The sequence below is a fragment of the Pseudomonas sp. SG20052 genome (assembly GCF_031766055.1).
Taxonomy (GTDB): domain Bacteria; phylum Pseudomonadota; class Gammaproteobacteria; order Pseudomonadales; family Pseudomonadaceae; genus Aquipseudomonas; species Aquipseudomonas mandelii.
In genome coordinates, this window is sequence record NZ_CP134498.1 from 2,171,768 (window position 1) to 2,227,219 (window position 55,452).

Annotated in this window: 52 protein-coding genes and 3 pseudogenes (1 of these 55 running past the window's edge); 29 read left to right on the forward strand and 26 right to left on the reverse strand. The window is 60.1% G+C overall.

Features of this window, described 5'->3' with window-relative positions:
* Window positions 1–94 precede the first annotated feature (94 nt).
* From RHP74_RS09790 to RHP74_RS31380, 3 genes and pseudogenes are all read left to right on the forward strand, one after another.
* Window positions 95–1,411, forward strand: a complete 1,317-nt coding sequence (locus RHP74_RS09790) for a Na+/H+ antiporter NhaC family protein (RefSeq protein ID WP_311100449.1) — start codon at window positions 95–97, stop codon at window positions 1,409–1,411.
* Window positions 1,412–1,537: 126 nt separating this feature from the next.
* A pseudogene (locus tag RHP74_RS31375) lies at window positions 1,538–2,308 on the forward strand (cache domain-containing protein); the annotation flags it as partial.
* Window positions 2,309–2,623: 315 nt separating this feature from the next.
* A pseudogene (locus RHP74_RS31380) lies at window positions 2,624–3,214 on the forward strand (methyl-accepting chemotaxis protein); the annotation flags it as partial.
* 105 nt (window positions 3,215–3,319) lie between these two features.
* On the opposite strand, the gene RHP74_RS09800 reads toward RHP74_RS31380, so the two are convergent.
* Window positions 3,320–4,255 carry a LysR family transcriptional regulator gene (locus RHP74_RS09800; RefSeq protein WP_311099142.1) on the reverse strand — a complete coding sequence of 312 codons (936 nt, stop codon included), beginning with the start codon at window positions 4,253–4,255 and terminating at the stop codon, window positions 3,320–3,322.
* Between the two features lie 225 nt (window positions 4,256–4,480).
* Between RHP74_RS09800 and RHP74_RS09805 the strand changes: the two genes are divergently transcribed.
* The 3 genes from RHP74_RS09805 (at window position 4,481) to RHP74_RS09815 (ending at window position 5,673) form a co-directional block, all read left to right on the forward strand.
* On the forward strand, window positions 4,481–4,966 hold the full coding sequence (locus RHP74_RS09805; protein ID WP_077748863.1) for a DMT family transporter: 486 nt from the start codon (window positions 4,481–4,483) through the stop codon (window positions 4,964–4,966).
* Complete coding sequence (locus RHP74_RS09810; RefSeq protein ID WP_010458574.1) at window positions 4,966–5,421, forward strand: DMT family transporter; 456 nt, start codon at window positions 4,966–4,968, stop codon at window positions 5,419–5,421. The genes RHP74_RS09805 and RHP74_RS09810 overlap by 1 nt, the downstream gene beginning before the upstream one ends.
* Before the next feature lie 84 nt (window positions 5,422–5,505).
* Window positions 5,506–5,673, forward strand: a complete 168-nt coding sequence (locus RHP74_RS09815; RefSeq protein WP_010458576.1) for a metallothionein — start codon at window positions 5,506–5,508, stop codon at window positions 5,671–5,673.
* 67 nt (window positions 5,674–5,740) lie between these two features.
* Here RHP74_RS09815 and RHP74_RS09820 read toward each other — a convergent pair whose 3' ends face one another.
* Window positions 5,741–5,968: a DUF6555 family protein gene (locus tag RHP74_RS09820; protein WP_010458578.1), complete on the reverse strand. Its 228-nt coding sequence runs from the start codon at window positions 5,966–5,968 to the stop codon at window positions 5,741–5,743.
* Between the two features lie 145 nt (window positions 5,969–6,113).
* Between RHP74_RS09820 and RHP74_RS09825 the strand changes: the two genes are divergently transcribed.
* From RHP74_RS09825 to RHP74_RS09835, 3 genes are all read left to right on the forward strand, one after another.
* The gene (locus RHP74_RS09825; protein ID WP_311099147.1) at window positions 6,114–6,899 is read left to right on the forward strand and encodes a helix-turn-helix transcriptional regulator; all 786 of its coding nucleotides are present in this window, start codon (window positions 6,114–6,116) and stop codon (window positions 6,897–6,899) included.
* Window positions 6,900–7,145: 246 nt separating this feature from the next.
* The gene (locus RHP74_RS09830; RefSeq protein WP_010458583.1) at window positions 7,146–7,319 is read left to right on the forward strand and encodes a DUF1427 family protein; all 174 of its coding nucleotides are present in this window, start codon (window positions 7,146–7,148) and stop codon (window positions 7,317–7,319) included.
* 30 nt (window positions 7,320–7,349) lie between these two features.
* Window positions 7,350–8,306 carry a zinc-binding alcohol dehydrogenase family protein gene (locus tag RHP74_RS09835; protein ID WP_311099148.1) on the forward strand — a complete coding sequence of 319 codons (957 nt, stop codon included), beginning with the start codon at window positions 7,350–7,352 and terminating at the stop codon, window positions 8,304–8,306.
* Window positions 8,307–8,426: 120 nt separating this feature from the next.
* Here the strand turns inward: RHP74_RS09835 and RHP74_RS09840 are convergent, their stop codons facing one another.
* Complete coding sequence (locus RHP74_RS09840; RefSeq protein WP_311099150.1) at window positions 8,427–9,449, reverse strand: purine nucleoside permease; 1,023 nt, start codon at window positions 9,447–9,449, stop codon at window positions 8,427–8,429.
* Between the two features lie 24 nt (window positions 9,450–9,473).
* Entirely contained in the window at window positions 9,474–10,430 is a 957-nt protein-coding gene (locus RHP74_RS09845) for a nucleoside-specific channel-forming protein Tsx (protein ID WP_042932198.1), read from the reverse strand.
* A gap of 273 nt (window positions 10,431–10,703) precedes the next feature.
* Between RHP74_RS09845 and selD the strand changes: the two genes are divergently transcribed.
* On the forward strand, window positions 10,704–11,738 hold the full coding sequence (selD, locus tag RHP74_RS09850; RefSeq protein WP_010458591.1) for a selenide, water dikinase SelD: 1,035 nt from the start codon (window positions 10,704–10,706) through the stop codon (window positions 11,736–11,738).
* The gene (gene mnmH / locus RHP74_RS09855) at window positions 11,738–12,841 is read left to right on the forward strand and encodes a tRNA 2-selenouridine(34) synthase MnmH (protein WP_311099155.1); all 1,104 of its coding nucleotides are present in this window, start codon (window positions 11,738–11,740) and stop codon (window positions 12,839–12,841) included. The genes selD and mnmH overlap by 1 nt, the downstream gene beginning before the upstream one ends.
* A gap of 719 nt (window positions 12,842–13,560) precedes the next feature.
* On the opposite strand, the gene RHP74_RS09860 is transcribed toward mnmH, so the two are convergent.
* Entirely contained in the window at window positions 13,561–14,232 is a 672-nt protein-coding gene (locus RHP74_RS09860; protein ID WP_311100451.1) for a histidine phosphatase family protein, read from the reverse strand.
* Window positions 14,233–14,591: 359 nt separating this feature from the next.
* On the opposite strand from RHP74_RS09860, the gene RHP74_RS09865 reads away from it, so the two are divergent.
* The 3 genes from RHP74_RS09865 (at window position 14,592) to hemB (ending at window position 17,375) form a co-directional block, all read left to right on the forward strand.
* The gene (locus RHP74_RS09865) at window positions 14,592–15,290 is read left to right on the forward strand and encodes a glutathione binding-like protein (protein ID WP_311099158.1); all 699 of its coding nucleotides are present in this window, start codon (window positions 14,592–14,594) and stop codon (window positions 15,288–15,290) included.
* Between the two features lie 33 nt (window positions 15,291–15,323).
* Window positions 15,324–16,166 carry a PhzF family phenazine biosynthesis protein gene (locus RHP74_RS09870; protein ID WP_169857397.1) on the forward strand — a complete coding sequence of 281 codons (843 nt, stop codon included), beginning with the start codon at window positions 15,324–15,326 and terminating at the stop codon, window positions 16,164–16,166.
* 234 nt (window positions 16,167–16,400) lie between these two features.
* Complete coding sequence (gene hemB, locus RHP74_RS09875) at window positions 16,401–17,375, forward strand: porphobilinogen synthase (protein WP_077750523.1); 975 nt, start codon at window positions 16,401–16,403, stop codon at window positions 17,373–17,375.
* Window positions 17,376–17,498: 123 nt separating this feature from the next.
* Here the strand turns inward: hemB and RHP74_RS09880 are convergent, their stop codons facing one another.
* The gene (locus tag RHP74_RS09880) at window positions 17,499–19,034 is read right to left on the reverse strand and encodes an FAD-dependent monooxygenase (protein ID WP_311099162.1); all 1,536 of its coding nucleotides are present in this window, start codon (window positions 19,032–19,034) and stop codon (window positions 17,499–17,501) included.
* A 196-nt stretch (window positions 19,035–19,230) separates the two neighbouring features.
* Here RHP74_RS09880 and RHP74_RS09885 point away from each other — a divergent pair, with 196 nt between their 5' ends.
* Window positions 19,231–20,325, forward strand: coding sequence for a DUF1615 domain-containing protein (locus tag RHP74_RS09885; RefSeq protein ID WP_077750525.1), 1,095 nt, complete (start codon window positions 19,231–19,233; stop codon window positions 20,323–20,325).
* Window positions 20,326–20,404: 79 nt separating this feature from the next.
* Here RHP74_RS09885 and RHP74_RS09890 read toward each other — a convergent pair whose 3' ends face one another.
* A complete protein-coding gene (locus tag RHP74_RS09890) occupies window positions 20,405–20,767 on the reverse strand; it encodes a hypothetical protein (protein ID WP_311099164.1) in 363 nt (120 codons plus the stop codon).
* A 225-nt stretch (window positions 20,768–20,992) separates the two neighbouring features.
* On the opposite strand from RHP74_RS09890, the gene RHP74_RS09895 reads away from it, so the two are divergent.
* Entirely contained in the window at window positions 20,993–21,613 is a 621-nt protein-coding gene (locus RHP74_RS09895; RefSeq protein ID WP_311099165.1) for an isochorismatase family cysteine hydrolase, read from the forward strand.
* A 6-nt stretch (window positions 21,614–21,619) separates the two neighbouring features.
* Here the strand turns inward: RHP74_RS09895 and RHP74_RS09900 are convergent, their stop codons facing one another.
* From RHP74_RS09900 to RHP74_RS09910, 3 genes are all read right to left on the reverse strand, one after another.
* Complete coding sequence (locus RHP74_RS09900) at window positions 21,620–22,339, reverse strand: anti-sigma factor domain-containing protein (protein ID WP_077750019.1); 720 nt, start codon at window positions 22,337–22,339, stop codon at window positions 21,620–21,622.
* Window positions 22,336–22,863: a sigma-70 family RNA polymerase sigma factor gene (locus RHP74_RS09905; protein WP_010458612.1), complete on the reverse strand. Its 528-nt coding sequence runs from the start codon at window positions 22,861–22,863 to the stop codon at window positions 22,336–22,338. The genes RHP74_RS09900 and RHP74_RS09905 overlap by 4 nt, the downstream gene beginning before the upstream one ends.
* Window positions 22,864–22,955: 92 nt before the next feature.
* Complete coding sequence (locus tag RHP74_RS09910; protein WP_200668088.1) at window positions 22,956–23,477, reverse strand: DUF3455 domain-containing protein; 522 nt, start codon at window positions 23,475–23,477, stop codon at window positions 22,956–22,958.
* Between the two features lie 159 nt (window positions 23,478–23,636).
* Between RHP74_RS09910 and RHP74_RS09915 the strand changes: the two genes are divergently transcribed.
* A complete protein-coding gene (locus tag RHP74_RS09915) occupies window positions 23,637–24,260 on the forward strand; it encodes a glutathione S-transferase (protein ID WP_010458616.1) in 624 nt (207 codons plus the stop codon).
* A 67-nt stretch (window positions 24,261–24,327) separates the two neighbouring features.
* Here RHP74_RS09915 and RHP74_RS09920 read toward each other — a convergent pair whose 3' ends face one another.
* The gene (locus RHP74_RS09920; protein WP_007944798.1) at window positions 24,328–24,768 is read right to left on the reverse strand and encodes a CBS domain-containing protein; all 441 of its coding nucleotides are present in this window, start codon (window positions 24,766–24,768) and stop codon (window positions 24,328–24,330) included.
* A 333-nt stretch (window positions 24,769–25,101) separates the two neighbouring features.
* Here RHP74_RS09920 and RHP74_RS09925 point away from each other — a divergent pair, with 333 nt between their 5' ends.
* The gene (locus RHP74_RS09925) at window positions 25,102–27,462 is read left to right on the forward strand and encodes a DNA polymerase II (protein ID WP_311099170.1); all 2,361 of its coding nucleotides are present in this window, start codon (window positions 25,102–25,104) and stop codon (window positions 27,460–27,462) included.
* On the opposite strand, the pseudogene RHP74_RS09930 reads toward RHP74_RS09925, so the two are convergent.
* The 3 genes and pseudogenes from RHP74_RS09930 to RHP74_RS09940 all read right to left on the reverse strand — a co-directional run bounded on the left by RHP74_RS09930 (window position 27,427) and on the right by RHP74_RS09940 (window position 30,009).
* Window positions 27,427–27,896, reverse strand: a pseudogene (locus RHP74_RS09930) (DUF1810 domain-containing protein). The gene RHP74_RS09925 and the pseudogene RHP74_RS09930 sit on opposite strands and share 36 nt — an antisense overlap.
* 30 nt (window positions 27,897–27,926) lie before the next feature.
* Window positions 27,927–28,748, reverse strand: coding sequence for an aldo/keto reductase (locus RHP74_RS09935; RefSeq protein ID WP_304756920.1), 822 nt, complete (start codon window positions 28,746–28,748; stop codon window positions 27,927–27,929).
* A 112-nt stretch (window positions 28,749–28,860) separates the two neighbouring features.
* On the reverse strand, window positions 28,861–30,009 hold the full coding sequence (locus RHP74_RS09940) for an aldose epimerase family protein (RefSeq protein WP_282410581.1): 1,149 nt from the start codon (window positions 30,007–30,009) through the stop codon (window positions 28,861–28,863).
* A gap of 250 nt (window positions 30,010–30,259) precedes the next feature.
* Between RHP74_RS09940 and RHP74_RS09945 the strand changes: the two genes are divergently transcribed.
* From RHP74_RS09945 to RHP74_RS09955, 3 genes are all read left to right on the forward strand, one after another.
* Complete coding sequence (locus RHP74_RS09945; RefSeq protein ID WP_282410582.1) at window positions 30,260–31,009, forward strand: hypothetical protein; 750 nt, start codon at window positions 30,260–30,262, stop codon at window positions 31,007–31,009.
* Window positions 31,010–31,206: 197 nt separating this feature from the next.
* Window positions 31,207–31,992 carry a sulfite exporter TauE/SafE family protein gene (locus RHP74_RS09950; protein WP_010458623.1) on the forward strand — a complete coding sequence of 262 codons (786 nt, stop codon included), beginning with the start codon at window positions 31,207–31,209 and terminating at the stop codon, window positions 31,990–31,992.
* A gap of 130 nt (window positions 31,993–32,122) precedes the next feature.
* The gene (locus RHP74_RS09955; RefSeq protein WP_311099174.1) at window positions 32,123–32,686 is read left to right on the forward strand and encodes a DUF4174 domain-containing protein; all 564 of its coding nucleotides are present in this window, start codon (window positions 32,123–32,125) and stop codon (window positions 32,684–32,686) included.
* Window positions 32,687–32,863: 177 nt separating this feature from the next.
* Here the strand turns inward: RHP74_RS09955 and RHP74_RS09960 are convergent, their stop codons facing one another.
* The 3 genes from RHP74_RS09960 to RHP74_RS09970 form a co-directional block, all read right to left on the reverse strand.
* On the reverse strand, window positions 32,864–35,083 hold the full coding sequence (locus RHP74_RS09960; RefSeq protein WP_311099176.1) for an autotransporter outer membrane beta-barrel domain-containing protein: 2,220 nt from the start codon (window positions 35,081–35,083) through the stop codon (window positions 32,864–32,866).
* Window positions 35,084–35,179: 96 nt separating this feature from the next.
* Window positions 35,180–38,755, reverse strand: coding sequence for an ATP-binding protein (locus tag RHP74_RS09965; RefSeq protein ID WP_311099178.1), 3,576 nt, complete (start codon window positions 38,753–38,755; stop codon window positions 35,180–35,182).
* A 3-nt stretch (window positions 38,756–38,758) separates the two neighbouring features.
* Window positions 38,759–39,382 carry a response regulator transcription factor gene (locus RHP74_RS09970; protein ID WP_311099180.1) on the reverse strand — a complete coding sequence of 208 codons (624 nt, stop codon included), beginning with the start codon at window positions 39,380–39,382 and terminating at the stop codon, window positions 38,759–38,761.
* A 415-nt stretch (window positions 39,383–39,797) separates the two neighbouring features.
* Between RHP74_RS09970 and RHP74_RS09975 the strand changes: the two genes are divergently transcribed.
* A complete protein-coding gene (locus RHP74_RS09975; RefSeq protein WP_042932867.1) occupies window positions 39,798–40,175 on the forward strand; it encodes a DUF6124 family protein in 378 nt (125 codons plus the stop codon).
* Window positions 40,176–40,389: 214 nt separating this feature from the next.
* On the opposite strand, the gene ampC is transcribed toward RHP74_RS09975, so the two are convergent.
* Window positions 40,390–41,556, reverse strand: a complete 1,167-nt coding sequence (gene ampC / locus RHP74_RS09980; RefSeq protein WP_154911533.1) for a class C beta-lactamase — start codon at window positions 41,554–41,556, stop codon at window positions 40,390–40,392.
* 160 nt (window positions 41,557–41,716) lie between these two features.
* On the opposite strand from ampC, the gene RHP74_RS09985 reads away from it, so the two are divergent.
* Window positions 41,717–42,595: a LysR family transcriptional regulator gene (locus RHP74_RS09985; RefSeq protein WP_102593399.1), complete on the forward strand. Its 879-nt coding sequence runs from the start codon at window positions 41,717–41,719 to the stop codon at window positions 42,593–42,595.
* A gap of 130 nt (window positions 42,596–42,725) precedes the next feature.
* Here RHP74_RS09985 and gudD read toward each other — a convergent pair whose 3' ends face one another.
* Window positions 42,726–44,069: a glucarate dehydratase gene (gene gudD / locus RHP74_RS09990; protein ID WP_010458646.1), complete on the reverse strand. Its 1,344-nt coding sequence runs from the start codon at window positions 44,067–44,069 to the stop codon at window positions 42,726–42,728.
* Between the two features lie 24 nt (window positions 44,070–44,093).
* Window positions 44,094–45,440, reverse strand: coding sequence for an MFS transporter (locus RHP74_RS09995; protein WP_042932191.1), 1,347 nt, complete (start codon window positions 45,438–45,440; stop codon window positions 44,094–44,096).
* Window positions 45,441–45,721: 281 nt separating this feature from the next.
* Here RHP74_RS09995 and RHP74_RS10000 point away from each other — a divergent pair, with 281 nt between their 5' ends.
* Complete coding sequence (locus RHP74_RS10000; protein ID WP_102593400.1) at window positions 45,722–46,435, forward strand: FadR/GntR family transcriptional regulator; 714 nt, start codon at window positions 45,722–45,724, stop codon at window positions 46,433–46,435.
* A 92-nt stretch (window positions 46,436–46,527) separates the two neighbouring features.
* Entirely contained in the window at window positions 46,528–46,758 is a 231-nt protein-coding gene (locus RHP74_RS10005) for a hypothetical protein (RefSeq protein ID WP_172790577.1), read from the forward strand.
* A 31-nt stretch (window positions 46,759–46,789) separates the two neighbouring features.
* Here the strand turns inward: RHP74_RS10005 and RHP74_RS10010 are convergent, their stop codons facing one another.
* The gene (locus RHP74_RS10010) at window positions 46,790–48,223 is read right to left on the reverse strand and encodes a hypothetical protein (protein WP_311099186.1); all 1,434 of its coding nucleotides are present in this window, start codon (window positions 48,221–48,223) and stop codon (window positions 46,790–46,792) included.
* 86 nt (window positions 48,224–48,309) lie between these two features.
* Window positions 48,310–49,215: a DMT family transporter gene (locus RHP74_RS10015; RefSeq protein ID WP_221108941.1), complete on the reverse strand. Its 906-nt coding sequence runs from the start codon at window positions 49,213–49,215 to the stop codon at window positions 48,310–48,312.
* Between the two features lie 96 nt (window positions 49,216–49,311).
* Here RHP74_RS10015 and RHP74_RS10020 point away from each other — a divergent pair, with 96 nt between their 5' ends.
* Window positions 49,312–50,175: a LysR substrate-binding domain-containing protein gene (locus RHP74_RS10020; protein ID WP_010458658.1), complete on the forward strand. Its 864-nt coding sequence runs from the start codon at window positions 49,312–49,314 to the stop codon at window positions 50,173–50,175.
* Window positions 50,176–50,208: 33 nt separating this feature from the next.
* Here RHP74_RS10020 and yegQ read toward each other — a convergent pair whose 3' ends face one another.
* Entirely contained in the window at window positions 50,209–51,531 is a 1,323-nt protein-coding gene (gene yegQ / locus RHP74_RS10025; protein WP_010458660.1) for a tRNA 5-hydroxyuridine modification protein YegQ, read from the reverse strand.
* Between the two features lie 164 nt (window positions 51,532–51,695).
* On the opposite strand from yegQ, the gene RHP74_RS10030 reads away from it, so the two are divergent.
* Window positions 51,696–52,757: an AI-2E family transporter gene (locus RHP74_RS10030; protein ID WP_145309039.1), complete on the forward strand. Its 1,062-nt coding sequence runs from the start codon at window positions 51,696–51,698 to the stop codon at window positions 52,755–52,757.
* On the opposite strand, the gene RHP74_RS10035 is transcribed toward RHP74_RS10030, so the two are convergent.
* The 3 genes from RHP74_RS10035 to RHP74_RS10045 form a co-directional block, all read right to left on the reverse strand.
* The gene (locus RHP74_RS10035) at window positions 52,754–52,936 is read right to left on the reverse strand and encodes a hypothetical protein (RefSeq protein ID WP_010458664.1); all 183 of its coding nucleotides are present in this window, start codon (window positions 52,934–52,936) and stop codon (window positions 52,754–52,756) included. The two genes, RHP74_RS10030 and RHP74_RS10035, sit on opposite strands and share 4 nt — an antisense overlap.
* Before the next feature lie 100 nt (window positions 52,937–53,036).
* Window positions 53,037–53,231 (reverse strand): hypothetical protein, encoded by a 195-nt coding sequence (locus RHP74_RS10040; protein WP_003179723.1) that lies wholly within the window; start codon window positions 53,229–53,231, stop codon window positions 53,037–53,039.
* A gap of 235 nt (window positions 53,232–53,466) precedes the next feature.
* On the reverse strand, window positions 53,467–53,832 hold the full coding sequence (locus RHP74_RS10045) for a hypothetical protein (RefSeq protein ID WP_010458670.1): 366 nt from the start codon (window positions 53,830–53,832) through the stop codon (window positions 53,467–53,469).
* 245 nt (window positions 53,833–54,077) lie between these two features.
* Here RHP74_RS10045 and RHP74_RS10050 point away from each other — a divergent pair, with 245 nt between their 5' ends.
* Window positions 54,078–54,896, forward strand: a complete 819-nt coding sequence (locus RHP74_RS10050) for a shikimate 5-dehydrogenase (RefSeq protein ID WP_010458672.1) — start codon at window positions 54,078–54,080, stop codon at window positions 54,894–54,896.
* A gap of 219 nt (window positions 54,897–55,115) precedes the next feature.
* Window positions 55,116–55,452, forward strand: the 5' portion of a protein-coding gene (locus RHP74_RS10055) for a cupin domain-containing protein (protein ID WP_010458675.1). It continues 182 nt past the right edge of the window; the window shows 337 of its 519 coding nt (coding positions 1–337); the start codon lies at window positions 55,116–55,118; the stop codon falls past the right edge of the window.

The following is a 55,452-nucleotide window of genomic DNA, read 5'->3' on the forward strand; positions in this document are numbered from 1 at the left end:
TGCGCGCCCTCTAATAAAACCCATTCCTTGATCTGCTGGCGGCGCTTCGCAGACTGCCGGCTGAGCTCATTTCGCTTGCCCTGAGGTAACGATGATTAATGCTGTAATTGCCGCGGTCGGCGTCATGCTGGTCCTTAGCCTGTCCCGCGTGCACGTAGTGATCGCGCTGATTGTCGGCGCCCTGGTGGGGGGGCTGACCGGTGGCCTGGGCATCGATGCCACCCTGAAAGCCTTTAATAGCGGCCTCGGCGGCGGGGCGACGGTGGCGTTGTCCTACGCCTTGCTCGGTGCGTTCGCCGTGGCGATTGCCAAATCCGGCCTGGCCCATGCCCTGGCGGACAAGGCCCTGCTGATGGTGGATCGCCAACACGCCAGCGGTGGCGGCCAGGTCAAGTGGCTGCTGATCGGCTTGCTGTGGGTGGTGGCCATCGCTTCGCAGAACATTCTGCCGATACATATCGCCTTTATTCCGCTGCTGGTGCCGCCGCTTTTATATGTGCTGACCAAGTTGCAACTGGATCGCCGCTTGATCGCCTGCGTCATGACCTTCGGCCTGATCACGCCGTACATGTTCCTGCCGGTGGGCTTCGGCAACATCTTTCTGAATGAAATCCTGCTGGCCAACGTTGCGCGCAGTGGCGTCGATATCAGCGGCATCAACGTCACCCATGCCATGGGCATTCCGGCGTTGGGCATGGTTGTCGGCCTCGCAGTGGCGTTTATCAGCTATCGCAAGAAGCGCGTCTACGACCTGGAAAAGATCGAGAAAGTCGAGCAAGTCGAGGTGGAGTACAACCCGCTGAGCCTGATCGTCGCCGGTGTGGCCATCGCGGCGGCGTTCATCATTCAGCTGCTGCTGGACTCGATGATCATTGGTGCGCTGGCGGGTTTCCTGATCTTTTCGGTGTCGGGCATTGTGAAGTGGCGCGACACTGACGACCTGTTCACCGAAGGCATGAAAATGATGGCGATGATCGGTTTCATCATGATCGCCGCCTCGGGTTTCGCCGAAGTGATGAAAGCCACCGGTCAGGTGCAGACGCTGGTGCAAACGTCGGCGTCGTGGATCGGGCACAGCAAAGGCGTCGGCGCGCTGTTGATGTTGCTGGTCGGCCTGCTGGTGACCATGGGCATCGGCTCGTCGTTTTCCACCGTGCCGATCCTGGCGGCGATTTTCGTGCCGTTGTGCGTGCAGTTGGGTTTCAGCCCGATCGCGATCGTGTGCATCGTCGGCACGGCCGGTGCGTTGGGTGACGCCGGTTCGCCGGCCTCGGACTCGACGCTGGGCCCGACCTCCGGTCTGAACATTGATGGCCAGCATCACCACATCTGGGACACCGTGGTCCCGACCTTCCTGCATTACAACCTGCCGCTGCTGGCGTTCGGCTGGGTGGCCGCGATGGTCCTCTGATTTCACTTCCGTAGGAGCCAGCGGTGCGGCGATCCGACTTGCCGCTGGTTCCTACAGTTTTTCGTTGGCGTGCCGTTAAAGCCTTTAACCACGCCAACAAAATCAAAAGAGTGAACCGTCATGCGCATGAGCCTGAAGGCTAAAGTCCTGTCCCTTGCTGTCCTCCCGGTGTTGCTCTTTGCGCTAGTCATCAGCCTGACCACGCTGTTCATTCTGCAGGAGCAGGCCAGCAAGGAAGTCGAGGAAACCCGCCAGCGCCTGCTCAGCGATGCCAAGGCCACCCTGCAAAGTTACGTGGCCGTGGCCATGACCACGATCAAACCGCTTTACGACGCGGCCACCCCTGGCGATGACGCGGCGCGGGCGCAGGTGATCAAGCTGTTGTCGAGCATCACCTACGGCAAGGACGGCTACTTCTTCGGCTACGACTCCAACACCGTGCGCCTGTTCAAGGCCAACAGCCCGGAAGGCGTTGGCCAGAGCTTCAAGGACAACCGCGACCCGAACGGCGTCTACGTCAACCGCGACCTGGTCAAAGTCGCCAAAGACGGCACCCACTACCTGCAATACAGCTCGCCACTGCCCGGCAACACTCAAGTGCTGGTGCCGAAACTGGGCTACACCGAATACCTGCCGAAGTGGGACATGGCGGTCGGTACGTCGGTGAACCTTGATGGTATCGAGGCGCAAGTCGCGCTGGTCCAGGCCAAGGTGCAGGAGCGAATGGAAGGCGTGGTGCTGACCATCGCCGGTATCGCCGTGGTGATGCTGCTGGTGATCGCGGCAGCCGGGATGCTGCTGGCCAATACCATTCTGCGTCCGCTGAACCTGATGAAAGCCAACCTCGATGACATCGCGGCGGGCGAGGGCGACCTGACCCGTCGTCTGACCATCACCAGCCAGGACGAACTCGGTGAACTGGCCGGCTCGTTCAATCGCTTTGTCGACAAGATCCACGGCCTGGTGCGTCAGATCACTGAAATGACGTCGCAACTGACCGGCCTGGTGAATCAGGTCTCCGACCAGGCCCAGCGCTCGGATCAGGCCATGGAGCGTCAGCGTCACGAAACCGATCAGGTCGCCACGGCGATCAACGAAATGTCGGCGGCGGCTCAGGAAGTGGCGAAAAGCGCACAAAACGCGGCGGTAGCGGCCCAACAAACCGACGAAGAAGGCCAGGCCGCCAAGCGTGTGGTGGCCGGCAGCATAGTGAAAATTCATGCGTTGGTGAACGACATCCGCAGCAGTGGCGTGTCCCTCGACAGCCTGCAAAAAGACGTTTCGTCGATTGTCAGCGTGCTGGGGGTGATTCGTTCGATTGCCGAACAGACCAACTTGCTGGCACTGAACGCTGCCATTGAAGCCGCGCGTGCCGGTGAAGCCGGTCGTGGTTTTGCGGTGGTGGCCGACGAAGTGCGGGCGTTGGCCAGCCGCACGCAGATCAGCACCCAGGAAATCCAGGGCATGATCGACCGCTTGCAGGCCGGGACCCAATCGGCGGTGGAAGCGATGCGTCGTTCCAGCGAAGCGGGCGATGGCACCTCGGCCCAGGCCAATGAAGCCGGCGCATCGCTGGACACCATGGCCCAGCTGATCGGCACCATCAATTCGATGAACGCGCAAATCGCAAGCGCGGCTGAAGAGCAGACCGCGGTGGCCGAAGAGATCAACCGCAGCGTGCATCAGATCGCCGTGGCGGTGGACAGCGTCGCCGACGAAACCCAACTCGGTGCCCAGACCTCACGCAGCCTAGCCGACCTCGGCCAGCGCCTGGGCAAACTGGTCGGCCAGTTCCGGATCTGACAAGCGACGCGAGCCTGCTCGCGATAGCGGTCTGTCAGCCAATATTAATGTTGGATGTGCCGGCCCCATCGCGAGCCGGCTCGCTCCCACAGGGTTTGTTTGGTGTCAGGGGCTGTCCCAGTAGGGCACCGTTCCGAAGCACTCCACGAAGAAATCAATCACCGTGCGCACCTTCACCGACAACCGTCGGCTACCTGGCCACAGCACCGCAATCTGCTGCGGTTCGAGGCTGTTGGACACCTGATATTCCCCCAGCACCGGCACCAGCGTGCCATTGCGCACCGCCTCGCCGATCAGCCACGACGGAAACATCACCAACCCCAGGCCTTGTTCGGCGGCTTGCGTGAGCGTGTCGGCGTGGTTGCCGGTGATCGGGCCTTTGACGGAGTAGGGCGTCCAGTCCTGCGCGTCCTTGCGGAAAAACCAGCGTTGCTGCCCGGCCACGCCCTTGTAGGCCAGGCACTGATGCGCCGCCAATTCTTCGGGATGGTGCGGCGTGCCATGGCGTTTGAGGTAGGCCGGGCTGGCGGCCACTTGAAAGCGATGGGGCGCCAGGATCCGCGCCTGCATGCTCGAATCGTGCAGCGGGCCAATGCGAAACAGCAAATCGGCGCCTTCCTGCAACGGGTCGACGTAGCTGTCGGTTTGCTGGATATCCAGTTGCAGTTTCGGATAGCGCTCGCACAACAACCCCAGCCACGGCGTCAGATGCCGTTGCCCGAAGACCACCGGTGCATTGATCCGCACCAGCCCGCTGGGTTCGCTTTGCTGTTCCTGCAAGGCCTGTTCGGCTTCCTCCAGTTGCACCAGCACCAGCCGCGCATGATGACCGAGCATGCGGCCGGCTTCGGTGGGCGTGACGGCGCGCGTGTGACGGTAGAGCAATTGCTGGTTCAAGGCCTGTTCCATCAACTGGATCTGCCGGGAAATCGACGAGGGTGCCAGGCCCTCGCGGCGGGCGACTTCGGAGAAGCTGCCATGGTCGAGCACCGCGACAAACAGCCGAAGTGCCTTGAATCCAAGCTCGTTGAGGCCATGCATGGTCGATCCTGTTGTGCGAGTTGCGCAAAAGTGTTGTCGGGATGCTCCCATTTATCGCAAAGGATCGCCAGCCGATAATGCCTGCCACAACAGCCCCTTGGCAGGAGCGAAGGTTGCTCGCGAAGGCGGCGTGTCAGGCGCCGGAAATGTCGACTGATATGACGCCTTCGCGAGCAAGCTTCGCTCCTACCGGGGCCGTATTCATCTGACGAGCAGGTTTTCCTTATGCCATCTTCTTCAATCGACATCGCTTCAGTGCCAGCGGCCAAACCAGGGCTGCGGCTGTTGCTGCTGCCTCTGGTGATCCTCGCCGGCATGGGCCTTTCCGTAGAGGCCGGTCTGCTCGGACCGCTCGGGGTTCAGGTCGGGCATTTATGGGCGACGTTGAGCATCTTCGGCGTCGGCTCGGCGATTCTGTTTCTGCTGTTGTTGTTCAGCGGCAAGCAACAAGGTCCGGCGTTGAACACCTTGCCGCGCTGGCAGTTGATCGGCGGCTTCCTCGGGCCGATCTACGTGGTGGTGCTGACCCTGGCCACGCCGCACATCGGGATCGCGATGACGATGATCGCGATCCTCTCCGGGCAGGTCGGCAAAAGCGTGTTGATCGACCACTTCGGATGGTTCGGCGCCACCCGCAAAAAGGTCAACGGAGAGCGTTGGCTAGCGTTGCTGCTGATTGTCGCGGCACTTGTTCTGATTGCTCGGGGTTGATGATGAATCTGATTATTTTGTTGGCCGTGGTGGTGGCCGCCGGCGCGGTGTTGAGTATCCAGGCGGCGATCAACGGGCGCCTGGGGGAAACCGTCGGCGTTTTGCGCAGCAGTTTGCTGACCTTCGCAGTGGGCGCGGTGGTCACCGGGTTGCTGATCCTGTTTTTTGAACCGGCCCATGCCGTGAGCCTGCTGGACGTGCCGAAATGGCAACTCAGCGGTGCCTTGTTCGGCGTCGTCTACATGATGGTCATGGTCGGCGCGGTGCCGCGGGTCGGCACGGCGGTGGCAACCGTGGCGGTGATCGTCGGGCAGTTGGGCATGGGGATGTTGATCGATAACTTCGGCTGGCTGGGTAACCCGGCGATCGAGTTGTCGAGCAGTCGGTTGCTGGCGATGGTGTGCCTGGCACTGGCGTTGCTGTTCATGTATCGCAGCAGCACCCGAAGCGAGTAACTGCGCGCCATTTTGTAGCTCCTACACTGATGAGTGAAGTGCGCATTTGCCGCACGCGACGACCACACCCAAGGAGTCAGACTCATGATCGACAGTGAAAGTACCTGCGACTGCCCCAAATGCTCCTGCAAACTGGGCGAGCACCCGATAGCGCGTCACGGCAAACACTATTGCTGTGAAGCGTGCGCCAAGCACCACGAACATGGCGAGGAGTGTGCGAGCAAAGGTTGCAAGTGCGCACACGCCAAATAGCTCATCAACATGAAGTGGAGCCTCTCGGGCTCCACTTTCAATGTCGGATAACTACCCCCTGTAATGCTCAGCCCGCCGGTCGCCACGTCACATTTTCGATGCCGAATTTCTCCGCCAGCGGCTTGCTGGTTTTTTGCACCTTCTCTCGGCCAAAGCGGGGTATTCGTCCAACCCCTGCGTCACAACTGGCCCAGTGCCAAGCCTCCGCGTTGTCCATTTTGTCCAGGCGGATAATGAAAGACTTTGGCGCGCCATGAAGGGTGTATTCAATGACGAAAAGTTTTGCGTTGTTCATAAAGCCCGTATTCCTCCCTGTGGTAATACAAGGATCGTTGGGGTTAAGGAAAATTCATTCGGATTGTCAGACGGCTGCCGCCGGTGGCGACAAGGTGAGTGGCCCGTTACCATGCAAGACCTGAAAACCCCAATGATCATTGCCCATGGCCCTTGCCGCCCCGCCAGACCTGAGTGACACCGATGTGCCCGTGCAACCGCTGGCACGCACTTACTCGCGTGGCTTGTACATCGAGCCCCACGAGCATGAATGGGGCCAATTGCTGTACGCCATGAGCGGGGTCATGTGGGTGGAAACGCCCCAAGAGGCGTTGGTGGTGCCGCCGCAACGGGCGGTATGGCTGCCGCCGGGCGTGCCGCATGGCATCCGCGTGGTCTCGGACCTGCAGATGCGCAACATCTACCTTCGGCCCTCATTGGCGGTCACGTTGGATGACAGTGTTCAGGTGATCGAAGTCGGCGGGCTGCTGCGTGAGCTGATCGTCGGGCTGGTGGAGCAGGGCGATGATGGCGCGCCCGAGTACTACGAGGCGCTGGTCGGCCTGGCGTTGCTGGAGCTTAGACGAGCCAGGCGTTCGCTGTTGAAAATCCCGTTGCCGGATGATTCCGACCGACGCCTGATGAACCTGTGTCAGGCGGTCATGGCCGCGCCCTCGCTGGCCATTCCCTTCGAGCAGCACGCGGAAAATGCCGGTGCCAGCGTGCGCACCCTGGCACGGCTGTTCAAGGAAGGCCTGGGCATGGGCTTCTCCGAATGGCGGCGGCAGGTGCAATTGGCGACCGCGGCAGCGGAGTTGATTCAAGGCGTGCCGGTCAGCACGATTGCCCGCGAACTGGGCTATTCGCCGAGCAGCTTCAGCGACATGTTCCGCCGGGAACTGGGTGTCGCGCCTTCGCAGTTTGCGGGGAGCCAACACCCCGTCCAGCCATGACGCACCCCTGTAGCAGAGCGAAAACCTTGTAGGCGTGAGCCTGCTCGCGATAGCGGTGTATCAGGTAGCACAGATGTCGACTGACACTCCGCTATCGCGAACAGGCTCACGCCTACAGGGCTCCGCCGCTACACAATTGGCAGTGCACCCGCCGCGCTTTGGCCGATATTCAGAAGCACTTGGCCGATGCCCGCCGCCAACGCTCTTTAGACTTCAGGCATACCTTGTTTGCCCACGGAGTCTGCCATGAGCTACCTCATCTCGCTGGTCATTGGTCTGGGCGTCGGCCTGCTCTACGGCGCACTGGATTTTCGTTCGCCCGCCCCACCGGCCATTGCCCTGGTGGGCCTGCTGGGCATGCTCGCCGGCGAAAAGTTGTGGCCCATGGGCCGGCAACTGGTGGCTGGCTGGGTCTCCTGAAACCCCTTTCTTTATGCGATGGACACTCCCATGAAAGCACTGCAATTCGACCAGACCGGCGACCTGTCGGCCTTGCGTTATGTCGATGTCCCGACCCCCGTTCCCGGCGCCGATGAAGTGCTGGTGCAGATCAAGGCGGCCGGCCTCAACCCCAGCGATGTGAAGAATGTGTTGGGACGGTTTCCCTACACCACCTTGCCACGGATTCCCGGTCGGGATTTCGCCGGTGTGGTGGTTGAAGGGCCGCAGACACTGATCGGTCAGGAAGTCTGGGGCACCGGTCGTGAACTGGGTTTTTTTGCCGATGGCTCCCATGCGCAATTCGTCAAACTGCCGGCCAATGGCGTGGCGCTCAAACCCACCCATCTGAGCTTCGCCCAGGCCGCCAGCCTCGGCGTGCCGTACACCACGGCGTGGGATGCGCTGGAACGCAGTCTGGTGACTGCTGCAACGCGGCTGTTGGTGATCGGTGGCGGGGCGGTCGGCAGTGCCGCGCTGGCGTTGGCCAAGGTGCGGGGTGCTCAAGTCCTGGCGGCGGCGCGGCGACCCGAGCAGGTCAAGGATCTGCAGGCGCAGGGGTATCAGACGCTACAACTGGATAAACCGGACGAGCTGGGGGCGCAGGTGCAGGCCGTGTATACCGGCGGCGCCGACGTGATTTTCGACACCACCGGCTTCTGGCTACCGGCCTCGGTCCCGGCGCTCGCGGCGTTCGGCCGCATCGCGATCATCGCGGCTCCGGTCGACGGCATGGTGCAACTGCCGGCGCTGGCGTTGTATCGCAAGGGCGGTTCGGTGGTGGGGATCAATTCGTTGTTGTATGGCGTGCAGGCGTGTGCGGCGATGCTCGATCAGTTCGGCAAGTTCTTTGATCAGGGGTTGTTGCCGTTGCCGGAAGGGTTGTTTGAATCGCCGCTGGCCGAAGGGCTGGAACGGTATGAAGAAGTGAACCAAGGTGCCGGGGACAAGGTGATTTTGTTGCCGTAACGCCGATCAAAATGTGGGAGTGAGCCTGCTCGCGATGACGGAGTGTCAGTCGACATTTGTGTTGCCTGATACACCGTCATCGCGAGCAGGCTCGCTCCCACAGGGTTTTGCATTGTCAGATCAAGCCTCGGGAACACCATTCTCCCACGCCGACCAATTGTTCAAGATCTCAAGCACCAACGGATTCCCCGTCCGGTACAGGTTCTCCAGTGCCGGCACAAACCCGCCCTGATCCGCATACTTGAGCAGGTTGTCCACCTCGCTCTGGCCCGGGGCCGGTCGATCAAAGTCGGAGCCCGCGCGCACCACCGCCAGGCGTTGCACGTCCACCAGGCCCTCCCGACTGGCCCGCAGCAGCGCTTCGTAGGTGGAGTTATCTTCCTGTTGCGTCGTGCAGTACTCGCCTTTGTCGTCGGTCAACAGCTTGGTCCAGACCTCGGCACGTTCACTCAAGCGCGTCCCGGAAAACCAGGTGTTGCCGGCCAGCGTGTCGCACTTCGTCACCGCCGGTGGCTGATTGGCCGGGGCCGACGGGTATTTCAGGCGCCATGCCGCCGATTCCTTGCTCTCGCTCAGCTTGACGTTGTGCGTCAGGGCGAATGCCTTGGCCTGCAACTTCGGATTGAGCTCGAACACTTCGGTCTTGTAGTCCAGCGGCGGTTTTTGGTTCGGGCCTTGGGTGTTGATGCCGATGTATCCGGTCGGCCAGTCTTTCGGAGCGTCTCGCGAATCCAGTTCCCACTGGGTGCCGAACTCCACCAGGTAATGGGCCCACGCGGTGGTGCCAATGGTCCCGTGTTTCGGGCTGATGCCGGCAATGCCGGCGATCAGGAAGTAGCTTTTACGCAGGTCGAATTTCGGCGACAGGGCCAGGGCCAGTGTCGAAGCTGCGGCGTTGGTCTGGCCCATGCCGGTGACCATCAGGCACACCTGCTGCGTGTTGCAGCGAATGGTCGGGTACTCGGCGGACAGGCCCGGCACTCGAACTTCCTGCTTGAGCTCCAGACGATCGATCCAGTTTTGCGCCTCGGGGGCGAACATGGTGATCAGCATCACTTTCGGCTGGATCGGTGCTTCGCTTGCCCAGGCAGTGGAAGAGAGCAGGGCGGCACAGGCCAGGGACATACGCGTCATTGCATTCATAAAACCTCCAGGTTCAATCAAGCCTCAGAACTGATAACCGATGCCGGCGTAGTAACCCCAGCCGTTGGAGCGAGCGCGGAAGTCGCCGTCGCCGAAATTCAACTCGCTGCCATCCTCCCAGTTGCCGCCGTTGTGGAAGTAACGGCCGACCAGGGTGAAGCGCAAGTGTGTGAACGAGTACAGCAAGACGTTGGTGGCGACGGTGGCGTTGGCGGTGCGGGCCGGGTTGTCCTTGTGCAGGTCGGAGCCGAAATCGAAGTTGGTGAAGCCGATGTACGTGAGTGACGCGCCGTTGCTGAAGCTGCTGATCGGCACGATGTATTTGAGCTGGGCACGGTAGCCGTCCCACGAATACTCGTTGCTGGCGCCGTAGTTTTCCCACTGATAACGCCCGTAGAAGTTCGCCGACAAGTTGACTCGCGAGTGGGTGTCGATGTCGGTGCCCAGGCCGCTGTAAAGCGTATTGGCGCGGTTGGCGCTGTTGCTGCCGTGGTCGTAGATCCAGTCGAACGCCACGTACCATTCTTTGAACGGCCCGATGGCCAGGCTGCGGCCGGCAAGGTGGTCGATGGAAATGCGCGGTTCGTGCTCCATGAACACCGGCGAACCGTGGTCCCACACGCCTTTGTCATGACTGTTGCCGATGTCGAAGATCTTCGGGATGTCGATGTAGCCGTACAACTCGAACGGCCCTTTGCGCCCGAAGTACTCGTACTCCAGGTAAATATCGTCGGCCGGTTGCGGGCCGAAACTGATGTCTTTGCTGCCGATGACGGTCAGGTCCTGATTGAACCAGTCCGACAGGTAAACGCCTTTTTTCGGCGGGCTGGCTTCGGGACTCAGGGTTTCGCCCTGGGCGGATTCTTCGGCGGGCGCGGATTGCGCCAAAACGGTGCTGCTGAGTAGTCCTGTAACGCTGGCCAGCAGCAAGGAAACAGCAAGAGTGCGCGAGCAAGTCACGCGGCTGGACGTGCGGTGCATTAAAAGTCCCTTTTCGTGCGGATCAAAAGCCCGATTCTTCGGGCTTGCGCGGTTATGTCGCGAAAACGTCTATATCAGCGACTCGCAAACGTTTGCATAACAGATGCCAATTATTTCAATTCCATGAAAAATCGACGAAATAAGGTTTTTTATTGTCGGGTTGGTCAGTTACGCGAACTGACACTTCTGTAGCTGCTACAAGGCAGGTGGTGTTGCGCCTTGGATTGACCGCCAATGGTAGACTCGCCCCCATTGTCTTCACGAGGTATTCCCATGAGCGAGCCGATTCGTCTGACCCAATACAGCCACGGCGCCGGCTGTGGCTGCAAAATTTCGCCGCAAGTGCTTGAGGTGATTCTGGCCGGCAGCGGCGCGCAGAACCTCGACCCCAGGCTTTGGGTCGGCAATGCCTCGCGCGATGACGCGGCGGTGTACGCGATCGACGAAGAACGCGGCGTGGTCTCGACCACCGACTTCTTTATGCCGATCGTCGACGACCCGTTCGATTTCGGCCGCATTGCCGCCACCAACGCCATCAGCGATATCTACGCCATGGGCGGTGATCCGCTGATGGCGATTGCGATCCTTGGCTGGCCGGTGAATGTATTGGCGCCGGAGATTGCCCGGGAAGTGATTCGCGGTGGACGTTCGGTGTGTGACGAGGCGGGCATTCCGTTGGCCGGTGGGCATTCCATCGACGCCCCGGAGCCGATCTTCGGCTTGGCGGTGACCGGGCTGGTTGAAAAGCGCCACATGAAGCGCAACGACACCGCCACCGCCGGTTGCCTGCTTTACCTCACCAAACCGCTGGGCATCGGCATCCTCACCACCGCCGAGAAGAAGGGCAAGCTGCGCACGGCCGACATTGGCCTGGCTCGCGACTGGATGTGCACCCTGAACAAACCCGGCAGCCGTTTCGGCAAGCTCGACGGCGTGACGGCGATGACCGACGTCACCGGTTTCGGCTTGTTGGGGCATCTGGTGGAAATGGCCGACGGCAGCAACGTCACCGCACGCATCGAATACAACCGTGTGCCGCGTCTGCCGGGTGTCGAGTATTACCTCGACCAGGGCTGCGTGCCGGGCGGCACCCTGCGTAATTTCGACAGTTACGCGAGCAAGGTCGGGCGCGTGCAGGAACTGCATAAACGGGTGCTGTGCGATCCGCAGACCAGCGGCGGCCTGCTGGTGGCGGTCACGCCCGAAGGCAACGAGCAATTCCTCAAAGTGGCCAGCGAATTGGGCCTGGCCCTTGAGCCAATCGGTGAGCTGGTCGAGCGACAGACCCACGCGGTCGAGGTGTTTTGATGTCAATCGACTTCACCGACTACCGCGACATCTTTCTCAACGACCGGCCGATGCTGGATGCCCGCGCGCCGATCGAATTCCACAAGGGCGCGTTCCCCGGGGTGGTCAATCTGCCGCTGATGAACGACCACGAGCGGCAGCGGATCGGCACCTGCTACAAGCAACACGGCCAGCAAGCGGCGATCACCCTGGGGCATCAACTGGTGTCCGGCGAGATCAAGGCCGAACGCATCCAGGCCTGGGCCGATTTTGCCCGGGCGCACCCCGAGGGCTATTTGTATTGTTTTCGCGGCGGCTTGCGTTCGCAGATCGTCCAGCAGTGGCTCAAGGACGAGGCCGGCATCGACTATCCGCGCGTCGGTGGCGGCTACAAGGCCATGCGCAGCTTCTTGCTGGACACGGTCGATCAGGCCGTTGCCCAGTGCGATTTCGTATTGCTGGGCGGCATGACCGGCACCGGCAAGACCGAGGTGCTCACGCAGTTACGCAACGGCCTGGACCTCGAAGGCCACGCCAATCATCGCGGTTCCAGCTTCGGCAAGCGCGCCACCGTCCAACCGTCCAATATCGACTTTGAAAACCGCCTGGCGGTAGACGTGCTGAAGAAGCGCGCTCACGGCATCGAGCAGTTTGTGCTGGAAGACGAAAGCCGGGCGATCGGCAGCTGCGCGTTGCCCTTGCCGCTGTTTCAGGGCATGCAGCAGTACCCGATGGTCTGGCTGGAGGACAGCCAGGAAGGGCGGGTCGAACGGATCTTGCGCGATTACGTCGTGGACTTGTGTGCCGAGTTCATCAGCGTGCATGGCGATGAAGGCTTTGCGCTGTTTTCCGAGCGTCTGCTGGAAAGCTTGAACAATGTGCAGAAGCGCCTGGGCGGTGAACGGCACCGGCGGATGTTGATCTTGATGGAAGACGCGTTGGCGGAGCAGGCGAAAAGCGGGGCGGTGGATTTGCACCGAGGCTGGATCGAAGGGTTGCTGCGTGAGTATTACGATCCGATGTATGCCTTTCAGCGGGAGAAGAAGGGCGCGCGGATTGAGTTTGCCGGGGAGCGGGAAGCGGTTCTCGAATACTTGCTAGAGCGCATCAATCAGCGAGGGTGAGGTTGTTTTTGCCGGCCCCATCGCGAGCAGGCTCGCTCCCACACTGGATTTGTGTCGCACCGGAAATCCAATGAGGGAGATCAACCGACAGTGATGGGTTGGTTTTCTGGCCCCATCGCGAGCAGGCTCGCTCCCACACTGGATTTGTGTCGCGCCGGAGATCCAATGTGGGAGATCAACCGACAGTGATGTGTTGGTTTTTCTGGCCCCATCGCGAGCAGGCTCGCTCCCACACTGGATTTGTGTCGCGCCGGAGATCCAATGAGGGAGATCAACCGACAGTGATGGGTTGGTTTTCTGGCCCCATCGCGAGCAGGCTCGCTCCTACACTGGATCTGTGTCGCGCCGGAGATCCAATGTGGGAGATCAACCGACAGTGATGTATTGGTTTTTCTGGCCCCATCGCGAGCAGGCTCGCTCCCACACTGGATCTGTGTCGCGCCGGAGATTCAATGTGGGAGATCAACCGACAGTGATGTGTCGGTTTTTCTGACCCCATCGCGAGCAGGCTCGCTCCTACACTGGATCTGTATCGCGCCGGAGATCCAATGTGGGAGATCAACCGACAGGGATGTATTGTTTTTTCTGGCCCCATCGCGAGCAGGCTCGCTCCTACACTGGATTTGTGTCGCGCCGGAAATCCAGTGTGGGAGCGAGCCTGCTCGCGATAGGGCCCAGACAGACGCTATAAACTTTAATGCCTGGAGGGTATCGACTGCTTACGTCGGACACGTCTCCCGCCCATTATCGAGCCCTTGCTTGTAGCTATGGCTCTGCAGGCTCGCCTTGCCGTTATGCCAGGTCAGCGTGAGCACAAACAGCGAGTCGTAGTCGCTGGATTCCCAGTCTTCGGTGATCTTCTGTTTCTTTCCGACTGCATCTCCCGCGACCTTGTTGATCAGCTCGGGCAGGTAACCGTGGGACCAGGCGGTGTAGATGACCGAGTTGTGGTACTTGTCGTGGAGCAATTCATCGGCCAGGTCGCTGGTGTCGTTGGCTGAAAAGTTGATGTTCACCGGCAAGCCGAGCTTGATCGCGCTGGGGCTGATGGTCATCAGGGGGCGAATGTAGCTGTAGGAATTGTCCAGTTCGCCTTCCTCGACATTACGTGTCGGGTTGGCGGCAAAGACGTAATTGGCCTTGCCGAATTTTTCCGGCAGCAAGGTGGCCAGGTCGATGGCACGGTTCAGGCCCTGGCAGTTGAGCTGGCCTAGACCACCTTCGGGTTTTTCCGCGTGACGCAGGAATACCAGGGTCTGGGTGCCGTCTGCCGGTTGGGCGCGGCTTTCACTGGACTCCAGCGACAAAAACAACGCGCTCATCGCCAGCAGGGAGGGCAGGACGACATACGCGCGTTGCTTGAAGCGATCGGCAAATTTGAAAAGGGTCATCATTTAATAGGTGATCTTCAGCGCATTCGGTTAAGGCTGACAAACCTTTACACCACGAGCTCCCAGCATCGGGTGTTTTCCATGTCATTGGGCCGGTCCGTTTCCGAAAGGGCAGTTCTCAGAGTCCTCTGAAGCCCATTTGGTTCGATTCCGGCGAGTGCGCCGCAATGTACCGGTAACCTTGCATGGGTTGGAGCAGAGGTTATCGACAGGATGTTGCGGATTTATGGACACGGTACAGGTAGCGGCGCAGAACGATGACTGCAATGTTTTGATCTTCTTCATCAACAAGATTGATACGCAAAAAACCAGTCTCCTCCATTATGATCAGCGCTTACTGTTCACTGTGGATGCTCCCCATGACCGATCTGTCCGCGTTCCCGATTACCCAAAAATGGCCGGCCCAATACCCGGACTGGATTCAGCTGTACTCCTTGCCGACCCCCAATGGCGTCAAGGTCTCGATCATTCTCGAAGAGATCGGTCTGCCCTACGAACCCCATCGCGTGGGCTTCGACAGCAACGATCAGATGTCCCCCGAATTTCTGTCGCTGAACCCCAACAACAAGATCCCGGCGATCCTCGATCCCCACGGCCCTGATGACAAACCCCTGCCGCTGTTCGAGTCCGGGGCGATCCTGATTTACCTTGCCGACAAGAGCGGCCAGTTACTGGCGCAGGAGTCGGCGGCGCGTTACGAGACGATCCAGTGGCTGATGTTCCAGATGGGTGGCATCGGGCCGATGTTTGGCCAGCTCGGGTTCTTCAATAAGTTCGCCGGCAAGGACTACGAGGACAAACGTCCCCGTGACCGCTACGTCGACGAAAGCAAACGCCTGCTGAAAGTACTGGACAGCCGTCTGCAAGGGCGCGACTGGATCATGGGCGAACGCTACACCATTGCCGACATCGCGACCTTTCCGTGGGTGCGCAACCTGATCGGCTTCTATGAAGCTGGCGATCTGGTGGGCATCAAGGATTTCCCCAACGTCACGCGCGTGCTGGAGCGCTTCCTGGCGCGGCCGGCGGTGATACGCGGGCTGGAAATTCCCAAGTAGATATCTTCGACTCTCTCAAGACCAAGGCAGGCAATGAGCTCATTCGATTTCAAACAAGTAGATGTCTTCAGCCAGGTTGCACTCAAGGGCAATCCGTTGGCAGTCGTGTTCGACGCAGACAGGCTCAGCGATGAACGCATGGCGGCGTTCGCAAGCTGGACCAACCTCAGCGAAACCACATTCATCCTCGAACCGCGCGACCCTCGCGCCGACTATCGGGTACGGATCTTCACCACCCTCACCGAGTTGCCGTTCGCCGGTCACCCGACCTTGGGCACTTGCCATGCATGGCTTGAGGCCGGGGGCGTGCCCAAGGGCGAGGAGATCATTCAGGAGTGCGGCGTCGGTCTGGTGCGGGTCCGCAGGCAAGGCGCGGAGCTGGCCTTTCTCGCGCCGCCACTGATCAAGACAGGGCCGGTGGACGCTGACGTCGTCGAGCGTGTGCGCCGAGGGCTGCGACTGGAGCCGGGGGCGATTGTCCGGGCTCAATGGGTCGATAACGGTGCCGGCTGGTTGGCGGTGATGGTCGAGGACCGCCGACAGGTCCTGGATTTGCAGCCGGATCATTCACAGATGCTGGGCCTGGCCGTCGGCGTGATAGCGCCATGGCACCCTGAGCGCGATGGCGATGACGCGCAGTTTGAAGTGCGCGCTTTCATCTCCGGCGATGGCATGCCGGAAGACCCGGCTACCGGCAGCTTGAACGCCGGGATTGCGCAGTGGTTGCTTGCCGAAGGCCTGGCGCCGGCGTCCTACGTGGTCAGCCAGGGCCTGACCATGGGCCGCGCCGGGCGCATTCAGGTGGAGCAGGTGGGTGATGAGATCTGGATTGGTGGTTCGGTGGTGACCTGCATCAGCGGTGTGCTGGAAATCTAAAACTTGTGGGCGCGGGCTTGCTCGCGAAGGCGGTGCGTCAGATACATCTTTGTTGGATGTGCCGCCGTCTTCGCGAGCAAGCCCGCTCCCACAGGGAACCGCGTTATATCGCGCGATTATTGCGGCCTCGGTAACGCAGTCTTGGGCGATCGAGGTTTGTGCCCCGCGCCTTTGAGGGCATAAGCTTCGCCCCCTACGACTTTCATCTCGATCTCCGTTTTTCAGGAACCCCTCATGTCCAGCCAGTTCCCCGAAGCACGTCCACGCCGTCTGCGCCGCAATGCGAGCCTGCGCAGCCTGTTCCAGGAAACCGAGTTCAGTCTGAACGACCTGGTGCTGCCGATTTTCGTCGAGGAAGAAATCGATGACTTCGTGCCGATCAAAAGCATGCCCGGCGTGATGCGTATTCCAGAGTCGAAACTAGCCGGTGAGATCGAGCGTTACGCCCGCGCCGGGATCAAGTCGGTGATGACGTTCGGCGTGTCCCATCACCTGGACAGCAGTGGCAGCGACACCTGGAGCGACAACGGCCTGGTGTCGCGCATGTCGCGCATTGCCAAGGACGCGGTGCCGGAGATGATCGTGATGTCCGACACCTGCTTCTGCGAATACACCGACCACGGCCATTGTGGCGTGATGCACAACCATGAAGTCGACAACGACCAGACCCTGATCAACCTCGGCAAACAAGCCGTGGCGGCGGCACGGGCCGGTGCGGATGTGATTGCACCGTCAGCGGCCATGGACGGGCAGGTCCAGGCCATTCGCCGGGCCCTCGACCAAGCCGGTTTCACCCAGACCGCGATCATGGCCTATTCGACCAAATTTGCGTCTGCGCTCTACGGCCCGTTCCGCGAAGCTGGCGGCAGCGCGTTGAAAGGCGACCGCAAAAGCTACCAGATGAACCCGATGAACCGCCGCGAAGCGGTGCGCGAGTCTCTGATGGACGAGCAGGAAGGCGCCGATGCGCTGATGGTCAAACCGGCCGGCGCGTACCTGGACATCATCCGCGACATTCGCGAAGTGTCGCGTTTGCCGTTGTCGGCGTATCAGGTCAGCGGCGAGTACGCGATGATCAAATTCGCCGCGCAGGCCGGGGCGATTGATGAGGACCGCGTGGTGCGTGAAAGCCTTGGCGCGATCAAGCGGGCGGGGGCGGATCTGATCTTTACCTACTTCGCGATGGACCTGGCCCTGGCCGGGATCTAAGAAACACCTCGGAACCCCTGTAGGAGTGAGCCTGCTCGCGATGGCGTCTTGTCATTCGACCCATGTATTGACTGATACGCCGCCATCGCGAGCAGGCTCACTCCCACAGTAAATACTGGGGGCTCAGGGGCTGCCGAAAAACGGCCGGATCCCGTGCTCCTTGAAATACCGCTCAATCACCTTGGGGTCCGCCGAGCTGTCGGCAATCGCCACATACGTATCCGGACGCAGCAGATAAAAGCCGTTACGCCCCAACCCCGCCGCTTCAAACGCCGGCCGCCAGTCGAACACGTGCAACGGCAGGTGATGCTCGTGGCACCAGGCGATCATTTCGTCACTGGTGTCGCCATACACATGCACCTGCCAGGTCAGACACTTCAGCGATTCGAAATTGTCCCCCTCACCGTCGTGAGCCCAGGGCAGGCGGTCGCCGCCATGAACGTGGCCCGCGACCCCCGTGCTCAATGCTGTCCCACGATAGTTCAGGGTGATCTGCGACACCGTGCGAAACAGAAACTCGCGGGACGTTTCGAATGAGGCCATTTTAGGGATCAGGAACGGTGCCAGACGGGTGCGCAACAAATCGGCCATGCGCCCTTCGGCAGTCACGAAGGTGAAGACCCGGTCGGTGGTGGCCACCAGTTTGCGGGCGAAGGTGATGCGTTCGGTTTCGTAGGTGTCGAGCAGCGTGGCTGTGGCGCCGCCGCTCAAGACGGCCGCCAGCTTCCAGGCCAGGTTGATGGCATCGCCGATCCCGGTGTTCATGCCCTGACCGCCCGCCGGGCTGTGGACGTGGGCCGCGTCGCCCAATAGAAAGGCGCGACCGTTGCGAAAGTGATCCGCCACCCGATGATGCACACGATACGTCGAGAACCAGTTGACCTGCTCAATCTGCACCTTCAGGTGTTCGATGGCCCGACTGCTGACGTCGGCAAACCCGAGGGTTTCAGCACGGTCGGCGCGCTCGTCGCGCACGGTGCCGATCAAGCGGGCGCGGCCTTCGCCGGCTAACGGAAACACCGCGAGAAAGTCCGCTTCATCCAGGTCCAGGTGCAGTTCGCCGTTGAACGTCGGCCCGTGAGCCTGCACGTCCGCCACGTAGAAAACCTGCTGGTAGGTGCCGCCGGGAAAACCGGTGTCGAGGGTCTTGAGCACGATTGACCGGGCGCCGTCGCAACCCGCCAGGTAACACGCCTGGCAGATTTCCTGTTGGCCATCGTGCAAGCGCAGCCTTGCACTGATGCCATCGCCGGTCTCTTCAAAACCCTCCAGTTCGGTGCCGCGTTCGACCTTGATACCGAACCCTTCGAGGCGTTCAATCAGCAATTGTTCGTGCTCATCCTGAGGGAACATCTCGAGAAACGCGTAAGGCGTCAGCCCCTCGCCGATGCCGGTCAATGGCAAGCGCGCTACGGGCTCGCCCTTGACCCAGAAATTCGCTGCGTCCACCCGGTGGCCTTTTTGTACCACGGCATTGCTGAGATCGAGCTGACGGTAAAGCTCCAGCGTCCGTGCCTGGACCGCCAGCGCCCGGGACGTGGTGCCGGGGGCCGACGTCTTGTCGATAATCCTTACCCCAATCCCCAGTTTGCTCAGCCACAGCGCCAATACCAGCCCGGTCGGGCCGGCGCCGACGATCAGCACGTCGCTACGGTTCATGAGCCTGTCTCCTCGGTGTGTGGCACAAGTATGGTCCAGCACGGGGATATGAAAAGGCAGGCCGCCCAACGGAAAAGGCCCGCAACCGTGAAGTGGTGGGGGATGAAGGGGAACGGGGCGTTGCGGCAGCAGTCATAGCCTGCGCCATGCCTTTGATCGTATGGTTAACCCGGTTCAGAAGAGTTGATGGAGCACCATGCAAGCCAATCGATTGATCATGAGTCTCGCGGCGCTGCTGGTGCTGGCGGGTTGCGGCACCCAGCGCACTCAGGAGTTGCCGGCCCGCAAACCCGCCGAGGTCAAGGCCGAGATCGTGCGCCTGCTGCCAGCGAAAACCGTTGACCGCCAAGGCTGGGCCACGGACATCTACGCCGCTTTTGCCGCGCAGAACATCTATCCCTCCACGCAAAACCTGTGTTCGGTGCTCGCGGTCACCGAGCAAGAGTCGACCTTCCAGGTCGACCCACCCGTGCCGGGCCTGGGCAAGATCGCCCGCGAAGAGATCGACCGTCGTGCCGCTAAAGTCCATATCCCCAGCCTGCTGGTCAGCGGTGCACTGCAGGTCAGTTCATCCAACGGTAAAAGCTACAGCGACCGGCTGAATGCGGCGCGCAGCGAAAAAGAACTCAGCGCGATTTTCGATGACTTCATCGGCATTGTGCCCATGGGGCGGACCTTGTTTGGAGGGCTCAATCCGGTGCACACCGGTGGGCCGATGCAGGTCAGCATCGACTTCGCCGAGCAACAGGCACGGGATTATCCGTATCCGGTGAACGGCTCGATCCGTCGTGAAGTGTTCAGCCGTCGCGGCGGCATGTACTTCGGCATTGCTCACTTGCTCGGGTACCCGGTGAGCTACAAACAGCCGCTGTATCGCTTCGCCGATTTCAATGCCGGTTGGTACGCCAGCCGCAATGCGGCGTTTCAGAATGCGGTGAGTCGAGCGTCAGGCATCCCTTTGGCGCTGGATGGTGATCTGGTGCGCTATGACGCGATCATGCCGGGCACCACGGAATTGGCGGTGCGCAGCCTTGGCAAGCAATTGGGCATGCGCAACACGACCATTCGCGATCAATTGGAGGAGGGCAAAAACCTGCAGTTCGAGGACACCCAGCTTTATGCACGGGTGTTCGACCTGGCCGAGAAGGCGGAAGGTCGACCGTTGCCTCGTGCAGTGTTGCCGGGGATCGTGCTGCAAAGCCCGAAAATCACCCGCAAACTCACGACGGCGTGGTTTGCCAAGCGGGTGGATGAGCGTTATCAGCGCTGCATGACACGGGCGGGCAAGTGACCGGCTGCAAAAAACAGGCAAAAAAAACCCGGCTGATGAGGCCGGGTTTTTCATTGAGTACTGCGGTAAAACCCTTCATTTATACAGCGCGGCTTTCGATCAGGCGATCCGAACCACCTTCAGCGACGCGGTTTTCGATCAGACGATCCGAACCACCTTCAGCGACGCGGTTTTCGATCAGACGATCCGAACCACCTTCAGCGACGCGGTTTTCGATCAGACGATCCGAACCACCTTCAGCGACGCGGCTTTCGATCAGACGATCCGAACCACCTTCAGCAACGCGGTTTTCGATCAGACGATCGGAACCACCTTCAGCCACACGACTTTCGATCAGACGATCCGAGCCGCCTTCAGCGACAACCGGGTGAGCAGAAGAAGCGGCGAAAGCGTTAACTGCAAAAACCGAGAAAGCGATGCTGAGAAGGATTTGGCGTTTCATGATGGTGTGCTCCGGGGTGTAGTTGTTTGGTATGGAGGCGATGTTACGCCGCGGATTTTTTATGAGAACTTCATTGAGGTGATGGTGAACATCGACGGCATTGATAGGTGACACGATCCCCCTCACGCGGGCGTGATGGTTCAGTCGTCGGATGGCGGCGGCGGGGTCGATCGGCGCTTCTACACTGGATAGCTGGCGCGTGCCTTTGCCTTCGAGGAGTCGATCATGAGTGCCAGTTCCCATGCTCCCGAGCACACCGGCCTGCTGCTGGTGGATCCTTACAACGACTTCCTCAGCGAAGGCGGCAAACTGCATGGCCGCGCTCAACCGGTGGCTGACAGCGTCGGTACGCTGGCCAACCTGAAAACCGTGGTGGCGGCTGTTCGCAAGGCCGGCATCCAGGTTTTCTATGTTCCGCATCACCGCGCCGAGCCCGATGAACTGGCGCGCTGGAAACACCCCACTCCCTATCAACAAGGCGCCAGCCGTGCGCAAGTATTTGCCGCCGGAACCTGGGGCGGGGAATGGCACCCGGATTTCCAGCCACAGGCCGGTGACGTGGTCGTCAAGGAACACTGGGGCGGCAGTGGTTTTGCCAACACCGATCTGGACTATCTGCTCAAACAGCACGGGATCAACAAGGTTGTGGTGGTGGGGATGCTCGCCAATACGTGCATCGAAAGCACCGCCAGGTTCGCCGCCGAACTGGGCTATCACGTCACGCTGGTGCGCGACGCCACGGCCGCGTTCAGTGCCGAGGCCATGCACGCCGCGCATGAGATCAATGGACCGACGTATGCCCACTCGATTGTCACGACGGCGGAGTTGATCGCGGCGCTCGGTTGATCGCGCTCAGATGACTTTCACTGCCCGACCGATGAATTGAATCGGCCCGGTCGGCTTGCCGATCGGTGAGCCCTGCGGATTTTCCAGGGTCAGCTCGAACAGTTGATTGGGTTGCAGTGGCGGCAATTTGTCGAGCGGAATCGATAGGGTCTGTCCCGGTTTGACCAAGCCCAGAGACACCGGTCCTTGCCAGTCATCGGCCTTGGTCCAGAACTCGAGCGCCTTGTCGGCCGGGACCTCAATGACACCCAGCGGAATCAGCTGGATTTCCCTCGGGTTGCTGGCCTGGATCACCCAGCCAGGAGCCTTGTCCTGAGGACCGACCAACACCACCAGGTAGGTAGGCTTGACGGTGGTTTGCGTCAGCATCAAGGCGCCGAGCAGCAACGTGGCCGCCAGCCCTGCACCGGCGAGCCCGCGCCAGAGCGGCAACAGATTCCACCAGGATAAAGACTGAGCCGCGATGAGCGACGGTGGCCGTGTCACCTTGTTCACGCTGCGCTCGATACGCTGCCAAAGGTAGGGTGACGGCGGGTGAGGTTCTGCCAGATCGGTCAGGCCGAGCAGGCGACGCTCCCAGGCGTCCACGGCGGCCCGCAAATCAGGTTCGTCGCGCAGGCGCTGTCGGACCTGGGTGCGAAGCTCTGCGGACAGGGTGCCCAACACATATTCGCTGGCCAGTTCGTCGAGTTCTTCCGGGGTTTCATTCGTCGGTTTGCTGATCATCCCATGCACTCCCGCAGTGCCGTCAGGCTCCGCTTGATCCAGGCTTTGACGGTGCCCAGCGGGGTGCCGAGTTTGTGTGAGATTTCAGTATGAGAATATCCGTCGACGTAGGCATGCAGGATACAGGCGCGCCTTGCAGGCTCCAGTTGTTCCAGGCACTGATGAATGCGCCCGGAATGAGCCTGGGCATCGAAGGTTGCCGTGTCGTCCACCCCATCGAAATCACCTTGAATCTCGCGGCTGTTGTCACGGATGAAATTCAGGGCCAGATGTCGCGTCAAACTGAATATCCAGCCCCGCGCCGATCCTCGCGCCGGGTCGAACTGCGCGGCGCCATTCCATATCTTGATGAAGGCATCGTGGACGATGTCTTCCGCCAGCGCAGTGTCACGCACCAGGCGTTTGGCAACGCCCAGCAGGCGCGGACTCTCCTGCACATACAAATCACGCAGGGCCTGACGCTCACCGCGGGCGCAGGCGGCGATATGGGCTTCGTAATCGAAAAGAGTTTCGGGTAAGGACACTGAGTTCAGCCGTCAATAATGGGCAGCAGCCCCGGGCCATCGGACCGGGGCCAATGCTGAGCAGCGTAGACCAATTTCCCGCAGGCCTGGTGTCAGTTGGCCGCCCAGAAAATATAATCCGCCTGGTACTTCACCACTTCTTGCTTGCCCTTGTTGGCCGCCGAGCATTCAGCGCTCGGAGCCACGCCACCTTTGAGGGCGACGCGCTGGATGTAGCTGACGCCGGTCATTGCGCCTTTTCCTTCGGCCGGGTTGGCCTTGACCAATTGATAGGGCAGGTTGCCCGGACTCGAAGGCGCGACAGCCAGTTGAGTGCCGGTGACTTTCGAACCGTCTTTCGCCTGCCAGGTGGCAGGCGGTCCGAAATAGGTGCCGACCTGTTTGCCGCTGCGATCATTGAGTACCGCTTTGGGGCCGACAAAGAACCATTCGGTCTGGCCGGCGGCATTGACCTTGTCACGGCATTCGTAAGTGATCTCGCCGACACCGGTGGTTTCCAGGGCGACCTTGTGCCCGTCCGGGACCTTGATGCTGTCGGGCAGACCTGACTGGGCGTAGGCCATTGGGCCCGCGACGAACAAACCGGCAAGGCAAATCAGCTGTTTGGCATTCATGAATAGCGCTCCGTAAATGAGTAATCTGCTCGGCAGCCTCAGGGGCTGCTACTGGTACTACCCATCGGAAAGCGATTTGGATGCAGTGGCATAAAAAGAAATTTTCCAGCATGGTCAGTATCAGATGCTACAAAGAGACACTCTTGAAGGGGGGTGCTTATGTACCAGCTCTACGGACACCAGAATTCCGGCGCCGCCGCGATAGAGGCCGCCCTCGAACTCTGTGAAATCCCTTATCGTTTTATCGACGTCGAGTCGTCTGCGGAGGCTGCCAAAGCCCTGGAGAAACTCAACCCGCTCAAGCAGATTCCCACCTTGCAATTGCCCGACGGCAGCGTCCTCACCGAAAGCGCGGCGATCCTGATTCATCTGGGGCTCGCGTTTCCCGAGTCAAACCTGCTGTCGAACACGCCCGCCGAGCGTGATCAAGCGATCCGGGGCCTGGTGTACATCGTCAGCAATTGCTATGCGGCCATCGGCATCATCGATTACCCCGAGCGCTGGCTGATCGAGCCGAATCAATCGGCCATGGAAAACCTCATGGCCGGCGCCCGTCGACGGTTGCACTGGAGTTGGGAGGTGTTTGCCGATCAGTTCTCGGGCGAGTTGTACCTGGACGACGAGACGCCTGGGGCACTGGATGTGCTGGCGGCGGTGGTGACGCGATGGGCGGGCAGTCGTGAGCATCTGCGCAATGCCCGACCCGGTTTTTATGCGTGGCTGACGCGAATCGACCGCCACCCGACGCTGGCACCGGTTTTCGCCCGGCATTGGCCAACCTGAAAACCAGGCAAATCAAAAGTGGGAGCGAGCCTGCTCGCTCCCACAGGGGAACTGCGTAACTTCAGAGTCACTCGCCGCGAATGTACTGCTCCAACTGGCGAATCAATTCAGCCTGTTCGGCGATGGCTTCCTTGACCAGGTCACCGATCGACAGCAAGCCGATCAACTTGCCGTTTTCCACCACAGGCAGGTGGCGCAGGCGTCTGTCGGACATGATGCCCAGGCAGGTATCAACGGTTTGATGGGTGTCCACGGTGATCACCGGCGACACCATGATGTCGCGAACCGGCGTGCCCACCGAAGAACGGCCATGCAGCACCAGTTTGCGCGCGTAGTCCCGCTCGCTGATGATCCCCAGCACTTCGTCATTCTCCACCACCAACAAGGCGCCGACGTTCTTTTCGGCCATCTTCATCAGGGCTTCGAGCACCATGTGATCGGGTTTGATCTGGTGCACTTCCTGATTTTTCTGATCTTTCAACTTGAGCAGTTGGGCGACGGTTTTCATGATGGCTTCTCAGGTGTTGTCGTTGTTATTGAAGAATCGTAGACCCAGGCGCCGAGGGCAAGGCGGAAAGCGGCAGATAACGCGCAAAAAACGTCATTCGGTGGATTTTCTTCGATTAACCGGAAGTTTTTCGCTGATCCATGGGCTGAACCCAGCCCCCTGTGGGAGTGAGCCTGCTCGCGATAGCGCAGGGTCGGCCAATACAAGCGGCGACGGATGCACCGCCATCGCGAGCAGGCTCGCTCCCAAAGGGGTTGCATTCAGCTCAGAGAGGGCTATCCCCCGCGATGACGCGTAGAATTGCCGCTTGAATGAAATCTTGAGGTTGCAGTGGTGGATTTACAGCAGGGCTTCGTCCTGACCCGGCATTGGCGCGACACCCCGGCCGGTACGCAAGTCGAGTTCTGGCTGGCGACCGACGCCGGTCCCCAACGTATCCGTCTGCCACATCAACCGTCGGTGGCATTTATCCCGGCGGCCCGGCGCGAGCAAGCCGAGGCTGTTTTGCGCGGCGAAAAAAATGTCGAGCTCAAGCCATTGGCCCTTCAGGATTTCGAGCACCGCCCGGTGCTCGGCCTGTATTGCCAGCAACACGGTCAGTTGATGCGCCTGGAAACCGCGCTGCGCAAAGCCGGCGTCGAGATGTTCGAAGCTGACGTGCGCCCGCCGGAACGCTACATGATGGAGCGCTTCATCACCGCGCCGGTCCTTTTTGGTGGCACGCCAGGGTCCGAAGGCCTGCTGCTCGACGCGCAGATGAAACCCGCTCCCGACTACCGGCCTAACCTCAGGCTGGTGTCTCTGGACATCGAAACCACGGCTCAGGGCGAGTTGTATTCCATTGCCCTGGAAGGCTGCGGCGAGCGCCAGGTCTACATGCTTGGTCCGCCCAATGGCGATGACAGCGCGGTGGATTTCCAGCTCGACTACTGCGACTCACGAACCGTCCTGCTGAAAAAGCTCAACGAATGGTTCGCCCGCCATGACCCCGACGCGATCATTGGCTGGAACGTCGTGCAGTTCGACCTGCGCGTGCTGCACCAGCACGCCCGTCAGCTGGGTGTACCGCTGAAACTGGGGCGCGGCGGCGAAGAAATGCAATGGCGCGAGCACGGCAGCCGCAACCATTACTTCGCCTCCGCCGCCGGCCGGTTGATCATCGACGGCATCGAATCCCTGCGCTCGGCGACCTGGAGCTTCCCCTCGTTCAGCCTGGAAAACGTCGCGCAAACCCTGCTCGGCGAGGGCAAGGCGATCAGCACGCCGTACCAGCGCATGGACGAAATCAACCGCATGTTCGCCGAGGACAAGCCGGCACTCGCCACGTACAACCTCAAGGACTGCGAGCTGGTGACGCGGATTTTCGCCAAGACCCAACTGCTGACCTTCCTCCTGGAACGGGCCAGCGTTACTGGTTTGCCGGCGGACCGCAGTGGCGGCTCGGTGGCGGCGTTCACCCACCTGTACATGCCGCTGATGCACCGACAGGGGTTTGTCGCGCCGAATCTGGGCAACAAGCCCGCGCAGGCCAGCCCCGGCGGTTTTGTCATGGATTCGCAGCCGGGCTTGTACGAGTCGGTGCTGGTACTCGACTACAAAAGCCTCTATCCGTCGATTATCCGCACTTTCCTGATTGATCCGGTCGGGCTGATCGAAGGCTTGCAGCATCCCGAAGACAGCGAGTCCGTGCCGGGTTTTCGCGGTGCGCGTTTTTCCAGGACCCGGCATTGCCTGCCGGCGATCGTCGCGCGGGTAGCCGAAGGCCGCGAGACCGCCAAGCGCGAGCACAACGCGCCGTTGTCGCAAGCGCTGAAGATCATCATGAACGCCTTCTATGGAGTGCTCGGTTCCAGCGGCTGTCGCTTCTTCGATACGCGTCTGGCGTCGTCCATCACCTTGCGCGGCCACGAGATCATGCTGCGCACCCGGCAGCTGATCGAAGCCCAGGGGCACACGGTGATTTACGGCGACACCGATTCGACGTTCGTCTGGCTGCGTCGTGCCCACGGCCAGGAAGAGGCCGCGCAGATCGGCCGCGCGCTGGTGGACCACGTCAACCAATGGTGGCGCGAACATGTGCAACAGGAATACGGGCTGGAAAGCGCCCTGGAATTGCAGTTCGAGACCCACTACAAACGCTTTCTGATGCCGACGATTCGCGGCGCCGAGGAGGGCAGCAAGAAGCGTTACGCCGGGCTGGTCACCCGCGCCGATGGCACTGACGAAATGGTCTACAAGGGCCTGGAAACCGTGCGCACCGACTGGTCGCCGCTGGCCCGGCAATTCCAGCAGGAACTGTACTCACGGATTTTCCATCGTCAGCCGTATCAGGATTACGTGCGCGACTACGTGCGCAAGACCCTGGCCGGCGAGTTCGACGACCGCCTGATCTACCGCAAGCGCCTGCGCCGTACTCTGGATGATTACGAACGCAATGTGCCGCCCCACGTCCGTGCGGCGCGGATCGCTGATGACTACAACGACCAGCAGGGCCGCCCCAGGCAATACCAGAACGGCGGCTGGATCAGCTACGTGATCAGCGTCGCCGGGCCCGAACCGCTGGAGATTCGCAGCGCGCCCATCGACTACGACCATTACGTCACCCGGCAATTGCAACCGGTGGCGGATGCGATTCTGCCCTTCGTGGACGACGACTTTTCAACCTTGATTGGTGGGCAACTGGGCTTGTTTTGAGTCCAGCAGCTGCAGCGTCCAGTCATCCCGTATGCCGTGAAAGTATGATCCAGTGCCTTATGGAACACGCTGCCCTTGGGGGCGATTTGGGCGAACAGGGTCATCGACGAGTGAAACTTGAGGTTGTCGGGATGTCCGAAAATCTCGGCGATCGAGCGTTGTTTGATGTCCAGGACCAATTGAGTGCAGGTTCGCAGTCGAGCGCCCAGCGTTGGATGCTCAAGGTAGGCCATGGCTTCCTCGCGGGAGCGGATCGCGTAATGTCGAGACATCTGGCTACCGCCCAATCCGGCGAACTGCGGAAAAACGAACCACATCCAGTGCCGGCGCTTGCGGCCGGCTTTCAACTCTTCCCGGACCCACTCGAACACGGGGTCTTGTGCTTGCACAAAGCGTGGCAAATTGAAGTCGTCGAGCTGATCAGTGCTTCTCATGCAGAAGCCCTCTGACAGTACCGCGATGGCTTAGACCATGGCCAACCGGTGCTTGCGTTGTGGCGCGTGAAACGCGTGGTCCAGCGCCTTCAAGTCCTCGTCGTCGAGCCGCAGTTGTGCGGCCTGCGCATTCAGTTGCACATGTTCAGGAGCGACCGCTTTGGGGATGGCGATCACGCTTGTCTGTCGCAGAATCCATGCCAGTGCTATCTGAGCCGGCGTCGCGGCGTGACGGGCGGCAATCTGCCTGAGCGCCGGATGGGTCAGCATCGTTCCTCCCTGACCGATGGGACAGTATGCCATCAACGGCTGCTGATGCTGTTGACACCAGGGCAGAAGATCAAATTCGATGCCGCGCTCTTCCAGGTTGTACAGCACCTGGTTGGTAGCGCAGGCCGGTGAGTTCAATTCCTCCAGGTCGTCAACGTCGAAATTGGACACGCCCCAACGGCCGATTTTGCCGTCTTCTCGCAGGCGTTCGAAGGCTGCGACGGTTTCCTCGAGCGGATACCGGCCGCGCCAATGCAGCAGGTATAAATCGATGTAATCGGTGTTCAAGCGCCGCAGGCTGCGTTCGCAGGCCTGGGGGATGCCTTTGCGGCTGGCGTTGTGCGGGTAGACCTTGCTGACCAGGAAGACCTTGTCGCGCAGGCCTGTTATGGCTTCACCCACCACTTCCTCCGCGCCGCCTTCGGCATACATCTCGGCGGTGTCAATCAGGGTCATGCCCAGCTCGATGCCCAGGCGCAGCGCGGCGACTTCCTTGTTGTGTTGCGAGGGATCTTCGCCCATGCGCCAGGTGCCTTGACCGATGACCGGTACGTCGACGCCGGCCAGTTCGAGGGTCCGCATGAAAACCTCCTTTTTCGAATCGATAGATACTCTCCAGTTGGCAGCAGAATACCCCGGTGGTTCCGTGGACGTGTAGCAGCTGCTCGGCAGCTGCTTGATTGTGGGGGGATGTTTAGTGGGCCGAAAACTTCAGCACAGTGCTTTGGGTATAGGTCTTGCCCGGGTCAAGTCGGGTGGACGGGAAGTTCGGCTGGTTCGGTGAGTCCGGGTAGTGCTGGGTCTCGAGGGTAAACGCGCCCCAATGCGGATAAACCTTGCCGCCCTTGCCCTTGACCGTGCCATCGAGGAAGTTGCTGGTGTAGAACTGCACGCCGGGTTCGGTGGTGTAGAGCTGCAAGCGGCGCCCGGAGAGTGGGTCGTTGACATCGGCCGCCAGCTTGCCCACATCACCCTTGGCGTCCAGGGCCCAGTTGAAGTCAAAGCCGCCCTGTTTCGGCTCGGCGAATTTCAGTTGCGGGTGATCGGCCTTGATGTTTTTGCCGATGGCGGTGGGTTGTGTGAAGTCCATCGGCGTACCCGCGACCGGGGCCAGTTCGCCGGTCGGAATCAGTTTGGCGGTGACCGGTGTGTAATGGGTCGAATGCAGGGTGACGAGCTGTTTCAGAACATCCCCGTTGCCCGCGCCGGCGAGGTTGAAATAGCTGTGATTGGTCAGGTTCAGTACGGTCGGTTTATCAGTGCTGGCCTTGTAGTCGATGCGCAGTTCATTGTTCTCGGTGAGGCTGTAAGTGACCTCGGTCTTGAGGTTGCCGGGGAAGCCCATTTCGCCGTCCGCCGACAGATAGGTCAGGGTAACGCCCACCGAATCCTTGCCTTTGCTCGGCTGAGCTTTCCACACGTGCTTGTCAAACCCCTGCGGGCCGCCGTGCAGCGAGTTGGAGCCGTCGTTGAGCGGCACCTGATAGCGTTTGCCGTCCAGTTCGAACGCGCCGTTGGCCAGGCGATTGCCGAAACGCCCGATGGTCGCGCCAAAGTAAGCGGTGCCACTCTGATAGCCCTGGACATCGTCAAAACCCAGCACCACGTCGTCGAGCTTGCCGTTTTTGTCCGGCACCTTCAGCGACTGCAAAATGCCGCCGTAGGTAATGATGGTGGCTTGCAGGCCATGGCTGTTGCGCAAGACGTATTGCTCGACGGGTGTGCCGTCGTTGGTCTTGCCGAAGGCTTTGTGTTCGCTGGACAGGCCAGCCGCTTGAGTGGGGAGAGTGGCGATCATCAGGGACAGTCCGAGGCCGGAGAGCAGGTGTCGGGAGTGCAGCATGGTTGACCTTCCTTTTTGTTGTTTTTGGCATGTAGTCATACTAATAATCGATTTTGATCGTCGATCAAGGAAGGATTTATAGCTGATATGTGAAGCGTTGCAATTAAAAGTATGACTAATGTGTCGGTGTTCGTTATGGAGGCCAGGGTTTACGGACCATCGGCACTGCACTTTTTCAGCTTTGGCGGCTCTATCCTTGGCCAGCCTGCGGCGATCCCCTCCGTCGGCCAATGCCCAAGTTCAAGCACCCATGGCTCGAGTTTTACCCTTCTTTGCTTCACTTCTACGTCGCCGATGCCTGCTGCTGGCCAGCCTGTCGATGCTCTTCGCCAGCGGTTGCAGCCAGCAACAGGGCAGCGACATCGTCAGCCAGTTCCGCGAAGGCACGCCTCAGGAATTCCTCCAGACCAGCGTCGACCGCATGGCGACCCTGGCGATGCGCGACAACCTCGACAGCCTCTACTTGCTGATGAGCAAGCTTTACCTGCGTAACCCGGACGAGTTGAAAAAATCCGGCTTCCTCGACGCCCGCACCGCCGGTAAACAAGTGCGCCTGGCCATCGAACAACAGCAGCCGCTGCCGACCCTCGGTGGCAAGAAGGACCTCGCGGCGCTGAGCTACGCCATGAGCCCTGAGTTTCTCGGCGACCGGGTCGGCGCCTTCATCTACGCCATCGGCAGCATGCTGGTCACCGCTCACGGCAACCGTCTCGAGTTCTATATGACCGATGCGATCAACCCGACCTTCGTCAATAACGCCGCCCGCAACATCGAGAAAGCCACCTGGATCCTGAGCCAGCGGCAAAACAAAAACGGCGAGCCCTTGCTGTTCTCCAACGAAATTTCGGAGGAGGGCAGCAACCTGAGTTTTGCCGTGGAGTTCGGCAAGATCGTCGCGCGGCTGGATCTGCTGACGCAGATGCTGGACGAGCGTTATCGGCGGATCGGCCTGAACTACGCGCAGAGCTTGCTGTTTTTGAATTTCCTGCCCGTGCAGTAAATCAACCCCGCCGCACTCACTGACACAGCAGATCCCCCTGTAAGAGCGAGCCTGCTCGCTCCCCACAGGGGGGGTTGAGTAAATAGGAAAAGTAGTAAGTTGTGGAATAACGATAGTTCGCATCGATATAACTGGTTATAAGAAAAATCGCTATGCTGCGGTCCAGTTTTTCCATGCGTTTTATTGCGGGCGTGTTAATGGATTTCGTTAACTTCGGGTTGGTGGTGGCAGGGTTGGTCGTCGGCTTTATCGTCGGCATGACCGGGGTAGGCGGTGGGTCTTTGATGACCCCGATTCTGCTGTGGTTCGGTATCAATCCGGCCACGGCGGTGGGCACCGACTTGCTGTACGCGGCCATTACCAAATCCAGCGGTGTGCTGGTTCATCGCAAGAACAACAATATCGACTGGGCGATCACCGGTTGGCTGACCCTCGGCAGCGTGCCGGCAGTAGCGCTGACGTTGTGGTTCCTGAGCAGTTTGCAGACTTCTCCCGACGCGATGAATGCCGTTATCAAACAAGCCCTCGGCTTCGTTCTGTTTGCCACGGCCCTGGCGATTTTCTTCAAAAAACGCTTGCTCGACTTCGCCCACAAACGGGCTGGCGGCCATTACAACCCCAGCGGTTCGCGCCTGAATGTGTTGACGGTCATCACCGGTCTGGTCCTGGGCACCATGGTCGCGCTGACCTCCATCGGTGCCGGCGCCCTCGGCACCGTAGCGCTGTTCATCCTCTATCCGTTGCTGCCGACCCGACGCCTCGTCGGCACGGAAATCGCCCACGCCGTGCCGTTGACCCTGGTCGCCGGCCTGGGCCATGCCAGCATGGGCAACATGGATTGGCAGGTGCTGGGTTACTTGCTGGTGGGTTCGCTGCCGGGGATTTACCTGGGCAGCCACTTGACCGGTCGTATCTCCGACGAAGTGCTGCGTCCTTGCCTGGCCACGATGCTGGTGTTGATCGGCTATAAACTGGCGTTCTGAACTCAGCCTGTTGCGCAATGACCGCCCTGACCTAAGCTTTGGTCAAGGCGGAACACAATTGCGGTGCGTCACCCGGAACGATCGCCGCGATGCGCAATCATTAGAGCGTGGATATCAAAAGGAGATGCGCATGCTCATCAGGTCTTTGACCCTGACTACCTTGCTGGCTTTCGCCGGCCCCTTGGCCGCCGCCGAAGACGGCTCACCGCTGGACAATGACAAAGGCAGATCCCGGCCACTGATTGTGATTGCTTCGAGTACCGTTGACCCGGTCTGGGTGAGCCTGAAAAAGGCGATGGACGATCCGGCCAACAAGGAAGGCGTCAAGCAACGCAATATCAGGGTGTACACCGTGCTGAACATGTTCGGTCAGCTCGACGGCAAGGATCTCGGCCAGCAGGACACCATGGCGCTGATCCGCTCGCTGAAACTTGGCGCGGGGGCGTTTCCCAAAGTCATCCTGGTGGGCAAGGACGGCGAGAAGAAGTTCGAGAGTTCGGGGGATGAATCAAAGTCGGTCGACTTGAAGAAGATTTTCGACACCATCGACGCCTTGCCAGCCGCCGAAAAAGAAGCCGCACCGCCGACAGTCGCAACGCCCGTCGTCGCCGAACCGGCCGCCAAAGGCGCCAAGGGTGCAAAACCGGGAAAACCGGCGAAACCGGCCAAGCCTCCTGAAATGCCTGACGATTGAATCCCTATTGGCCCCGGGTGAGCAGACTCCGATTCTTGTAAACGTCGCCACCCACTGTGGGCGCGAGCGTGCTCGCGAAAGCGGTCTGACAGGCAACCTTGATGTTGGATGTGCCAGCTCCTTCGCGGGTAAGCCCGCTCCCACAGGGATGCCCTTTTGGCACAAGGGTTGGGGGCGTTACCAGTTGTAGCGATAGCCGACCGTCAGCGCCCAAGGCTGTTCGATATCGTTGCCTTTGGTGTAGCCCGCTTCGGCGAAGAAGTTGTGTTTTTCAACCGCCGTCACAGTGACGCCACCCGCCACCTCGGCTCGTGAACCCGGCAAGCGGCTGTCGAGTTTTGCCCCGTTGACGTTCACTGTGCTGTCGCCTGCATGTTCGGTGATCCAGGCGGCCTTGACGTAAGGTTTCACCGCAACGCCATTGCCTGGCTGCAGATTTCGCCCGAACGCCCCGCCAACACGGCTTTGCAGCGAAACCATCGAATCCTGTTTAACGCTCAGGCCATTGCTCGCCGTGTAGCTGCCGCCACTGATGCGCGCTACCTGCAGCCCCGCTTGGGGTTCAACGAACCAGCCTTGGCTTAGGTCGATAGTCTTGCCGAGTTGAACGTCAGCACTCACGGCGTGGTTCTTGTAGCGCGCCTTGACCTTGTCGCCGAGGTTGCTGGTGATGTCGACGTCATTGTTCAGGTGGCTGTATTTCAGCGCGCCATCGACATACACCCCGCTGCGGTCCAGATAGGTGGCATAACCCCCCAGCGTCGCGCTGTCGATTGTGCCATTGCTGGCCTCGCCAAAGTTTTGCCGCGCCTGACCCTTGCCGAGCAAGCCGCCCACATACAGCGTACCGTCGGCAAAGGACAGGGCCGTGTCGGCGCCGATTTCCAGGCCGTTGACCTGTTGCTGGAACGCGCGACTGGCACCTGTGTCCAGGCGTTGTTCAGTGCCATAGCCACGGATCCACAGACCTCCCTGATCCTTACCCGAACGAAGATCGCCCAAATGCTGGGTCGTCGCATTCATCTGCGCGCCGATCAGCGCAGCGGAGGCGGCGTGGCTGGCGACCGCCGCGTTGGCGCCTTTGCTGAGAACTTTTGCCTGAGGAACAGGGTGAGTCTGGATCGGTTGCGGCGTTTGCGGTGGCGGGGCGATGACTGGCTTGTCTGGCTGTTCAGTGACGGGTGGGGTCACCGGGTTGACTGGATCGACCATATAGATCGGATCTGCCGGATCTACGGGATCTACCGGATCTACCGGATCTGCCGGATCTATGGGATCCAGATCAGGAATGTTGTCGCCTGGTTTGGCCAGGAACCAATCGTCGTCGTGCTGTTGCAGGGTGTAGCGGTAGGCGCCGGCATCGACGGTCCCGCCATGGAGTTTAAAATCACCGCTACCACCGTTGCCATCCACCAGCATCAGTTGCTGCTGCTCGCCGCTCGGCGCGTTCCCGGAGTCGGCAACCACCAGGGTGTGGCTGTCGCTGATCGGCCCTTGCACCTTGATCAGGTCGCCTTGCAGTGAGGCCAGGTCCGTGTTCATCAGGAAGCTGCCATTGCCGGTCAACGGGCCTTTAATCGTCAGCGTGTGAAAACCGTTGATGGCCGGATCGGCGAACGTGACTTGACCGGCGATATGGTTCGCGCCGCCTAGCACGGCATCACCCTTGAGTCGCAGAACACCACCCGAATTGATCGTTGTGTCACTGGCTTCGGCCAGGTCGCCGAGCACCATGAGGCCACGCTGATTGACGGTGGTGAAGTGGATATGCGGGCCAGCCCCACTATCCATCATCCCGCCCTGATTGACCACGGTGTTGATGACCGAGGCGTTCTCGCTGAGGGAAAGTTCGCCACCGTCATTGACCGTCGTGCGGTCGGCATTGCCGTTTTCGTAAACGGTCATCTGACTGTTGTTGACGAAAGTGTTCTTGGCGGTGGCATCGGTATACACCCACATAGTGCCGCCTTTGAGCTGAGTATCACTGACCACCGCGTTCTGCGCCACCTCCAGGTTGCCGTCGTTGACGATGGTGCGCAGGGCTGTGGCTGAACCGACGACGACCATGGTGCCGTTTTCAACGACGGTGCTGAATGCCGCCGCAGAGTCATAGACACTCAGCCTTCCACTGCCATCGACTGTGGTGCCGTTCGCGCGCCCGCCGTCCAGAAGTTGGATGAACCCATTGCTCACGGTGCTATCGGTCAGGGTGCCGCCCGTACCGACGTAAATCGTCGAGCCATCGTTCACCGCTACATTGGCCTGAGGCGTTGTCAGGCAGTTGAGCGAGTCGCAGCTGGCAGCAAAGGCGCCGGCAGGCGCGCAGCCCAGCATCAACAATGCCCCGGACAGGCCGGACAGGGAGACACGAGAAAACGGTACACCAAAAGTAAACATAACGATCCGCCGACTGCATGGAAATGAGCCGCGGATTCTCCGGGTGTGGGCGAGGCGGATAACGCAGGCGCTTCCTATCTTTTTGTAGGACGCGTCCTACAAAAGTCGACCGTTGAGGTGCTCTTGAAGGCTGTTTTGCAGGCGTTGCATCTGCTCGGCAAAGGCCTGATGCAGGCGACTCAGGGCGTCTAGCGGAATCGACTGGCCACACGCCTGCTCCAGTTCCTCGCAAGCGCTGATCAGCGGCGCCGCGTGGATGATCCGCGCGCTGCCGAGGATCTTGTGACTGCGCCGCCCCATGGCGCTGTAATCGCCAGCGGCATACAGCGCCTGCATGGCGTCGAAGTCTTCCTGATTAGTGCGCAGCACCGTGGCCAGCAACTGGCGAGTCATGGCCGCATCACCCGCCGTAATATCGCTGACCTTCGAGATATCGAAGCAGGGGGCCGCCGCCTGTTGCACTTGTTCGACCTGGCGAAGATAGCGCTCAAGCGCCGAGCGGGTGACGGGTTTGAACAGGCAGTCGTTCATGCCGGCATCCAGGCAGCGCTGGATTTCCTGAGGCTGAGCATTGGCCGTCAGTCCGACCACATGGGTTGCAGTTCGTCCTTCCCGGGCCTCGACCGACCTGAGTTGGCGGGTCATCTGGTCGCCGCTCATTTGCGGCATGTTGCAGTCGGTGATCACGTAGTCGAAGATTTCCCGGTCCCACACCCGCAATCCCTCGAGCCCGTTCTCGGCGCACGTCACGCGCATGCCCAGCGACTCCAGTTGACGTTGCAGCACCACGCGGTTGAACTCGTGATCTTCGACGATCAGGATATCGCGCGCTGGCAGCGGTGCCAGGTGTTCAGTGCTGTCCAAAGGTACCGGAGCGTCGTCAGGCGCCAGGTCCGCGTCGAGTTCCAGGGTAAAACACGAGCCTTGTCCCGGCGCGCTGACGCAGCTCAGTCGCCCGCCCATCAACTGCGTCAATTGCTGACAGATCGCCAGGCCCAGCCCCGTACCGATCTGCAACTCGCTGTCGCTGGATGCGAACTGGGTATAGGGCTGGAACAGCCGCTCGCGCTGTTTATCATCCATGCCGACACCGGTGTCTTGAACCCTCAGGCGCACGTGGGCGAGCTCGCCTTGCGGTTCAATCAACAGCTGCACCATCACCGAACCTTGCGGAGTGAATTTGATCGCGTTGCTGATCAGGTTGGACGCAATCTGGCGGAACCGCAGCGAGTCAAGCTCCACTGCGGTATCGAGCCCTTGGTTGATGAATTCCAGCGCCACGTTTTTCTGCTGCGCAAGGCTGGCGAAACTCTGAATCACCGTGCTGACCAATCGCTCGGGATGGCAGGTGCCGCTGCGCAGCTCGAACTTGCCGGATTCGATTTTCGACAGGTCAAGAATTTCACCGATCAGCTCCATCATGCCGCTCGCGGACTTTTGTGCGATGTCGATCAGCTGCGCGTCGGAGCGATGGTCGCGCATCAGTTCGAGCACGCCGATCAAGGCGCTCATCGGCGTGCGGATCTCATGGCTCATCACCGCGAGGAAGTGACTCTTGCCCCGGTTGGCTGCTTCTGCCAGGTCCTTGGCCTGATGCAGTGCGTGCTGCAAATGCTGCTGTTCGGTAAGGTCGATCCAGCCGCCGATCACCCCGGTCATGGTGCCGTCGGAATCGCGGTAGGGCAGGGCCCAGTGGTAAATGTGATACGTCTTGCCGTTGACGGTCATGGTGAAGTTGTCGAAGGACGGCTCGCCGCTGTCGAGCGTCGCGCGATGAATGCGCTTGTAGCACCAGGCGTCGTCAGGGGCAAGAATGTTTGCTTCGATCAGGCCTTTGCCCTGCACCTGCTCCAGTTCGATTTCCATCACTTGCAGATAGGCGCGGTTGCAGGTCAGCAGCAAGCCTTGGCGGTCGCGCACGTAAATCGGATGCGGCGTGCCGTCCACCAGCACTTTCATGAACTCCAGTTGGTCATTCAGGGCTTTTTGCGCTTTCTGACGTTCGGCGATTTGCCGGCGCAAGCCGCGGTTCCATGCCAGGATCGCCAGCACTACCACCAGTAGCCCCAGCACCGCTTTATAGAACCAGCTTTTGTAAGCGCTCCAGCCGCCCTGACTCTCCTGCGGGTTCTGCCAGCGGTTTGCCAGGTCGCTGAACTTCTCGGGACGGATATCGAGCAGGGCCTTGTTGAGGATCGAGACCAGCTCGGCATTCTGATGCCCGGTGGCAAAGCCGATCAGCGCGGGTTGGGAGCCGATCACCGAGTCGATTTGCAGTCGGCCACGGAAAAAACGGTCGATCAGGTACGTCGCGCCCAGTTGCGGCTGGATGACGCCCTCGACCCGGCCTTCAGCGAGCAATTCATACGTCTCGATGGGCGCGTCCACTGAGACCTGTTGAATGTCCGGCCACTCGCGTTCCAGCCAGTTGGCGGCGGCCGAGCCTTTGACGAGCGCGACTGGCCGGCCTTTCATGCCCGTCAGGCCCGAATGCTCGGGTTGCGTGCGTGTCACCAGCACAAAGGGGTTGATCACGTAGGGGCGGGAGAACATCAGGCCGGGTTCGCGGCGTTCACTGTAGGTCAGCGCGGCAATGATGCTGACCGGGTCCCGTTGTGCCCGGCTGGTCATGGCATCGACGGAAGTGATTTTGCTCGGACGGAACACCAGCCCCGTTCGGTCATTGATCAGTTCCAGCAAGTCCGCCGCCATACCGCGGAGTTGACCTTCCGCGTCGAAAAAGCTGAAGGGCGAATACAAGTCGTTGGCCAGCACATCGATCTGCGGGTGATCCTTGATCCATTGCTGTTCCACCGGCGTCAATTGCAGACGGCTGTAACCCAGCCTTGGATTGGCGCCGATGCCCCAGCGCCGGGCAATCACGCCGCGTTCCTGGGGGGAAATGTTCGCCAGGGCACTGTTGAGCAATGTGCGCAACGGCGTGTTCCCGCGCTGTACCGCAAAGCTGAAGCCCAGGCCTTCGGAGTCGCGCTGGATCGTCTGCTTCAGGCTTTGCTGATAGCTGCGCTCCACCAGGTACTGCGCGGAAATGGCGTCGGTGAGCAGCACCATTCCTTCGCCATAGGCAACCCGGCCCAAACCTTCATCGGTCGAGTGCACCGACTCGACCTGCAACTGCGGGAACAATGAGGCAACCCGTTCCCGCTGAATCCAGTCGGGATCGAACAATACGGTAGTGCCGGCCGGGGGGTGGTCTGCGGGCCAGTGCGTACCGAACTTGCTGATCAACACCGCCTGGTCGTAGGCGTAAGGCGCACTCAGCAGCAGATCGGCATGGACGGCTTCGAGGTGATTGATTCGCGGCACCAGATCGACTTCGCCCTGTTGCAGCGCGGCCAGCGCCTGTTCCTGGCTGGCGTAGCGATTAACCTGCAAACGTACACCGAGCCCACGGGCCAGCACGTCGAGGTAATCGGCGGAGAGGCCTTCGTAATCCTTTTGATTGGCGGTGATATCCAGCGGCGGCCGGTCGGGCAGATACACGCCAACCCGCAGCACGGCATTTTGATGGAGCCACTGGCGTTGCGCGGCCGTGAGTGTGAGCGCGACGCTGCTGTCCGCGGCGCGGCTGAGCAATGAAAGCGGTTCTGCGCACGCGCTATAGGACAGGAGCATCAGCACGCCCAGCAGCACTCGGCGGATCGCGGTCATGAGTCAGACCAGATCATTGCGTTTGGCAAATTCGATCAGCTCCAGCAGCGTCGAGACGTTGAGCTTTTCCATCAGGCGGGTTTTATAGGTGCTGACCGTCTTGTTGCTGAGCAGCATGTCGTCGGCGATTTCCTTGTTGCTCTTGCCCAGTGCCAGACCGTGCAGCACTTTGAGTTCACGGCGGGTAACGGCGCTCAGGAGCTGCGTATCGTTGTGGGCGAAATCGCTTTTGCGCACCGAATCGAACGTGCTGACCGGAAACCACGTCTTGCCGCTGGCCACGGCTTTGAGCGCGGCGATGATTTCTGCCGGATCATCGATTTTCGACAAAAAGCCCGATGCGCCGGCCCGCAGGCACTGCGCTGCGTAGGCCTGGCTTTTCAGCCCGGTGTGCACCAGCACATGGGCCTGGCTGCCGCCAATGCGCAGCCGGTCAATGACCGCCATTCCGTCGAGTCGCGGGATGTCGAGGTCCAGCACAATGGCATCCGGCTTCAGCTCGAATGCCTTGCTGAGGGCGTCTACACCGTTGTCGCACTCACCGACAATCTCATGGCCCTCACGGGCCAGAATCATCCCGATTGCCATGCGCACCACAGCGTGATCATCGACCAACAGTACTTTCATGGGTCAGCCCTTAATGCTCTGATTCAGCATAGTCCTGTCGCAGATAAGCGGTATGGAGGGCTGATGCGTGGTGGTGGGGTGAGAAAAAAGAGGGCGATGCTACTTGGTTTGGGTGGGGTATGTAATCTTTAACGAGGGGCGCCATTGTGCAACACCACCGGTTTTGCATTGGTCGACAATCGGGTTCAAATCGATCCTCCACAGCGGCTATAAAAACCGCGTGTACCGCTGGGGGCCTGATTTCATTGGTCTCGGAAATTTCCTGCAAGTCCTGTCGGACTTCATGAACTGGTTTCTGTCAGAGCGCGCCGTTAGCCTTCGTCAGCCACCGCAACCATTGCGGTCGGACGTGGGAGTCCGCAACACTGAGGGATCCAGGGACGAATTAACCAATGGCCAGAAAGGAGCCTCGTCTATGAAGAAGTTCGGCAAAAATGATCCGCAACGCCCAACCGATGCCACTCACCTGAAGCTTGTCCGGGCGGGCGACACGACCGAGCACGACACCCGCATTCGAGTGCGCAAGCCCAGACGTTCCGTCCCGATCAACCAGATCTTGTCTGTTGCCCCGGGCGTCGACACCCTCACTCTCTTGCATCAGGCCAGCGAAACCCTTGCGTCGCTGAATGCGGTGCTTGTGAATTTTGCCGTCAAGCTGGATGGCTCGAACAGGGTGATGCTGGGGGCGATTCAGCAGTTGGCGGGGATTGCAGAGTTGTTGGTGGCTCAGGCTCGGGACAATCTTGATCCGAGGAACGATGCGCCTGACGCTCCAGCGCCGACTCGGCATTGAGCCGACGTAATAACGACAATGGGCGACCCCAAAGAGGTCGCCCATTTTTATTGCCAGCATTGACCCCTGTGGCGAGGGAGCTTGCTCCCGTTGGGCTGCGAAGCGGCTCCAAGGCCATTTACCTCGGTGTATCTGATAAACCGTGCGAATAGTTTTGGGGTGGCTGCGCCACCCAGCGGGAGCAAGCTCCCTCACCACAGATAAGCGGCGAGGATTACTCGGTAAGGGCACTCACTATGTTGTGAGCGATCTTGATTCGCTCGGCGTTCGGGTAATTCTTGTTCGCCAGAATCACGATACCGATGTCTTCCGAAGGCACGAACGCGACATACGCGCCGAAACCACCCGTCGACCCGGTCTTGTTGAACCATGCCGCGTCTTGTGCAGGTTGTGGCGGGTTCAGCCACTGGACTTTGTGCGCCTCCATCGCCATCTCCGTCGAGTTGCCACTCAGTAACGTTTCGAGGCTGGCCGGATAGTGGTAGTGCTCCCAGCCCAAGCCTTGCGTCATCTCGCCCACGGTGTAGTAACCGCTGTGAGTGAGGGCGATCGCTTGTTGCAATGGCTTCTCCAGCGTCGCCGGTTTCAGGTTCGCTTCAACATAACGAAGCAAATCCGCCGCGCTGGTTTTCACCCCATACGCCTCCGAATCCAGCGCTCCCGGGCTCACCCGCACCGGTTTGCCATCCTTGCCGTAACCCTGGGCGTAAAGCCCCATCTGATCCTGCGGCACCTTGAGATAGGTGTGCTTGAGGCCGAGTTTGGGCAGCAGGTTTTTTTCCATCAGCTCATCGAACGACTGGCCCATGCTTTTGGCCGCCAGATAACCGGACAGCCCAAGGCTGGGGTTCGAATACTGGCGGTGGGTGCCTGCGGCATAAACGGGCTTCCACTGTTTGAAGTAGGCGAGCATTTTGTCTGGATGATCGGCCTCGTCAGGAAACTGCAGCGGCAACCCGCCAGCGGTGTAAGTGGCGAGTTGCAACACGCTGATGGTGTCGAATGCACTGCCGCGCAGATCAGGCCACACCTGGCTGGCCCGGTCAGACAAAGACAGTTTGCCGCTCGCCTGGGCGTAAGCCGTCAACGTGGTGGCAAAGGTTTTACTCACGGAGCCGATTTCGAACAGCGTGTCTTTGCTGACGGGTTTACCGTCCTCTTTCGACGCCATGCCGTAATTAAAGTAATGCTGCTGACCCTTTAAGGTGATCGCGACCGCGACGCCAGGGATATTCTGTTGTTGCATGACCGGCCCGATGGCGGCTTTCACCAGGGCGTCGAGCTGATCGTCGGATTTTGTTGCGGCCATACAGTGACTTGCGCCGAGGAACAGGGCGAAAGCGCTGAGGGACGCCAGTCTTGGCAGTTGAAATTTGAACATGATTGGAATCACTCTCCATGAGTTGCCATTACTTTAACCGCTACACTCCGTCCGGATCCAACACCGGACGGCTGATGGGCGCGCCAAATCTAGGCAGTCGGGTGAAAATCGACAAACGACGATATTTCGGGTTAGCCATTAGAAAAATTTGGGAGTTGGCATGATTCGTCCTCATCTGCCGCTGAACGCATTGCGGGCCTTCGAGGCTTCCGCACGCCATTTGAGCTTTACTCGGGCAGCGGTGGAGTTGTTCGTCACGCCGGCGGCGGTCAGCCATCAAGTCAAAAGCCTTGAAGCCCAGCTTAACGTAACGCTGTTCAAACGCTTGCCCCGCGGCCTGATGCTGACCAGTGAAGGCGAAACCTTGCTGCCGGTGTTGCGCGAGTCCTTTGACCGGATTGCCGAAACCCTTGAACGTTTCGAGGGCGGGCATTTTCGTGAAGTGTTGACCGTGGGTGCCGTGGGGACCTTTGCGGTGGGTTGGCTGTTGCCGCGACTGGCGGACTTCCAGTCGAAACATCCATTCATAGATTTGCGCCTGTCGACTAACAACAATCGGGTGGATGTGGCTGCCGAGGGCCTGGATTACGCCATCCGGTTTGGCGCCGGCGCATGGCACGGGATCGAGGCGTCAAAGCTGATCGAGGCGCCGTTGTCGGTGCTCTGCGTCCCGGAAATAGCCGGGCAGTTGCAAGAACCTGCGGACTTGCTCAAGCAGACGCTGTTGCGTTCCTATCGCACGGACGAGTGGCCCGAGTGGTTTCTGGCCGCCGGGTTACCGGCCAATACGCCGGCGCCCAGGAGCATCGTCTTCGACTCCTCGCTGGCCATGATGGAGGCGGCGCTACAAGGCGCCGGCATTGCCTTGGCGCCGCCGCTGATGTTCGCCCGGCAACTGGCGGCGGGGGCGATCGAGCAACCGTTCGACATCGGTATCACCACCGGCTGCTATTGGCTGACCCGCTTGCAGTCGCGTCCTGAAACGTCGGCGATGACGATGTTCAAGGAGTGGCTGCTGCAAGCGGCCAGGACACACTGACGAATACCATTTCCCCTGGAGGCGTGAGCCTGCTCGCGATGGCGGTGTAACAGTCAACGATGAGGTTGAATGTTATGGCCTCATCGCGAGCAGGCTCGCTCCCACAGGGGATTCTTGGTGCTGCGAGGGTTTAGCGCACCAGGCACGGCCGCTTGTTATCGAACTTCCACCCCGGAATCAGAAATTGCATCGCCACGCTGTCATCCCGGGCGCCCAGTCCCATGCCTTTGTACAACTCATGAGCCTTGGCCAGTTGATCCAGATCCAGCTCAACCCCTAACCCGGGCTTCTTCGGCACCTGCACGCACCCCCCGACGATTTGCAGCGCAGCCTTGGTCAGGCGCTGACCGTCCTGCCAGATCCAGTGGGTGTCGATGGCCGTGATTTCACCCGGCGCAGCCGCGGCGACATGGGTGAACATGGCCAGGGAAATGTCGAAGTGGTTATTGGAGTGCGAACCCCAGGTCAGGCCCCATTCGTGGCACATCTGCGCCACGCGAACCGAACCCTGCATCGTCCAGAAATGCGGGTCGGCCAGCGGAATATCCACCGATTGCAACTGGATGGCGTGGCCCATTTCCCGCCAGTCGGTGGCGATCATGTTGGTCGCGGTTTTCAGGCCTGTGGCACGGCGGAACTCAGCCATGACTTCTCGCCCCGAATACCCGTTTTCCGCCCCGCACGGGTCTTCGGCATAAGCGAGTACGTGATGCTGGTCGCGGCACAGTCGAATGGCTTCCTTGAGTGACCACGCACCATTCGGGTCGAGGGTAATGCGCGCATCGGGAAAGCGTTCGGCCAGCGCGGTGACGGCTTCGATTTCCGCGTCGCCGCTGAGCACGCCACCCTTGAGTTTGAAGTCCTTGAAGCCGTAACGGGCGTGCGCGGCCTCGGCCAGGCGCACCACGGCATCGGCGGTCATGGCTTTGTCGTGGCGCACGCGAAACCAGTCATTGTCGGCCTCCGGTTCGCTGCGATAGGGCAGGTCGGTTTCATTGCGGTCACCGACATAAAACAGGTAACCGAGCATCTTCACTTCGTCACGTTGCTGGCCTTCACCGAGCAGGGCCGCAACCGGCACGTCCAGATGCTGGCCGAGCAAGTCGAGGAGGGCGGCTTCCAGGCCCGTGACCGCGTGGATGGTGATGCGCAGGTCAAACGTCTGCAATCCGCGACCGCCAGCATCACGATCAGCAAAGGTCTGGCGCACCTGATTGAGGATCTTCTGATACGTGCCAATCGGACTGCCGACCACCAGCGAACGTGCATCTTCCAGCGTCTGGCGAATGCGCTCGCCCCCCGGCACTTCGCCGACCCCGGTGTGCCCGGCGTTGTCCTTGAGAATCACGATATTGCGGGTGAAAAACGGGCCGTGGGCGCCGCTCAGATTGAGCAACATGCCGTCATGACCGGCCACCGGCACCACTTGCATGCTGGTGATGATCGGGGCTTTGGCGGTGTCTTGTGGGTTCATTGTCTTGTCCTTCAACACAGAGATTCAGGCGTGATTGGGCGCTGGTTTGCCCAAGGCAACGGCGGGTGCGGTTTTCGGTGTGTTGCGCGCGGCGAAGACGATGATCGCGGCGATGATCGATGTCGCGGCCAGGCCATACAGCCCGCCCTGAATCGACCCGGTATGTTCTTCCAGCAGACCGAACGTGGTCGGTGCCACGAAGCCGCCAAGGTTGCCCACCGAGTTGATCAGCGCGATGACGCCCGCCGCGATTCGCGCATCCAGATAAGCCTGAGGAATCGGCCAGAACAGCGACGAGGCCGACTTGAAGCCCAGCGCCGCGAAGCAGATCGCCACGAAGGCAAAGATCGGCCCGCCCGTGGTGGACATGAACATTCCGGCCGCCGCGATCAGCAGGGCGGCGGCGACCCAGGCTTGCTGGTGTTTCCATTTCGCCGACAGCGAAGCGAAGGCGTACATGCCGACGATCGACAGCAACCACGGGATCGAGTTGAAGAGCCCGACCTGAATGTCGCTGAGGTCGCCCATTTTTTTGATGATGCTCGGCAGCCAGAAGGTCGCGGCATAAATGGTCAATTGGATGAAGAAGTAGATCAGGCAGAACAGGATGATCTGGCGATCTTTGAGCAACGTGCCCAACGATGGCTTGATCGGTGTCGCCGCTTCCCGGGCCAGTTGTTCGTCATCGATGGCTTTGACCAGCGCATCTTGCTCGGCGCGGGTCAGCCATTTGGCGTCGTGGGGTTTGGAATCGAGCCAGAACCACACGAACACGCACAGCCCGACTGAAAACATCCCCTCGATGAAATACATCCACTGCCAGCCATGCATCCCGAATCCGCTGATCTGCAACAGCAAACCGGACAGCGGGCCGGAGATCAGCGAGGCAATGGCCGAACCGCTGAGGAAAATGGCAATCGCCTTGCCACGCTCGACGCCAGGCAACCAGCGTGTGAAGTAATAGATCACCCCAGGAAAGAACCCGGCTTCAGCCACGCCCAGCAGGAACCGCAGGATGTAGAAGTGGGTTTCGTTTTGGATGAAGGCCATGCCGGCGGCGACCAGGCCCCAGGTCAGCATGATGCGGGTCAGCCAGATGCGGGCGCCGACTTTTTGCAGAAGCATGTTGGAGGGGACTTCGAACAGCGCATAACCGATAAAGAACAGGCCGGCGCCGAGGCCGTAGGCGGCAGCTCCGATGCCCAGGTCCTGCTCCATGTGGGCGCGGACGAAGCCGATGTTCACGCGGTCTATGTAATTGACGATGAACATGATGACGAAGAGCGGCAGGACATGGCGTTTCACTTTCGAGATGGCGGACTTCAGGACCGAATCGGCGCCCTCGTGCATCCCGGATATGGAGGTATTCACTTGGTTTTCTCCCACTGATTATTTTTATGCGGGGTGTGGCTGGATGTTGCTGTGTTGATAGACATCATACAACTACATTTTTTTGTCCTGCAAGCAGTATGGCCTAATAAAATGGCGTTTATTTTCGCTGTACTCACTTTTTTTCTGATGGGTGGCACCTTAAACAGCGGTCTTTTTTAGCCGATTGTTGAGTGTTGTCATACAAGTTGATCATGGTTTTCTTGGGATTCCAGCTGAGCGCAGTGCTACGATTCCGTTAGCCCTGCTTCCGGATGATCGCCATGCAAGAAGACCTCGACGCGCCTGCCCGCAAGCGCACCCACAACCTGGCCCATGACCTGGTGGCCAAACTGAGCCAGAGCATCTTGCTCGGGCAGATGTTGCCGGGAGACAAGCTGCCGTCGGAGAACACGATTGTTCAGGAGCACGGGGTCAGCCGCACGGTGGTGCGTGAGGCGATCTCGAAGTTGCAGGCCTCAGGCCTGGTGGAAACCCGTCACGGCATCGGCACCTTCGTGCTGGAGCGCGCACCGGAGCAGGGGCTGCGATTGAATGTCGATACCGCGCTGGGAGTGCGCAGCATTCTGGAGTTGCGCATGGGCCTGGAAACCCAGGCCGCCGCGCTGGCGGCGAGCCGTCGCACCGATCAGCAGTTGATGCAGATGCGCGAAGCGCTCGACGACTATCAGAGCCTGCTCGCCAACAACGACAGCTGCGTCGAGGCCGACAAGCGCTTCCACCTGCTGATCGCCGAAGCCACCGGCAATGTGTGCTTCACCGAAATCATGCAGCACCTGGGCAACGCCATGATTCCCCGGACCCGGGTCAATGCCGCCGAACGTGGCGCGGCGGATTTGAGTAAGTTGGGGCAATTGGCGAACCTCGAGCACGAGGCAATTCTCAACGCGATCAAACGCCAGGACCCGGACGCTGCGCGGGCCGCCATGTGGCTGCACCTGACCAACAGCCGCGACCGGTTTTCGGCCGGTGCCTGACAACCGTTTGTCCAGTTGATAGCACGCTATTCCCGCACCCGCTTCCAACGAGTATGGCCCGGATTTTCTGGACCTCATCAGTGAGGTGCGTCATGGCAAACGACTCAATGCTCCAGGGTGGAACACCCAATACCGACCCCACCAGACCCATGTCCGGCACTGACGAGCCGACGCTGGATGACGATGCTCCGCCTGGTAGGGACCCTTCACTGGACCCGGCGGCCGCAGACGCCGATCGACCCGAAGACTGGAAGGATCCGGCTGCTGACGAGGACGTACCGCCGGCGGATGAGCCAACCCCTTTATCCGATGACAGGCGATAAAAAGAACCCGGCCACTGTGCCGGGTTTTTCTTTACTGTTCGACCTTGACCAGCCTGACTCGACTCTCGGTGCCCCCTAACGTGGACGAGGACACAAAGAAGTAAGCGTAGTCTTCAAGGTAGAAAATCTTGCTGTCACGTTTGAGCTTCAGGCCAAGGTCAAACTGACAGCGCAGTTCTTTGGCGGGGCCTTTCAGTTCGCTGTTGACCTGGGCTGCGTCGAGCACACGCTGCACGGTGCACTGCACACTTTCCCGTTTCATTGTTTCGCCGTCGAGGGTGCTTCGTTCCCGTTTGCTGGCACGCATTTCCAGTGACGCACCCACCGGCATGCGCTGCCAATCGCCGGTGAAACTCAATTGCTGAGTGTCGGTGACGGTGGATAACGGTGGTCTGTTTCGCTTGCTCTCTGTCAGCGAGTATTGTTCTGCCAGTGGCAACAAGCCCCTGAAACTGACGATGTACCGGCCGACGGGAGCCTGTTCCCGGCGCTCGCGCAATTGTCCGCTCTGAGCGTCGGTGTCGAACACCAGCGCATTTTCCGTGCTTGAGTTTGAAAAATAAAAGTGCGTGTTATTGATCTTCGACACCGTGCGCTTGAGTGTCCGGGTGGGCGGCGCAAGCTTTAAATCGGTGATGGCTTTCAATACCGAAGCGGACACAGGTTCTATCTGGTAGCTCAGCGGAAGTTTGGCGCGGGCGACATACGCAGGCAGTGTCGAGCGCTGCGAGGGTGCGGTGCACGCAGCGCTCAGCAAGGTCTGGGTGTCCGCGCTGCCTTGGGCGAAGGCCTGCGACGGGTTGTTCAGTACCCCGCCCATGGACACCCGATCATTCGGGCCAAGCTGGAATGAGCTCAACACTCGATAGGTCTTGCGTGCGCAATCGACTTCGTAGCGCTCGCGAGTCTGTCCGAACAGTTGCAGGTTGGGCTTGTCGGTGAGCAGCACGGGTTCGTCGAATCCGCCCCAGAACCGCCTGACGTTGCCCTCGATTTTCAGGCTGTTGACGTCGATCATCACCCAGCGAGCGGCTTCAGTGCGATGGACAATGCGCCAGTCCGACGCTGCGGTGCGCGTACAGGCTTCGCTGAAGTGCGGCTTGCTGGCCAGTTCGGTTGCCAGTTCCTTGGGAATCAGTACGGTCAGCGGTGTGTGTTGGTGGCTGCCATCCGTCGTCGCGATTGGGAAGTTGTCGAGGAACAGTAGTTTGACATCGGGCACCTTGCAGTCCGCTTGCAGCTGTACAACGCTCGGTAAACCATCGCGAGTGTAAGCCGGTGTGTGGACCTGAAAGCTGAGGGTATCGCCGTTACGCATCACCGAGTTTTCCAGTGGCGTTTTCTTGAACACTTCTTGCACCGTCAGTACCGGCTGCCGGTAGGGAGGTGTGGCGGGAGTCGCGGGTGGCGGGCTGGCGCAACCGGACAATATCCCTAGCACACAGGCAGCAGCGAAACGGTTCATAAGCATTTCCAGGCGATGGCGTCACGTTCATGTGAACAGAGGACGTCGGCATCGCCAGGCGATTCTTTAATTCGCATGGCGTGGAGTCATGGCCGGGCGGGCGGCGCCGCGATGACGGCGGAACGCCGCTCCAGATTCAACGCCAGCACGCTGATCAGCACCACCATCGCACCTATCCCGACCATCAACGTTGGCTGCTCGCCCAAGGCAAACGCTGCAATCGCCATGGCGGTGGGCGGAATCAGATACAGCGTCATGGTCGCGCGACTCAAATCGATGTGGGCCAGTACAAATGCCCAGGCCAGGTAGGCGAGGGCGCTGGGAAACACGCCCAAGGCAACCACGGTCATTTGCACCTGCATCGGCGCGCTGGCGACTTTGCCGGCCAGCCCCGGCAGGTAAATCAGCAACAGCGCCGTGCCCGACCAGACCGTGTAGCAGACCAGCGTCAACCCGTCGTAGCGAGCGCAATGATGCTTTTGCAAGGCGAAGTAGAAACTCCACGACACCGCCGCCAGCAAGATCAGCAACCCGTGCGCATCCATGCTGCCCAGCCCTCGATCACCGGCCACCACAATCACCACGCCGATCAATCCCAATAAGACACACCCCCAGCGCCAGGCGCTGACCCGGTCCTTGAACACGAAACGCGCCAGCAAGGTACTAAACAACGGGGTCGATTGCGCCAGCACACTGGAGGCGCCGGCGCTGACATTTTGCTGGCCGATATTCAAGGCGACGTGGTGAAGGCTCACGGCAAAAAAACCTAGGACGAACAGTAACGGCAGATCGCCAAGCTTCGGCAGACTGATGCCTTTGAATGCGGCGACGACCGCCATGAACACCGAAGCGATCAGAAAGCGCAGCAGCGCCAAGTGGCCGGGGTCGTAGGCCTGCAAGCCGATGTGGATGCCGGTCGGTGAGAAGCCCCAGCAGGCGACGACAAACGCCATGGCCAAGAGAATTTTCAGGGTGTGCGTGGAGGGCTTCATGGTCGATTACCGGTGGGTTGATGCACCGAGTATCAGAAGTCTGACCATTCGCAACAACTGACTTATACTGCGACAACTGTTCACTTTTGGTGATGTATGGAATTGGCGCAGATTCGCATGTTCAAGACCGTTGCTGAGGTCGGCAGCATCGCCCGGGCGGCGGAGCTGTTGCATTGCGTGCCGTCGAACATCACGGCACGCATCAAGTCGCTGGAAGCCGAGTTGGGGGTGGCGCTGTTTCTACGCGAGGGCCGAGGCTTGCGTATCAGCCCGGCGGGCCAGACGTTTCTGTCATACGCCTCGAAAATTCTGGCGCTGACTGTTGAAGCCAAACGGGCGGTGGACCCTTCGGCCGAACCGTCCGGCCCGCTACGCATCGGCGCCATCGAATCCTCGGCCACCGGTCGCCTGCCGCGTCTGCTGGCCAAGTTTCACAAGCGATATCCTGGCGTCGCGTTGGAACTGACCACTGGAACCTGGAGCCAACTGCTCGATGACACCCTCAATCATCGGCTCGACGGCGCGATCGTCGCGGTGGATGTCGAGCGCTCGCTGCTCAAGCGCACGCCGATGTACCGCGAAGAGCTGCTGCTTATAGCCTCGACATCCCTGGGACCGGTGCGCGATATCGCCGACTTGCAGGACAAGACCGTATTCATGTGGCCGCAAGGCTGTCCTTACCGGGCGGCGCTGGAGCACTGGTTGTTGCGGCAGGGGCAGGCGCTGCCGATTGTCAGTCTGGCCAGTTATGGCGCGATAGTCGGGTGTGTCAGCGCCGGGGCCGGCGTCGCGCTGGTGCCCAAAGGGGTGTTTGAACAGTACGCTAAAGGGGCGGGGTGCGCGGGGTTTGAGTTCCCTGAGCTGACGGCGATCGACAACCTGTTTTACTGGCATGAAAACGCCGGGGTTCACCCGGCGCGGGAAGCGTTTGTGGCGATGTTGCGTGAGGAGTTTGCGTAGGCGCGGGCGCAGACGGCGATCTTTGGTACGGATCTACACGCCCACATCCCGCATCAACAACCCGAACTTCAAATCCACCGCATCCGGAATCGGCACATACACCGTGTGCCCATCCCCCGGCGCCACTTCGATCGCTTCACCTTTGATGTTCTGCAACTGATGCAGATCGAAGTGGAAATTACCCTGGGGTGTCATCAGCTCCATGTGATCGCCCAGGCTGAACCGGTTCTTGACCTTCACTTGCGCCAGGCGATCACGGCGCTCGCCGGTCAACTCGCCGACAAACTGCTGGCGCTCTGAAACCGAGCTGCCGTGCTGATAGTTCTGGTATTCGTCATGCACATGCCGGCGCAGGAAGCCTTCGGTGTAGCCGCGCTGGGCCAGGGACTCCAGATCCGTCATCAAGCTGCGATCGAACTCGCGACCGGCCACGGCATCATCAATCGCCCGGCGATAGACCTGCGTGGTGCGTGCGCAATAGAAGTGCGATTTGGTCCGGCCTTCGATCTTCAGCGAGTGCACGCCCATCTGCGTCAGCCGCCCGACATGCTGAACGGCGCGCAGGTCCTTGGCGTTCATGATGTAGGTGCCGTGCTCGTCCTCGAAGGCCGGCATCAATTCGTCAGGGCGATTGGCTTCCTGCAACAGAAACACCTGATCGGTCGGCGCGCCGATGCCCAGGGTCGGCTCGGGCTGGAATTGCTGAACGATTTCACCGAGCTGATTTTCCGTGGCTTGCGTCGCCGAATACTTCCAGCGACAGGCATTAGTGCAACTGCCCTGATTGGCGTCGCGCTTGTTCATGTAGCCCGATAACAGGCAGCGGCCGGAATAGGCCATGCACAACGCGCCATGGACAAAGACCTCCAGCTCCATCGCCGGGACGTGCTGGCGGATCTCGGCGATTTCTTCCAGTGACAGTTCCCGGGACAGGATGATCCGGCTCAAGCCCTGTTGCTGCCAGAACTCGACACTGGCCCAGTTCACCGTATTGGCCTGCACCGACAGGTGAATCGGCATCTGCGGGAAGTGTCGGCGCACCAGCATGATCAGGCCCGGGTCGGACATGATCAAAGCGTCCGGGGCCATGGCAATCACGGGGGCCAGGTCGTTGAGGAAGGTCTTGAGCTTGGCGTTGTGCGGCGCAATGTTCACCACCACATAGAAGCGCTTGCCTTGGGCCTGTGCCTCTTTGATGCCGAGCGCGAGATTGGCGTGGTCAAATTCGTTGTTGCGCACCCGCAGGCTGTAACGCGGCTGGCCGGCGTAGACCGCATCGGCACCGTAGGCGAAGGCGTATCGCATGTTTTTCAAGGTGCCGGCGGGAGCGAGCAGTTCTGGGGCAAGGAGCGTCATGGCAGTGTCGATCGCAAAAGTCCGCGAGGGTAATCGCCTTGCCCGCGAGGTTCATTGATCTGGATCTATGCTTGATGAACAAACGGATGGCACTCGCGCGAACCGTGGCGGACTAAGCATCAGCACGGCTCTTCAATACGAGAGCGCACTGACATGGATCGGACATGAACGAACAGACGGTACACAACAAATCGCTGGTGATCTTGCTCGGGGTGGTCACCGCCGCCTTTATCTGGATTTTGCTGCCGTTCTACGGCGCGGTGTTCTGGGCGGTGATCCTCGGGATTCTGTTCGCGCCGCTGCAACGCCGGATACAACTGAAGTTCAGCTGGCCGCGCAACCTGACGTCGTTGCTCACCCTGAGCATCTGCCTGGTGATCGCGATCCTGCCGGTGATCATCCTCAGCATCTTGCTGGTTCAGGAAGGGGCTGCGCTGTACAAGAGCATCGAAAGCGGCGAGCTGGACATCGCGGGGTATGTAACGCATTTCAAACACAGCCTGCCGCCGTACTTCCAGCATTTGCTGGATCGGGCCGGGCTCGGCGAGCTGGACGGGCTGCGGGAGAAAATCATCAAGAGTGCGGTGACGGGCAATGAGTTTGTCGCCACGCAAGTCTTCAGTTTCGGTCAGGGCACGTTCGATTTTGTGGTGGGTTTTTTCATCATGCTCTACCTGCTGTTCTTCTTCCTGCGAGACGGTGCGGAACTGGCGCGTAAAGTTCGCTCCGCCGTCCCGTTGCAGGAGCACCAGAAACGCCGTTTGCAGCTGAAGTTCAACCGTGTGGTGCGGGCGACCGTAAAGGGCAACCTGCTGGTGGCGATTACGCAGGGCGCATTGGGCGGTTTGATTTTCTGGTTTCTGGACATCCCGAGCGCGTTGCTCTGGGCGGTATTGATGGCGTTTCTATCGCTGTTGCCAGCCGTGGGGGCCGGGATTGTCTGGGCACCGGTAGCGGCGTTCTTCCTGTTCACCGGGGCGATCTGGCAAGGGATGGTGCTGGGGTTGTTCGGGGTTTTTGTGATCGGCCTGGTGGATAACGTGCTGCGCCCGATCCTGGTGGGCAAGGACACGAAGATGCCGGACTATCTGATCCTCATCTCGACCCTCGGCGGTCTGGCCATTTTCGGCCTGAACGGCTTTGTCATCGGGCCGCTGATCGCGGCGTTGTTCATGTCGAGCTGGGCGATCTTCATCGAAACCAAACCAAGGGTGCAGCTGCCTTAAGCGCTGAGCTGCCCCTGGCCGATTTGTTGCGACAGTGCCTTGGCGGCCGGCAGCGAAGTGAGCGGTCCGCTGATCGGTTCGCCGTCCTGCACCAGATACCAACAGGCGAGCAATCCTAGCTCTCTGAGCGGTGCGGGAACGGCGCTGCCAATTACGGACATGATCTGAACCTGGGACATAAATACCTCCATCAATCGATGGAGCTACCTTACGGACCTGCCTCGCGAACGGACAATCAACACTTTCGATAGTCGTCATTGACGCCAATGAGTTTTCAGCTCAGTCGACCACCAGGTCAAGCATATGGACCACTTCCTGCTCGTTGAGCAGGCCTTTGCGCACCAGGTTTTCGGCCAGCAGCGAAAGAAACTTGGCGCTGCGATGGCCTTCCAGGTGCTTGAGTTCGGTCAAAGCGTTGTACACCTTGCTGGAAGTGCACAAGCCGACAATGCGGTGCGGGTTTTGCGTGGGCATGAGGTCGTCCTTGTTTTTATCAACCTGTTGTTTACGCACAGATCCAAGCTTGCGGACCTGACATGACATAAATATGACCGTTTTTCCCAAGTCGGGGGAAGGGCGGTCGAGTCAATCTTGCCAACTTGAACCGTCCACACTGTCTCCACAGCGACATTGGCGCGATTTTTCCAGACCTTCGCCGACGAACGGTCACAAAAAAGCCCCGCTGATTAGGCGGGGCCTGATGAGTCTGTTACCAGCGGCCATAACCGTGGGGATGGCCGTAGTAACCGCGCGGTGGACCGTAATAACCACGGGGCGGGCCGTAGTAAACCGGCGGTGGTGCGTAGTAGACCGGTTGCTGCACGTAGACTGGCGCAGGCTGGTAATAAACCGGTGGTGGCTGTTGTATGTAAACCGGCTGAGGCTGGGCGTAGACCGGTTGCTGTACATACACCGGTCGGTTGCTGTTGATGATGGCCGAGCCGACGATCGCCGAACCAACGATCGCGCCAAATACCGCTGGACCCTGCCAACCGTGACCGCCGCCAGCCTCTGCCTGCCCTGTGATAGCAAGAGCACCGAGCAGCAAGGCAACTGTGGGGATTTTACGGATCATGATAATTCCTCGGTTCTTCGACCCGGCGCTTGCGTCTGCAATAGACCCAAGGATCGTCGCGGGGATACCTCTAAGACAGCGTTTTTTTGAAAATCAGCACGGCCGTTGGGTAAATTTTGTGTAAGGTCTGTACCGGCTTCTTTACGGCCGCTGCCACCCTGCGCGGGCACGCCGTTATGATCGATCAGAATTCGATGGAAGGGCTCATCCCGTCCATCTGAAAGTGCTTATGAAGGAGATATTTCATGCAGATGAACCCCAACCGAGACACCCAGCTGTGCATGTCGCTTTCCGGGCGTCCCGGCAATTTCGGCCTGCGGTTTCACAATCATCTGTATGAACAGTTGGGCCTGAATTTTTACTACAAGGCGTTCAGCAGTCAGGATCTGCCGGGTGCCGTTGGCGGCATTCGTGCGCTGGGTATTCGTGGCTGCGGCGTGTCGATGCCGTTCAAGGAGGCCTGCATTGCGCTGGTCGATGAGCTGGACGCGTCCGCAGCGGCCATTCAATCGATCAATACCATCGTCAACACCCATGGCCATCTCAAAGCCTACAACACCGATTACATCGCCATCGCCCAGCTGCTTGAAACCCATCAGGTGCCGAAGGAATCGACCTTTGCCCTGCGCGGCAGCGGCGGCATGGCCAAAGCCGTGGCCAGTGCCTTGCGTGATGGCGGCTATCAAAACGGCGTGATCGTGGCCCGTAACGAACAGGCCGGGCGGGCGTTGGCTGAATCACTGGGCTATCAGTGGCAGGCGGAACTGGGCTCTCAGCGTCCGCAGATGTTGATCAACGTCACGCCGATCGGCATGAGCGGCGGTCCCGAGGCCGATCAACTGGCGTTCGACGCTGAAACCATCGCGGCTGCCGAAACTGTCTTCGATGTGGTGGCGATTCCCTCGGAAACACCGCTGATCGTGCGCGGTCGCGCCGAGGGCAAACGCGTCATTACCGGGTTGGAAGTGATCGCGATCCAGGCGCTGGAGCAGTTTGTCCTGTACACCGGCGTGCGGCCGACGGATGAGCAGTTCAAGAAAGCGGTGGAGTTTGCTCGCGGTTGATCCTTCAGATTATTGGTTGGCTGTACCGGCCTCATCGCGAGCAGGCTCGCTCCCACAGTGGATTGGCGTCGTACACATTTTTTGTGTCCGACAGAAAACCCTGTGGGAGCGAGCCTGCTCGCGATGGGCGCAACTCGGTCTCTCAAGTGCATCTGCCGCCTATACTCCCCGCCAGCAAAGACTTGCCGCCCCAACCAACAAACCGTGCCCGAGGTTCCCATGCATCCCCCCATTCTCAACCTGAATCAGGTCGAACTCGAACCGTTGCCCGAAGCCCTGGCGCCCACCGGTGATACCGCTGGCCGCTACCAGCAAAGAATGGCCCGTGTCGGCCAGCAGTTGGGGTCGCAAAAGCTCGGTTATCGGTTATACGTGTTGGAACCAGGCATGCGTGGCAGCCCGTTTCACAGTCATCGGGTCAACGAGGAGATGTTTTACGTCGTGGCCGGGGAAGGGGAGGTGCGCCTCGGTGCCGAACGGTTTCCGATCCGCGCTGGCGACGTGATCGCCTGCCCGCCGGGCGGTCCTGAAGCGGCGCACCAGATCATCAACACCA

What these genes read in the sequence shown, in the direction of transcription:
- RHP74_RS09800 (WP_311099142.1), bottom strand. Translation starts at nt 4,255, where the DNA reads ATGCATGGCCTCAACGAGCTTGGATTCAAGGCACTTCGGCTGTTTGTC.
- RHP74_RS09805 (WP_077748863.1), top strand. Translation starts at nt 4,481, where the DNA reads ATGCCATCTTCTTCAATCGACATCGCTTCAGTGCCAGCGGCCAAACCA.
- RHP74_RS09810 (WP_010458574.1), top strand. Translation starts at nt 4,966, where the DNA reads ATGATGAATCTGATTATTTTGTTGGCCGTGGTGGTGGCCGCCGGCGCG.
- RHP74_RS09815 (WP_010458576.1), top strand. Translation starts at nt 5,506, where the DNA reads ATGATCGACAGTGAAAGTACCTGCGACTGCCCCAAATGCTCCTGCAAA.
- RHP74_RS09820 (WP_010458578.1), bottom strand. Translation starts at nt 5,968, where the DNA reads ATGAACAACGCAAAACTTTTCGTCATTGAATACACCCTTCATGGCGCG.
- RHP74_RS09825 (WP_311099147.1), top strand. Translation starts at nt 6,114, where the DNA reads ATGGCCCTTGCCGCCCCGCCAGACCTGAGTGACACCGATGTGCCCGTG.
- RHP74_RS09830 (WP_010458583.1), top strand. Translation starts at nt 7,146, where the DNA reads ATGAGCTACCTCATCTCGCTGGTCATTGGTCTGGGCGTCGGCCTGCTC.
- RHP74_RS09835 (WP_311099148.1), top strand. Translation starts at nt 7,350, where the DNA reads ATGAAAGCACTGCAATTCGACCAGACCGGCGACCTGTCGGCCTTGCGT.
- RHP74_RS09840 (WP_311099150.1), bottom strand. Translation starts at nt 9,449, where the DNA reads ATGAATGCAATGACGCGTATGTCCCTGGCCTGTGCCGCCCTGCTCTCT.
- RHP74_RS09845 (WP_042932198.1), bottom strand. Translation starts at nt 10,430, where the DNA reads ATGCACCGCACGTCCAGCCGCGTGACTTGCTCGCGCACTCTTGCTGTT.
- selD (WP_010458591.1), top strand. Translation starts at nt 10,704, where the DNA reads ATGAGCGAGCCGATTCGTCTGACCCAATACAGCCACGGCGCCGGCTGT.
- mnmH (WP_311099155.1), top strand. Translation starts at nt 11,738, where the DNA reads ATGTCAATCGACTTCACCGACTACCGCGACATCTTTCTCAACGACCGG.
- RHP74_RS09860 (WP_311100451.1), bottom strand. Translation starts at nt 14,232, where the DNA reads ATGACCCTTTTCAAATTTGCCGATCGCTTCAAGCAACGCGCGTATGTC.
- RHP74_RS09865 (WP_311099158.1), top strand. Translation starts at nt 14,592, where the DNA reads ATGACCGATCTGTCCGCGTTCCCGATTACCCAAAAATGGCCGGCCCAA.
- RHP74_RS09870 (WP_169857397.1), top strand. Translation starts at nt 15,324, where the DNA reads ATGAGCTCATTCGATTTCAAACAAGTAGATGTCTTCAGCCAGGTTGCA.
- hemB (WP_077750523.1), top strand. Translation starts at nt 16,401, where the DNA reads ATGTCCAGCCAGTTCCCCGAAGCACGTCCACGCCGTCTGCGCCGCAAT.
- RHP74_RS09880 (WP_311099162.1), bottom strand. Translation starts at nt 19,034, where the DNA reads ATGAACCGTAGCGACGTGCTGATCGTCGGCGCCGGCCCGACCGGGCTG.
- RHP74_RS09885 (WP_077750525.1), top strand. Translation starts at nt 19,231, where the DNA reads ATGCAAGCCAATCGATTGATCATGAGTCTCGCGGCGCTGCTGGTGCTG.
- RHP74_RS09890 (WP_311099164.1), bottom strand. Translation starts at nt 20,767, where the DNA reads ATGAAACGCCAAATCCTTCTCAGCATCGCTTTCTCGGTTTTTGCAGTT.
- RHP74_RS09895 (WP_311099165.1), top strand. Translation starts at nt 20,993, where the DNA reads ATGAGTGCCAGTTCCCATGCTCCCGAGCACACCGGCCTGCTGCTGGTG.
- RHP74_RS09900 (WP_077750019.1), bottom strand. Translation starts at nt 22,339, where the DNA reads ATGATCAGCAAACCGACGAATGAAACCCCGGAAGAACTCGACGAACTG.
- RHP74_RS09910 (WP_200668088.1), bottom strand. Translation starts at nt 23,477, where the DNA reads ATGAATGCCAAACAGCTGATTTGCCTTGCCGGTTTGTTCGTCGCGGGC.
- RHP74_RS09915 (WP_010458616.1), top strand. Translation starts at nt 23,637, where the DNA reads ATGTACCAGCTCTACGGACACCAGAATTCCGGCGCCGCCGCGATAGAG.
- RHP74_RS09920 (WP_007944798.1), bottom strand. Translation starts at nt 24,768, where the DNA reads ATGAAAACCGTCGCCCAACTGCTCAAGTTGAAAGATCAGAAAAATCAG.
- RHP74_RS09935 (WP_304756920.1), bottom strand. Translation starts at nt 28,748, where the DNA reads ATGCGGACCCTCGAACTGGCCGGCGTCGACGTACCGGTCATCGGTCAA.
- RHP74_RS09940 (WP_282410581.1), bottom strand. Translation starts at nt 30,009, where the DNA reads ATGCTGCACTCCCGACACCTGCTCTCCGGCCTCGGACTGTCCCTGATG.
- RHP74_RS09945 (WP_282410582.1), top strand. Translation starts at nt 30,260, where the DNA reads ATGGCTCGAGTTTTACCCTTCTTTGCTTCACTTCTACGTCGCCGATGC.
- RHP74_RS09950 (WP_010458623.1), top strand. Translation starts at nt 31,207, where the DNA reads ATGGATTTCGTTAACTTCGGGTTGGTGGTGGCAGGGTTGGTCGTCGGC.
- RHP74_RS09955 (WP_311099174.1), top strand. Translation starts at nt 32,123, where the DNA reads ATGCTCATCAGGTCTTTGACCCTGACTACCTTGCTGGCTTTCGCCGGC.
- RHP74_RS09960 (WP_311099176.1), bottom strand. Translation starts at nt 35,083, where the DNA reads ATGTTTACTTTTGGTGTACCGTTTTCTCGTGTCTCCCTGTCCGGCCTG.
- RHP74_RS09965 (WP_311099178.1), bottom strand. Translation starts at nt 38,755, where the DNA reads ATGACCGCGATCCGCCGAGTGCTGCTGGGCGTGCTGATGCTCCTGTCC.
- RHP74_RS09970 (WP_311099180.1), bottom strand. Translation starts at nt 39,382, where the DNA reads ATGAAAGTACTGTTGGTCGATGATCACGCTGTGGTGCGCATGGCAATC.
- RHP74_RS09975 (WP_042932867.1), top strand. Translation starts at nt 39,798, where the DNA reads ATGAAGAAGTTCGGCAAAAATGATCCGCAACGCCCAACCGATGCCACT.
- ampC (WP_154911533.1), bottom strand. Translation starts at nt 41,556, where the DNA reads ATGTTCAAATTTCAACTGCCAAGACTGGCGTCCCTCAGCGCTTTCGCC.
- RHP74_RS09985 (WP_102593399.1), top strand. Translation starts at nt 41,717, where the DNA reads ATGATTCGTCCTCATCTGCCGCTGAACGCATTGCGGGCCTTCGAGGCT.
- gudD (WP_010458646.1), bottom strand. Translation starts at nt 44,069, where the DNA reads ATGAACCCACAAGACACCGCCAAAGCCCCGATCATCACCAGCATGCAA.
- RHP74_RS10000 (WP_102593400.1), top strand. Translation starts at nt 45,722, where the DNA reads ATGCAAGAAGACCTCGACGCGCCTGCCCGCAAGCGCACCCACAACCTG.
- RHP74_RS10005 (WP_172790577.1), top strand. Translation starts at nt 46,528, where the DNA reads ATGGCAAACGACTCAATGCTCCAGGGTGGAACACCCAATACCGACCCC.
- RHP74_RS10010 (WP_311099186.1), bottom strand. Translation starts at nt 48,223, where the DNA reads ATGAACCGTTTCGCTGCTGCCTGTGTGCTAGGGATATTGTCCGGTTGC.
- RHP74_RS10015 (WP_221108941.1), bottom strand. Translation starts at nt 49,215, where the DNA reads ATGAAGCCCTCCACGCACACCCTGAAAATTCTCTTGGCCATGGCGTTT.
- RHP74_RS10020 (WP_010458658.1), top strand. Translation starts at nt 49,312, where the DNA reads ATGGAATTGGCGCAGATTCGCATGTTCAAGACCGTTGCTGAGGTCGGC.
- yegQ (WP_010458660.1), bottom strand. Translation starts at nt 51,531, where the DNA reads ATGACGCTCCTTGCCCCAGAACTGCTCGCTCCCGCCGGCACCTTGAAA.
- RHP74_RS10030 (WP_145309039.1), top strand. Translation starts at nt 51,696, where the DNA reads ATGAACGAACAGACGGTACACAACAAATCGCTGGTGATCTTGCTCGGG.
- RHP74_RS10035 (WP_010458664.1), bottom strand. Translation starts at nt 52,936, where the DNA reads ATGTCCCAGGTTCAGATCATGTCCGTAATTGGCAGCGCCGTTCCCGCA.
- RHP74_RS10040 (WP_003179723.1), bottom strand. Translation starts at nt 53,231, where the DNA reads ATGCCCACGCAAAACCCGCACCGCATTGTCGGCTTGTGCACTTCCAGC.
- RHP74_RS10045 (WP_010458670.1), bottom strand. Translation starts at nt 53,832, where the DNA reads ATGATCCGTAAAATCCCCACAGTTGCCTTGCTGCTCGGTGCTCTTGCT.
- RHP74_RS10050 (WP_010458672.1), top strand. Translation starts at nt 54,078, where the DNA reads ATGCAGATGAACCCCAACCGAGACACCCAGCTGTGCATGTCGCTTTCC.